Here is a 54,655-nt window from a genome sequence, read left to right as displayed (position 1 = left end):
CTGCTCGCCTACCTCTACGGCCCCGGCCGCCACGACGAGCACACCGACCCGCACATCGTCGCCGGCTTCGCCATGCTCGGCATGCCCGACCCCGGCCGCGACCCCGACGCCACCCTCACCCAACTCGCCCGCCACCTCGACGAGCCCGTCCATCTTCGGAACAACGAGTTCGGCAAGAAGGTCACCGACCACGTCTGGCACTGCCCCGTCCGCACCGCCCCCGAAGACCGGCACCTCTCCGACACCGAGTGGGCCGACATCGCCCAGCGCATCGTCGAAGCCGCCAGCATCGCCCCGCCCGGAGACGACCTGGCCTGCCGGTGGATCGCCGTACGCCACGCAGACGACCACATCCACATCCTCGCCACCACCGTCCGCGAAGACGGCCGCCGCCCAAAGCTCCACGACAGCGGCATCCGCGTCGGCGACGCCTGCCGCCAGATAGAAACCGACTACGGCCTGCGCCAACTGAAGAAGGGCGACCGCACCGCCGCACGCCGGCCCACCCAGGCCGAGATGCACAAAGCACAACGCCTCGGCTGGGAGCAGACCAGCCGCGACTGGCTCCAGGACCGCATCCGCGCCGCCATCCCCCACGCCAGCCACACGGAGGAACTCCTCACCTACCTCGAAGCCATGGACATCGCGGTCAAACCCCGCCGCGGACCGTCCGGAGACCTCCTCGGATACGCCGTCGGCCGCCCCGGCGACCTCAACAAGAACGGCGAACAGATCTTCCACCCCGGCGGAAAGATCGCCCCCGACCTCACCCTCCCCAAACTCAAAGCCCGCCTGGAGACCACCGCGCCGGAGGAACACCCCACCGCCCGCCGCGACCAGCCCACCACCCCCTGGCACCAGGCCACCGACGCCCTCGAAACCCTCCACCAGGGGATGACCGACGACACCCACGCCCAGGCCCACATCACCGCGCTCGGCGACCTCATCGAAGCCACCGCCCAGAAGGCCCCCAACCACCTCCACGCCGAACTACGAGCAGCCTCACGGGCCTTCGCCCGCGCTCAGCGCTCCCAGATCCGCGCTGAGAACCAGGCCGCCCACACCCTGCGCCGAGCGGCCCGGGACCTCGCCCACACCGCCACCGGCCCCGACGGCAGCGCCCTGGCGACCCTCCTGGCCGACCTCGTCTGGGCCACGATCGTCGCCGCCCGCTGGCACGAGGCGAAGAACCACGCCCACCAGACCGAAGCAGCCCGCCAGACCCTCCACCACCTCCAGACCGCCGCCGACCGAGCCCTCACCCCGATCGTCGGCAGCCTCGCCACCCGCCGGCCGAACGATCAGGCCCGCCGGACCCTGGCCCACGACGTCCGGGCTGCCGTCCCCGACCACGCCGACCGCATCCTCACCGACCCCGCCTGGCCGGCCCTTGCCACCGTCCTCGCCGACGCCGAAGCCGGCGGCCACAAACCCCACCAGCTCCTCAAGGAGGCCGCAGCCCAACGCGAACTCACCACCGCCCGCCAACCCGCCCGCGTCCTGATCACCAGCATCCAGCACACCAGCCGCAACCCAGCCCCCAACCCCCGCGCCGAAGCCGCCCGCAGCCGCACCACACGGGCATATGCGAGTGGCCTCGGGGCGTACGCGACACAGCCCGCAGCGATCCCTATAGCCCCGAATCCGATCAACCGTTCTCGGCTGTGAAGGAGCCAACCTCGTCTCTGAGGCAAGTACGCAAACCCACCCGGCGGTCACGTACGGGCTTCTCCCGTCATCTCAGCTCAGAATCCGCAAGATGCTCGACCAAGACCGTTCTTCTCCACGGTCGCGGGGTTCGCCGTTTCTAGGCTTCCCGACATGCACGAAGTCGAATACCGGAGCAGCGGGGTTCCGTTGGAGGAATACGAACTCACCCGCAGGGACCACCGCCGTCAGAAGCAGAGCGAGGAGAGCAGCGAATCGATTCGACGACAGGTCGAAGAGGACAATGCCAAATGCCGAGCAGACCCGGCGAGGGCAGAACGTCGCCGCCAGGCATTCGAGAACGTCGCGAAGCTGATGCAGTCCTTCAAGAAGGCCGACCACGAGATCATGCGGTGGCGGGTTCGGCTGTACTGCGGCCACATCGTCGAGACGGTGGCGCATTACACGTACACCGACCCCATCGATGCTGGAGGGTCCAACAAGCAATGCCCTGAGTGCGGAGACGCCTGGCAAACCATCGTGGCCTTCGAACCCATCGGACTACGCGGCGAGCCACCGGAGCCCACGGTCCCCACGCCTCCGCCGCCCCCGAAGAAGCCGACACGAGCCGACCTTGAGCGACGCGTCAGGACCCTTGAGAAGGAGAACGAACGCTTACGCTCGAAGCTCAGTGGCTGAAGGCAGGTCGGTTCCGCGATGTTGAGGCGCCTAGACGCCGGCGCCGACCAACTACACCACCACTTTTCGCACGGCCTCGGCCAGCGCGGCCGCACGTACATCGTCGGACCCGCTGATGATGTGGTTCATCGCGTAGCCGAAGGCGATGCCGTGCTCGGGGTCGGCGAAGGCGAGTGAGCCGCCACGACCGGTGTGCCCGAACGCGGTCGGGCCGGTCATGGGGTTGTCCTCGGTGGGGAGCATGTAGCCGGTGCTGAAGCGGCTCGGGAACACCAGCACCTGGTCCTTTCCGCTGGCCTGCTCTGCGGTCGCCGACGCCAGGGTCTCCGGGGCGAGCAGGCGCACGCCGTCGACCTCGCCGATCAGCGCGGCGTACATGCGGGCGAGTGCCTGTGCGGTGCCGATGCCGTTGGAGGACGGGAGTTCGGCGGCCTGTACCTCGGGGGAGTCGAAGTCGATCGCGGCCGGATCGGTGACCGCGTAAGCCCGGTTACTGAAGGAGTTCGGGTCGCGCCAGGCGTCGACCTGTTCGCGGAGTTCCTCGGGGATGGACTCGACCGGCACCGCCGTAAGGTCTACGGCCGGTCGCCGGTACGCCATGCGGCTGACCCGCTCGCGTTCGCTGGCCGGCAGGCCGATGAAGAAGTCCAGCCCGAGCGGGCCCGCGATCTCGTCGGCGAAGAAGGTGCCGGGTGAGCGGCCGGAGACGCGGCGGATCACCTCGCCGACCAGCCAACCCCAGGTGCGACCGTGGTACCCGTGTGCAGTGCCCGGAGTCCACACCGGGCGCTGGGCTGCCAGCGCTGCCGCCATGGGATCCCAGGCCAGCGCCTCGGCCAGTGGCAGCGGTTGATCGAGGGCGACCAGGCCGGCCTGGTGGGACAGGAGCCAGCGCACGGGAATGTCCGCCTTGCCGTTCGCCGCGAACTCGGGCCAGTACACCGCCACCGGGGCGTCGAGGTCGAGCATGCCGCGCTCGACCAGCATGTGCGCCGCGGTCGCCGTGGCTCCCTTGGTTGCCGAGTAGACCAGCTGCAAGGTGTCCCGCGTCCACGGCCGACCGGTGTCGACGTCGGCGACGCCGCCCCACAGGTCGACCACCGGCCGGCCGTGCCAGTAGACGCACACGGCCGCGCCGATGTCTCCGTGCTGGGTGAAGTTCGCTGCGAACGCCTCGCGGACCGGTTCGAATCCGGGCGCTACCTCACCGTTGATCGTCGTCATGCCGTTCATCCTGGCAGCCGTGCTGCCCTGGCTGGCAGGGGAACTGGCATTAGTTCAGAGGCATTCGGCGTCGACGCGTACGACGAGTGTGACGCGTTCGCCCCGCGTGATCGGCCGTACGCCGTGGATGTGGTCGCGGGTGGTGGGGAAGGCGACCAGGGTGCCGCAGGGCGGCTTGATCTCCTGGGCGGGGTTCTCGAAGAACAGCTCCCCGCCGCCGTAGGAGTCCGGCGTGTTGAGCCAGACCACGAGGGTGAGGTCGCCGCCGACGACGGGCTGGCCGTTGGTCCGGGCCCGTTCGCGCTCGATGTCGGTGACCTCGTCGTGGTGGGCGACGAAGCCGACGCCGGGGCCGTAGCGGTAGACGACCGCCGGCTGGGTGGGTATGCGCTTCGGGGCGATCTCGAAGTGGCTGCGGACGTGGGCGGCGCAGTGGGCGATGACCGCCTCCTGCAGGTGCGTCGGGATCTCGACGTACTCGCTCTTGCGCAGCGATTCGTCGATGACGCCCTGGTAGGTGCGCGGGTGGGCGGTGTGGTTCTTGACGTGGTCCATCAGCGCTCCGCAGAGGCTGAGGGGGATGGCGCTCTCTACGACGAGCGGTAAGCGACTCTTCCAGGTCATGAGGTGGTCTCCTTCCACCAACGGGTGCCCTCGGGCGAGTCCTCAAGGACGACGCCCTGCTGGGTGAGCTGGTCACGGATCGCGTCGGCCTCGGCGAACTTCTTCGCCGCGCGGAGCCGGTCGCGTTCCTTCACGAGTTCGTCGACGGCGGCGTCGCTCTGGGCGGAGCCGGGGATGTCGAAGGTTCCGAAGAGGTTGTTCACGTCCTCGATCAGCCGCAGGGCGGCCCGGCCGGCCGGCTCCTCCGTGCGGTTCTGCTCGCGGATGTACTGGAACAGGACGGCGAGGGCGCCGGGGCTGTCGAAGTCGTCGTCCAGGCGCTCGCGCATCTCCTTCCAGGCGTCCGCCGCGCGTGCGGCGTTCGCCTGGCTGTCGGTGTGCGCGGTGTCGATGGCCCGGGCGAAGTTCTCGATCCGGCGGCGTGCCCCTCGGGCCTGCTCCAGGGTGGAGTCGTTCAGCTCCATGGAGGAGCGGTAGTGCTGTGAGAGGAAGGCGTGCCGCAGGGTGCGGAAGTCCGTCCGGGCGAGGGCGTCGCGGATGGTGAGGAAGTTGCCGGTGCTCTTCGACATCTTCTCGCCGTCGACCCGCAGCAGACCGGTGTGCATCCAGTAGCGGGCCAGCGGCTCGATACCGGAGGCGGCTTCCATCTGCGCGACCTCGGCCTCGTGGTGCGGGAAGATCAGGTCGACCGCGCCGCCGTGCAGGTCGTAGGAGGGCCCGAAGAAGGTCTCCGTGATCGCGGTGTCCTCGATGTGCCACCCCGGCCGGCCCTGGCCCAGCTCGGTCTCCCAGAACGGCTCCCCGTCCTTGCGCCCCTTCCACAGGGCGAAGTCGCCCGGGTTTCGCTTCTTCGAGCTGTCGTCGATCCGCGACACCGAGTCCTCGGGACGCAGGTCGGTGCGGCCGGAGAGCTTGCCGTACGCGGGGAACGAGGCCAGGTCGAAGTACCAGCCGTCGTCGAGCTGGTAGGCGTGGCCGCGCTCGATCAGCCGCTTGATCTGGTCCACGATCGCGTCGATGTGGTCGTGGGCCCGCGCGTGGACGTCGACACGGGTGTTCCCCAACGCAGCCATGTCCTCCAGGTACTGCTTCTCGAAGAAGGCCGCGATTTCCTCTGGCGGGACGCCCTGCTCCGCCGACCGCCGGATGATCTTGTCGTCGACGTCGGTGATGTTCTGGAGGTACGTGACCTTGTACCCGCTCGCCTCCAGGTACCGGGCGATGAAGTCGAACTGCGTGTACGTCTTCGCGTGCCCGACGTGGCTGGGGCCGTACACGGTGGGTCCGCACACGAACATCCGCACCTCGGCCTCCCGCTCGGGGCGGAACTCCTCGACCTGGCCGGTCAGCGTGTTGTGGACCTTGATCGACATCATGCCTCCTGTGTAAGCGGATCACGCAGCGTACTGACGCCCGGACATAAGCGTCTAACTGGAACCGCCGCGCTCGCCGAAGGGGACGAATCGCGGGGACGGAAGGGTGGCGAAGATCGCCGCCTCCTCCCCGAGAAGGTGGTGGTTGGCCTGCTGGTACGCCTTCCGCACGACCTCGATCGCCCCGGGGCTGAGGTCCATCCCGACCACGCGGCAGAACTCGCTCAGGGCCTCGCACCGCCGTTCCAGGTCGACCATCGACAGCGGGTCGCACTGCTGGGCCTCGATCAGCAGGTTCTCCTGCTCGCTGCTGATCAGGCCGAGTGCGCCGAGGGAGTACAGCTTCCACTTCATGTTCGGCAGGAGCTGGCCCGAACGGGCGTACATCCAGTCCACGACCTCGTCCAGCGCCCCGGAGAGGACGAAGTGGCCCGTGGGCACTCCGACCCGCCGCGCCATGCGCAGCGGGATCTCGCGCACGTCCCAGGTGATCCGGTTGTGCAGCCGGTAGGTCTCGCCCTCCAGGCGCTGGAGCTGCTCGCGCGTCTTGTGGGAGATCAGCGCTCCGAAGGCTTCCTCGCGATCGAACAGCGGCTCGCCCTTGTTGCCGTAGGCGTCGCACTTGTCGCTGTTCCACGCCGTACGCGGGTCGGCCTCGTACTGGAACAGGAGCTGGTGGACGTTGACCTCCATGCGTCCCCAGGGCACCGGCAGGTGGAAGCTGAACTCCGGGATCCAGGCGGGGAGCCGGTCGCGGACCAGGGCGTACGTGTCCGCCGGCCGCGACCTCCACTCGTCCTCCTTGATCGGGACGTCGAGGATGACGGCCAGGTCGAAGTCGGAGTCGGTGCTGAACCGGGTGACGTTGCGGGGCGCGACCGCCGAGGAGGACAGGACGTAGAGCGCCTGGACCTCAGGCATCGTCTTGAGCGTGTCGAGCAGACCTCCGGCCGCAGCGCGGGCCTGCATTCTCAGGTTTTCCACGGGAACTCCTTGGTCAGATGATCGGGCGATCCATCACAGAGCGGAGCGCGGGAACGAGCTCCCGCGCGACGCCGCCGTGGGTGCGCTGGATATGTGCGAGGGAGGGGCTGCTGTTGCCCTCGATGACCACAGGTCCGCCGGGTGTCAGTGCGATGTCCCAGCCGATGAAGGGCACCTGCGGGAACAGGCGCGCACAGCGCTCGGCCAGCTCGCGGACCTCCGTCGTGCGGGAGATCTGGTGGTCGGCGAACGGCACCGAACTGACCCCGTGGCGGGTGTGGGCGTTCAGGTACCGGTCGTACCCGTGACGGTCGAGCCTTCCATCGGGATGAACACGGATCTGCATGCCGCCGGCGGACGAGTTGTCCGTGGTGCTCTCGGCGCCACCAAGCTTCAACATCACGTACAGGACCTTGGCGGCACCATCGCGCAGCAGGGTGATCACGCGAAACGTGTTGAGGGCGTACGGGTTCAGCACGTCCAGGTCGGGATGCTGAGGTACGTGCTGCTCCACCAGCCACGTGCCCCACCGCTGCGCGTAGGCCGGGAGGTCGAAGGCGTCCTCGCCAGGCCGCACGATCACGACGCCGGACCCACCGCTGGAGTAGCGGGAGGGCTTGACCACCACGCGGCCGAGTCCGGAAGCGTGGTCGAAGACCTCCGTCAGCGGCACCACATCACCAGCGGACGTCATACCCGTGCGACGGTCACCGCTTGCGATGAGCGCGGGCTGCGGGATGCCTGCGGACGCGAGGATCCTCTTGCAGGACGACTTGTCGTCCAGGTCGATCGCGTCCCGGTTCACGCGGGGAAGGAGCCGGTGGAACAGAGCGCTCTCCGGCAGGTACGAGCAGGCCCGCTCGGAGGACACCTCGCGCCGGTATCCGCCGTAGCGGAAGTAGTGGAACGGCAGGCAGCGCCACCGCGCGGAGACCTTCACCAGGTCCCCCGCGATACGGGCGATGCTCTTCCGGTCCTCGTCTCGCAACATCGCGGGAAGGTGCTCATTCCGCATCTGTCGCACCTGGTAGGGGAGAAACCGCGCGCTGGACACGCGAGGAAGAACCTGGGTGCGGAACCACTCCTCGGTCACGGCCTGGCGGTGGTTGAAGCCACGGTTCGGGGGACGTCTCAAGGTGCTTCTCCCGTCTCTCAGTGGTCCGGGGTTCCGGCCATGGCCAACGTGACGACGAGCGCACTGACGACGATCACGTAGGCCACGACAGCGAGGCGCTGTCTCATCGGGCGGGCCCGACGTTGTCGGCGGCCGTCGACCAGCCGATGCCGTTCGCGGACTGGATGTGGGCGATACGGATGACCCGGCCGCCGTGCCTCTCGTGGACGACTTCTGTCAGCTCGCCTTCACCCCGGCTCGCAATGTCGCGGACCAGGCGGTGAAGGAGGGGGTGGTCCTCCCGGCCTTCGGCGTCGACCGGATTCACCGCTCGGACTCCTCGCGGTCACTCGCTCCGCGACGGAGGAATCTCTCCCACCCGGACTCGGCGCGGGCGCGGAGGGCCGGACTCGGACCGGCCGGCGGCTCGGGAACCGTGTGCTGTCGTCCGCTGTCACCGGGCGTGCGGACGGGCAGAGGCTGGCTCATCACGACCTCCTCGGGGGTGGTGCAGCCCGTCACCTACGCGAGGGACGCCGATGACGGGCTGCGGTCCTGGGAGCCGTCCGGAGCGGGGCGGGGGAGCCGGTTAACCCGGGTGCTCAGCTCCGAACGGCGTGAGGCCCAGTGAACGGCCGTGGACCACGGCCCCGGAACGTTTCCAGGGGGTTCCTCCAGCGAGAGAAACCCCCGTTTCCCGCACGCACGGGGAGTAGCCTCCTGACTACCAACCTGAGGGGAGGGTGGGATGTCTGACCCGATGGCCCTGCACCCGCTGACCTACGTGCGAGAAGGCAAGGGCTGGGGCAAGGCCGAGTTAGCCCGGCGCATGCGTGAACGCGGGGGCGAGCTGGGCGTACCGCTGGCCACCAACCGGACGACGGTCTGGAAATGGGAGCAGGGGCAGGCGCCTGACGCGGACGCGCAACGGGTGCTCGCCGACCTGCTGGGCGTCCCCGAAGACCACGTACGCTCGGTGCCCTGGCCGCGGTGGCTGCCAGCCTGGGAGTCGACGGCCCTGGCGGCCCCGTGGACTCCGGCCGGCACCGTGAAGGTATTCGCTGACCTGGTCAGGAGCGGTCACATGGATCGTCGGGGCTTCCTGTCCATCACCGGCGTCGCGCTGACGGGGGTTGCCGCCGACTGGGCAGCCGCGCCAGAGGCGTTCGCCTCGGCAATCGACGGCGACCGCGTCACCGACGCGATGGTGACCACCATCGAAGCGCGCGTGGACACCCTCCGCACCCTCGACGACCAGATGGGCGGCGCGCGCCTCCTAGACCAGGCCACCAGCGACCTTGCACTGATCACCAGCCTCCTCGACCACGGGCGCTACTCCGATGCCGTCGAACACCGCCTGTACGCGACAGCCGCCCGTGTCTCCTACCTCGCCGGATGGATGGCCTACGACAAGGGCCTCCGCTCCCTTGGGCAGCGCTACTACGTCGGCGCTCTCCGTAGCGCCCACAGCGCCAAGGACGACGGCTTCGGCGCCTTCATCCTGGCCGAGATGGGCGTCCACATCTCCGACGCCGGCGACACGGCGGCACGCGTGAAGCTGATCGACACCGCCATCGGCAACGCCCCCTCGGCCCTCCCGCCGGCGGCGGCCTCGTACCTCTACCTCCACCAAGCCGAAGCGCTTTCCAGGGATACACAGCACGAGGCAGCCGGGAAATCCCTCAATCGCGCCTACGACCTTTGGGGAACCCACCGCGAAGGCGACCGTCCTGACTGGCTCGGCTGGTACGGCGAGGCCCAGCTCAAGTCGACCGAGGGCAAGATCATGCTCCGCTCCGGCTTCCCCGAGCGAGCGACCAGCGCCCTCGCGGTGGCAGTGGACCAAGCAGTACCGCGAGACCGAGCTGTCCGATCCGGCCGCCTCGCCACGGCACGGCTCGCCGCCCGGGACTTGGACGGCGCCCTGGACGCCGCCAACCTCGGCCTGGAGCTGCTGGAGAACCGCGTCCAGTCCGACCGCGCACACGTCCGGCTGAGGAAGTTCAGCAACTACCTCGAACCCCACTCTGCGGTGCCAGCCGTGGGCGAATTCCGCGACCGCCTCCGGGCTCTGGCCGATGCGGTCTGACAACACCGAAGACTGCATGCTCTCGCCTCAGTCCAGCCGCTGGCTGGACTGAGGCGCCTGGCGAGACGATCACGTTCTCGGCGCTCCACTGCTACTGCCTGCGCCTCCGGGAACCTGCCGGCTTGATGCTGGCAAGCGGGTGGGTCCCCTGCGGGAGAGTGGGAACCACGGGCACAGCAGGTTGGTGGTGAAACATGGCGTCGATCGAGTCGAGATCGGCCTCGGAGAACGTCACCGTGACGCCCTTCCTTGAATGCGGAAGTCGCTTGATGTTCTCCCGAAGCCACCGTTCCTTGACTCGAAGGATCTCCGCCGCCTCGGGGTACGTGTAGCGCCGCCTCGGCCCACTCCCCGATCCGATCACCTCTGGTTCATTTCCCACCTGGCTGATGGTTCTCCGGGCGGCACAGGCGCGCGGGCGAAAGGCAGCCGGGTCACCCGTTAGTGCAAGGAGTTCATCTTTGCTGTCCGCGCCGAATCGCCGGACCTGCCCGGTCCCATCAGCCCGTTCAGACACGACGCCCTCGTGATCCGACTGACACAGATTGTCGGCTGTGTTATCACCTGACTACACCCTATGGATAGAAGTCGGACTTGGGGAGGGCCGGGCGGTACTGTCCTTGCGTGGCAAATCTCGCGCTGTTCAGCACCGACGACCTCTCCCTTCCCGAGTCTCTGCAGGAGGCCGTGGAGCACGGTGAGGTGTTCACGCGCGCCTGGGTGGTCGAGCTCATCCTGGACCTTCTCGGCTATACAGCAGATAGGGACCTCTGCGATTTGAGGCTCGTGGAGCCGGCCTGTGGCGGCGGCGCGTTCTTGACCGTGATCGCGTCTCGAATCAGTGCGTCATGCCATGCGCACCAGCGCCCCATCATCGATGCGATCGACGCCGTTCGCGCCTTCGACCTGCTGGGCCGCAACGTAGAGCAGAGCCGGGCGCTGGTCACGGCAGCGCTGCAAGAAGAGGGCTGGGCGGCGGAGGACGCGAGGAAGGTCGCCACCGCGTGGGTGAAGCAAGGCGACTACCTTCTACAGTCGGACGCCGAGCATCGCGCCGACTACGTCGTGGGTAACCCTCCGTATATCCGGCTCGAAGACGTTCCCGACGACCGGATGGCCGCCTACCGGCGGGCCTGCTCCACGATGGGTGGCCGAGCCGACATCTACATCGGCTTCTACGAGGTGGCCTTGCGCAGCCTCAACCCAGGCGGCCAGCTGGGCTTCATCTGCGCCGACCGTTGGATGCGGAACCAGTACGGTCGACGACTCAGGGAGCTGGTGACCAAGCACTTCAGCATGGACCTCGCTCTCGTGATGCACGATGTCGACGCCTTCGACGAGCAGGTTTCGGCCTATCCCGCGATCACGCTCATCTCGAACAAGCCCCAGGGTGCGGCGGTGGCCGCGGACACGAACCGGTCCTTCGGGGCGGAAGCGGCGCGGATCTTCGCCGACTGGTACCTAAAGGGCGAGCCGTCGACGGTCGGCGCGGCTTCCCACCAAGCTGCTCGCATGCCGCATTGGTTCCCAGAAGAGGATTCGTGGCCGGCCGCTTCGCCGGCCAGGCTCGCCGTCATTGAGGACCTCACCGAGCGGTTCCGGCTCCTTGAGGACACCGAGACGGGAACGAAGGTTGGGATCGGCATCGCGACCGGTGCAGACAAGATCTTTCTCACTAAGGACAAGGACCTGGTCGAAGAGGAACGATTGCTCCCCATGGCCATGGTCCGCGACACCACCAGCGGCACGATCGACTGGGGCGGCATGTACCTGGTCAATCCCTGGACGGCCAGCGGCGACCTGGTCGACCTCGACGCGTATCCGCGCCTCGCCTCCTACTTCGAGAAGCACGGCGAGGCCCTGCGCAAGCGATACGTCGCGGTCAAGCAGCCTCAGCGCTGGTACAAGACTATCGACAAGGTCGACCACCAGCTCACCCGTCGCCAGAAGCTGCTGTTTCCGGACATGAAGCTGCGGATCCACCCTGTCCTTGATCAAGGCGGCCTGTACCCTCACCACAACCTGTACTTCATCGTCTCGGACGTCTGGGACATGCGCGTACTCGGTGGCCTGCTGCTGTCCAAGGTCGCGGAAGCGTTCGTGGAGGCGTACGCGGTCAAGATGCGCGGGGGAACCCTCCGCTTCCAAGCCCAGTACCTCCGAAAGATCCGCGTCCCAGACCCAGCGACGATCAGCGAAGGCGACCAGGCCGCTCTCGCCGAAGCCTTCGACAAGAGGGATGTGGAGGCCGCCACCGAGGCCGCTTTGCGTGTCTACGGGCTCGCCGAGCTGCCTGACTAGGAGGAACGAATCTTGACGGTCACCCGCCAAGACTTCGAAGACGCCATCGCGGCGTACTGGGGTGCCAAGGAACTTCAGAGAGAGCAGTCGGCGATCAAGGCCGCTGTGGGAGCGGGCACGGCAGGTGCTGTACGAGGCGGCAAGCACTTCGACGCCATCGCGGTGCTGCTCTCAAAGTTCTTCCTCGACGCTGGGTACCCGCCAGAGAGTATCCGCGTCACCAAGTCACAGGGTCTTGAACTGCCCGGCTACTACCGGCCGCAGAAGCAGTGGGATCTCGTGGTCGTCCACAAGAACGTCCTCGTGGCGGCGTTCGAGCTGAAGGCACTGGGCGGGCCGTCGTACGGCAACAACTACAACAACAGGGTCGAGGAGGCGCTGGGTAGCGCCGTAGACCTGCGCCGAGCAGCCCTTGCCGAGCTGTACCCGAAGGAGAAGCCCTGGCTGGGCTACTTCTTCATCATGCAGGATGGCGAAGGATCCCGGAGGCCGGTCAAGACGGCCAAGGGCGCCCTTCCTGCGGATGAGATCTGGCACAACACGTCGTATCAGGACCGGTTCGGGATCTTCTGCGAGAGGCTCATGGGCGAACAGCTCTACGATGCCGCGTGCTACGTCACATCCTCGGCTGAGAACCCGAAGCCGATCGAACTGGTCGAGAGCCTCGACTGGCGCCACTTCTCCGCAGCGATAAACGCCCGCCTCACGTACCTGAAGGACCTCGACATCCCCGGGTAAGCGCGGTGCCCGAGGGCGTTGGCGACGCAGTGCGGCCTGGGCATCGCCGGCCTGGCCGCGCTGCGTGCCGAGCACCCTGGGCTGTTCTGGCACACGCTGTGGCAGGCATCTCAGAGGATCGAGAGCGTTCGGGGCTGCCGTCAGCCTGGATGTACCCGCCGGCTACCAGCATCGCTCCGTAACTCCTGACAATTGCCCACGGCTGAGGGGCAAGGTGCGTGCGCGATGCGTGAGCGGACGGGGCAGCACCAGGCGTCACACGCAGGACCAGGCACCGTGCCGCACGGCGCTGATCAGGCGGAACAGCACCGCGCGGCACGGTCTGGAACCGCCCGGCACGGATTCGATCCCACTCCTAAAGCGGGTGTCGCAGGTTCGAATCCTGCCGGGGGCACCGGTTCAGAAGGGGCCCACGTCCGGATCTTCGGAGGTGGGCCCCTTACGGCGTTCACGCCCGACCGCCACGGGATCCCGGTCGGTCATCGACGGAGCACCGCATCGCGTCGCGAGCGTGATCGGTATCGGTACCGCTATCGGTATCGGTATCGGTGAAGGCCCCCGTCCTGCGTGGACGGGGGCCTTCCGTGTTCCTCGGGGCGGGCGACGGGTCTCGGGAGGGCGGCTCAGTACCTCTGGGCCTTGGTGAGCCTCGGCGTCAGGACCGGCTCGGCCGGCTGCCTGCTGATGACCAGGGGCTGGGCCCGCTCGCCCGGCGCCAGGTCCTCGGCGCCGACGAACTGCGTCTCGACCACCTTCCCCGACCGGTCGAGGAAGTCGACCTGGGCCGCGTACGACGCCTCCTCGTCCGTCTTGTTGGTGATGGTGACGACCACGGTGAGCAGGTTGTTCGTGTCCGCCCTCGGCTTGCCCGTCATCGCGACCTCGTCCAGGGCGTTCCCCCGGCCCTGCACGCCCTTCAGCGCGTCCTCGGCCTGCTTGCGGGAGCGTTCCGCCTCCGCCCCGATCGACGCGGCCCGCTCGGACTCCCGCGCGGACGCCGAGGCCGCCGCGGAGGACGCCGACTCGCGCGCGGCCGAGGCCGCCGACTCCGCCGCCGAGGCGAGGCCGGACGGGGCCCCGCCCGAGAACGAGGCCGTGTCGGGGGGCGAGGGGGCGCCGCTGAACGTCGGGGCGCCGCCCTCGTCCCCGCCCGAGTCGCAGGACACGAGACCGGCCGCGCCCAGCGCGGTGACGACGACGGCGACGGCGGCGCCCGCCGCCCGGGAGCGGAGCCGCTTTCCGGCGGCGGTACGGAACGGTGGTGTGGTGTTCATGCGGGTCTCCGGGGGTCAGTAGCGCAGTACGGCGGCGATGCGGGCGACGTCGGCCAGGGAGTCGTCCCGTACGAACCGCACCTCCGCCCCGGTCTCCAGGGCCTGTTCCACGATCTCGTCCACGATGTCGTCGCGGGCGTCGAGGTCGGAGGCCTCCGCCGGTTCCAGGTGGTCGCCGTAGTCCCGTACGACCGTCCGGTAGTGCTCCTCGACGGCGAGCAGGTGGATCCGGCCCTCCCTCGCCGCCCGCCACACCTCGTCCAGGCCGCCGGCGTACTCCCGCCGGCCCCGGGCCGCGTCCAGTTCGGCCAGGACGGTGGTCGTCAGGGCCGCCTCGTGGGCGGCGATCAGCGGCTCCACCGCCTTCCGCACGGCCTCCGCCGGCCCGTGCCCCAGGCCGCCCTGCCGGACCGGGGTCGTCCCCTGCGGCAGGGCCCCCGTGTCCTCCAGGAGGGCGATCGCGGGCGGCTCGCCAATCACGTACAGCGGGCGCGGCTCGGAGGCGAGGACGGTCCGCAGCGCCTGGTGCGCGTCCCGGAAGAAGGCGCGCGTGTCCTCGTCCTGGAAGGTGCTCGGCACGTCCCCGACGCGCTCCTCGCGCTCCACGTCCTGGGGCTCCAGGCTCCGCGCGAACGGGAAGCCGTCCCCCGTGTGCCCGACGGTCCGCTCCGGGCCGCCGCTCCACAGCGAGACCCGGTCCGCGGCCACGGTCAGCGCCCAGTACGGGCGTTCGGCGGCCTGCGCGGCGACCAGGTTGCGGGTGAGGAAGGTGTCCGCGAGGACCACCCGTTCCGGCACCTCCCGGGCCACCGTCCACACCTGGTGCTCGCCGGGCGCCGCGAAGACCACCAGGCCGTCCTCCGCGTGCACGAGGTCGATCTCGGCGGCGGCCCGCTCCAGCTGGTCGAGCACGTCCGCGCACCGGTCCCGCGTCACGCCCGGATCCTCCTCCAGCACCTTCCCGGCCTTCACGAGGAGGTTGCGCAGCCGTACGGGGTCCTGCGAGCTGTCCGGTTCGCGGCGGTGCGTCGGCATCACGAGCGACACGGCGGGGTACGGGCGGGGCTGGCGCAGCTTGGCGAGCGCGTCGGCGCTGAGCGCGGGGTGCATGGAGGGCCTTTCGGGTGGGGGAGGGAGGGGGCGGACCGCGGGGTACGAGACCCCAGGGGTGCGGGCCTCAGGAGTACGGACCGCGGGGGTACGGGCCCCAGCGGTACGGACCTCAGGAGTACGGGCCTCAGGAGTACGGGCCTCAGGGGTGCGGGCCTCAGGGGTACAAATCAGGCCCCGGGCCCTGACCCGCGGAGTCGCAGTGGCGTGGGGCCAGGGCTACGGGGTCGTGGCGGAGACGTGGGCGGGGCCCGGGCCGTCCGGCCGGCCCGTGAGCTGTTCCGACAGTTCCCGTTCGTCCTCGTCGCTGAGCGAGGTCTTCAGGAGCGTGCCGCCGTGCGGCCGCATCGCCGCCGTGAACTTGTCGTCCGTGATCTTCGACGCCATGATCACGACCGCCGCCGAGCCCGGCTTCAGCAGGTCGCCGACCTGCTCGCGGAAGCGGTCGTCGACGCCCGACTTGGCGAGCCTGCCGACCAGGCCGCCCAGGGCCGCGCCCGTCACGAGGCCGACGCCGGGCAGCAGGAACAGGATGCCGAAGATCGCTCCCCACAGGGCGCCCGTGGCGGCGGTGGAGGCGACGACGCGGCCGGAGGTGTCGACGTGGGTGCGCCCGTCGGCGTCGACCGAGACCGTCGCGAGCCCGTTCAGGCGCACGACGTGGTCCCGTTGCAGGTCCTGCACCGTGCCGAGGGCCCGCTCGGCCTCGGCGGGGTCGTCGTAGCCGATGACGATGAGCTCGGACATCCCTGTCCACCTCCAGAAGGCGCCGTGCGGGCAGAAGGCGCCGTGCGGGGCGCCATGGTCCACGCACCGACATCCTTGTCCGGGATGTCCGTTTCCGCGACTCGGGTGGAGGCGCCCGGGGGCGTCCGAGGGGGCCTTACGGAGCAGCCGGCGGAGGGCTCAGCGCAGTTCCTCCGGGCAGGGCGTGCCCCGGGAGAGCTTGTACGGGGAGCCCAGCCGATAGGTGCCCGCCTTCGGCGCGACCAGCTCCGTCCACTCGTCGCCCTGGGCGTCCGCCTCCGTCCGGAACAGACAGCCCTCCTCGTTGGCGAAGACCTTGGGCAGCTCGGTGTCCGACTCCTCGCGGGCCCGCTTCGACTCCTCGGTCTCCTGCGGCGGCGCGATCTTGTCGCCGTTCTCGTCCATGAGGGCGAGCCACGGCGAGTACGGCACGCGGATGAGGACCCGGCCGGGGCTGCCGACCCGGATGACGACCTCGTTCGGCGCCACGCTCTCGACCCGGGCGGGCGGCTCCGCCAGCGGGGTCGGGTCGGCGACCTCGTACAGGCGCCAGTTCTCGTCCGACCAGACCTGCTTCAGGTACGGCAGGCCCTCGGCGACCAGCTCCGCCTCCCGCTCGGCGCCGGAGTCGGGGGCGCCGGTCGGCAGGACCACGAAGTGGACGGCCCAGCGGTCGAGCCAGTCCTGGTAGTTCACGGCGTTCAGGGTGTCGTCGTAGAAGAGCGGGTTGCGCTCCATGTCGGCCTGCCGGTTCCAGCCCCGCGCCAGGTTGATGTACGGGCTGAGCGCGGAGGACTCGCGGTGGCTGGAGGCCGGGACGACCTCGACCCGCGCCTTGCCCGCGCCCCGCACCTGGAGCTGGTTGACCAGCGGCGCCAGCTCGCGCGCCCAGGAGGCGTCCGGGGCGGTGCGGATGACGTCGTCGACGCTCTTGAAGCCGATCCAGAGGTTCAGGCCCGCGAAGGCGAGCAGCAGCGCGTACCAGCGGCGCGAGCGCGGCGCGGTGTACGGCAGGGCGGCGAGCAGCACGACCCCGGCGAAGAGCATCGGGAGCCGCGAGATGTTCGAGCCGATCTGGGAGTCGATCGCCCAGGTCAGGAAGGTTCCCACCGTGTACACGGCGGCGGCGGTGCGGACCGTCCGCCAGTCCTTCGGGACGAGGAGGAGGATCAGGACCCCGAAGACCATCGGCAGCGCGGCCGAGCCGAAGGCCATCGGCTGCGTGCCCGAGAAGGGGAAGAGCCAGGAAGAGAGGGCGACCACGGCCACGGGCGCGAGGCCGAGGGCGTACGCGCCGGGGCGCCGCTTGTTGAGGAAGAGCGCCGCCGCGGCCACTCCGAGGAAGAGCCCGGCGACCGGGCTGCACGCGGTCGCGAGCCCGGCGAGCGGGGCGGCGACCACCGCCTTCGCCCAGCGCTTGCGGCGCCAGCGGTGCGGCCAGCAGAAGACGGCGGCGACCGCGCCGAGCGCGAACATCATGCCGAGGCCGAAGGTCACCCGGCCCGACAGGGCGTTGCAGAGGAAGGCGAAGACGCCCGCGACCGCGCAGGCCATCGGATTGCGGACCGCCCGCACCCGCACCAGGATCAGCGCGGTCAGCGCGGCCGACAGGGTCCCGGCGATCATCATCGTGGTGCGGACGCCGAGCAGCGACATCAGGTACGGCGAGACGACGCTGTACGAGACCGGGTGCATCCCGCCGTACCAGGCGAGGTTGTACGCGGAGTCCGGGTGCCGTCCGACGAACTCGGCCCACGCGTCCTGCGCGGCCAGGTCCCCGCCGCTGTTCGCGAAGAGGAAGAACCAGAGGACATGGGTCAGGGCGGCGAGCCCCGTGGCCACCATGACGGTGTGGCGGCGCTTCCGCCGCCGCGCCGGAGCGGCCGGTTCCGGGGCGGGCCGCTGCGCCGGAAGCGGTATTCGCGAGAGCGAAGGAGCGGTGGGGGCTGCGGCGGGTACGAGGGGGGTGCCGTCGGCCGCCGGACCGGGTTCGGCGCGGCCGCCGGGCCGGGCGGCGCTACCGGGCTCCGTGCCCGCGGGGGACGCGGAGGAGCCGGGGGACGCCTCGGAGGGGGCGGAGGGGGCGGAGGCGGCAGAGGGGGCGGAGAGCGGATCCGGGAGCGGATCGGAGAGCGGATCGGGCGGGAAGGAGTCCGCCCGGTCGGCGCGTGTCGGCTCGGCGGTGGTCACTGCGGCCCTCTCCCGTACGTCCCGTCTCACCCCGCGCGGAGGCCCGCGCGCGCTTCTCGTCCCCCGGAAACGCTAACAGCAGGACGCCCCGGAGAACCGGGGCGTCCAGTCGGGCGGGTGGCTTCTCGGCCACCCGCCCGTTCCGTACGGCCGTTCCGTACGGTCGTTCCCTGTGCCCGTTTCGCCCGGTCAGCCCACGCGGGTCAGCTTCTTGTCGAAGCCCGGCTCCGCCAGGTCGGCCTGGAGGGCGACCGGGGAGCTGACCTTCCCGGCGCCCGTGCCGATCGACACCTGGCCGACGACGTCGCCCGCCCTGCCGCTGTGCGGGACGGCCTTGCCGCCGTCGGTGAGCTCCAGCTCGACCTTCAGGCCCGGCCAGCCGACCGCCTTGAGCTCCTTGGTGGCGACGACCGGGGTCTTCCCGCCGAGGCCGTCGTCCACGTAGCCGAGGACCTGGCCCTTGCGGACCACGGAGGCCGAGGTCACGTCCTTCTGCGCCTGCTTGATCAGCTCGTAGCTGTAGTCGATGGAGAGCTGGAGCTTCTCGCCCAGGTACTTGGCGTTCTTGGCCCCCATCACGATGCCGAGGATCCGGCGGTTCTGGCCGTCGACGACGGTGTTCGCCGACCAGAGCAGGTTGCCGCCGGCCGGGGTGGAGGAACCGGTCTTGATGCCGCCCACGCCCGGCTTGAGCAGGATGTTGTTGTTGTTCTCGATCCGCCCGGGGATGCCGTCGACGGTCACGTTCGGCATGTTCACGATCTCGCGGAACACGTCGTACTGCATGACCGCCTTCGCCAGCTTCAGCTGGTCCCGCGGGGTCGAGACCGTGCTGTCGAGCAGGCCGGACGGGTCCGTGTACGTGGACTGGGTCATGCCCAGGTCCTTGGCGGCGGCGTTCATCTTCTCGACGAACGCGGCCTCGGAACCGGCGTCCCAGCGGGCGAGCAGCCGGGCCACGTTGTTGGCGGAGGGGATCATCAGGAGCTGGAGCAGCTCCTTCTCCGAGTAGGTCTGGCCCTCCTGGACCGCCGCGGTCGACTCGTGCTCCGCCTTGCCCTGGTCGGCGGCCTTCTTGTCGATCTCGATCTCGGGGCCGGTCTGCTTCCCCTTGAGGGGGTGGTCGCGGAGGATCACGTACGCCGTCATCGTCTTGGTGACGGACGCGATCGGGGCCGGCTTCTGGGGCCCGTACGTGCCCATGGAGCCGACGCCCTCGACCTCGACGGCGCCCTGCCCCTCGTTCGGCCACGGCATCTTCGGCTCGCCGCCCTCGAAGGTGAAGGTCGGCGCGACGGAGAGCTTCAGGGCGGGCGCGGGCAGCGGGCGGACCATCTGCGCGATCGCGAAGACGATCAGGAGGAGCAGGACCAGCGGGGTCCAGATCCGGATCCGGCGCAGGGCCGTCCGGAGCGGGGTCGGCGGCGGGGGCGGGGTGTTCGTCAGCTCGGCGAGCAGGTCGAGCGGGGGGAGCGGCGGCAACGGCTGCTGCCGGGTCCGCTCCGGCTCGGCGAGCGCCGGCGGTACGGAGGCGGACGCGGCCGCCGGAGCGGGCGCGACGGCCTCGGCCTCCGGCGCCTTCCGCTCGGCCGGGATGTCGGGCCGCAGGGGCAGGAAGGTGCTGGTGCGCTCGCTGTCGGGATCGGTGCCGACGCCCGTGCCCGTGCCCGCCGGCAGCTTCAGGGCGGTCGTCGGCTGGTCGACCGGCGGCCGGATCATCTTGAACATGGCGGTCGGCTGGTCGACCGGCTTCTCGTCGTCGGCGTCGTCGGCGTCGGGTGCGTCGTCGGCGTCGTCGGCACCGGCGCCGGAGGCACCCTCGGAAGCCTTGGCACCCCCGGAGCCCGCCGAGCCCCCGGAGTCCCCGGAGTCCCCGGAGTCCCCGGCGGGTGCCGGGGCCTTCTCCGGCTCGGTCTTCGCACCGGTGGTCGTCTTCCGGGCGGCGAACCAGGAGTCGGCGGGCGCCTCGCCCTCGTCGGTCTCGTCGGTCTCGTCGGCGGACGCGTCGGCCTTCACCGGCGCGGCGGGCTCCTCGGCCGCCGCGTCCTCGCCGGACTCGCCGTCCTCGTCCGGCTCGGCGTCCGCCTCGGGGCCGTCGGCGGCCTCCGGGGCCTCCTCGGCCCCCTCGGGCTCCCCCACGGCCTTCCCGGGCTCCTCCGCCGCCGTGGCGACCCACGCCGCCACGGCCGCCTTGAGCCGCTTGCTCTCCGGCTCGGTCTCGGGCTCGGAGTCGGACTCCGGCTCGGAGTCGGACTCGGTCTCGGGTTCGGCGTCCCCCTCCGGGGCGTCGTCCTCGGGCGTACGCGGGGTCAGGTTCTTGAACACGGCGGTCGGCTGGTCGACCCGCACCGGCGAGTCCTCACCGTCCGAGTCGTCGGCCCTCTCCGACTCCTTCGAGTCCTCCGACCCCTCCGACTCCTTCGAGCCCTTCGAGTCCTTCGAGTCCTCCGACGGGACCGACGAAGTCGCTGACTCCCGGAGCACGGAAAGCCGCGGATCCCGGCCGCCGCCGCCCGAGGCCGCCGCCGTCTCCGACGACCCCTGCTGCTCCGCCTTGTCGGGGGACTCGCCCGCCACCGTGCCTCCTCCATGCGTCATACGTACGTCCGAACCGTCTACCAGTGTCCTGTGTGAACCCCTTGGCCCCCGTGCTAGACGAGAACGACATACCTACCGGTTCCCGGATGAACCACCCGGGCACTCTCGACAGATGAATGTGAGAGGGGTCACCCTGTCATTCATCCACGCGGGGAGGCATGGATGGGCAGGAGCCGCAGAACTATTCCGGAGGAGCTTCTGCTGCTCGCTCTGGACCCGACCACGGGTACCACAGCGCAGCCGCAGTCGCTCGACCTCGGCCTGGCCGGAGCACAGCTAGTGGAGCTGGCGCTGGCAGGCCGGATAGCCCCTGACGGGGATCGTATCGCCGTGGTGATGCCACGGCCGACCGGAGATCCGACACTGGACTCCGCACTGGAACTGCTGCGCAGGCGCGGCAGCCCGGTCCGGGCCGTCCACTGGATAGGCGGACCCCGACTGGGGCTCCGTCAGACGTATCTCTCGCATCTGGAGCGATGCGGCATGGTGCATGCCGTGGAGGGCCAGATGTGCGGGGTGTTGCCGACGACTCGCTACCAGGCGACGGACACGGCGATCAGCCGGGAGATCCGTGCCCGGCTGGACAGTGCGATCCGCACCGGCGTACCGCCGGACCCGCGGACCGCGGCGCTCGCCGCGCTGGCCCATGCGGTCGGTCTCGGCAAGCACCTCTACCCCGGCAACGAAGGACGGTCGTCGCGGTCCCGGCTGCGCGACCTGATCCGGCACGACCCGATGGGCGGACTCGTGGCGCACGCCGTGATGGACGTCCAGAACGGCGCGGGGGCGCAACCGCGCCGCAGCGCCCAGGGCGTTCCGGCGCAGCCACGCGGCGGCATGGCCCGCGCGGCGGCGCACTGAGCACCACGGCACCACGGCGACAAGGCGCCACACGAACCATCCCGGGAGCCGCACAACAGTGCGGGGCGGTCTGGACGACCGCCCCGCACATGTGCGTTGTCCCCGTTTCCCAGCGCACGCAAGGCCTTTGGTGGCAGTCTGCCAAGCGGTAGGTACGCACAGCTACGCAGCAGACAGCCGGAGGTGCAGTTTCCGTGGCGTCCAACGTCAACCCCACCGTCAGGCGACGCCGATTGGGCCAGGAGCTGCGCAAGCTCCGGGAGGCGAAGAACATGACGGCCGAGCAGGTCGCCGAGCGCCTGCTCGTCTCCCAGTCCAAGATCAGCCGCCTGGAGAACGGCCGCCGTTCCATCAGCCAGCGCGACGTCCGCGACCTGTGCGGCGTGTACGAGGTCGAGGACGAGCGCATGGTCGACTCCCTCATGCAGATGGCCAAGGACTCGCGCCAGCAGGGCTGGTGGCACGCCTTCGGCGACATCCCGTACAGCGTCTACATCGGTCTGGAGACGGACGCGGAGAGCCTGCGGATGTACGAGCCGCAGATCATCCCCGGACTGCTCCAGACCCACGAGTACGCCGAGGCCGTGATCGCCGGCGCGCTGCCGGAGTCGACACCCGCGGACATCGAGAAGCGGGTCCAGGTCCGCACCCGCCGCCAGGAGCGGATCCGGGACGAGGAGCGTCCGCTGCGCCTCTGGGCCGTCATCGACGAGGGCGCGCTGCACCGGATCGTCGGCAGCAGGCGGTTGATGGTGCAGCAGCTGGAGCACCTGCTCGAGCAGTCGCAGCTGCCGCACGTCACCGTGCAGGTGATGCCGTTCGCCATGGGCGCGCACCCGGGGATCAGCGGCCAGTACTCGATCCTGGAGTTCCCCGACGCCTCGGACTCCAGCGTCGTCTACATCGAGGGCGTCACGAGCGACCTGTACCTGGAGAAGACCCAGGACGTCGGCAAGTACAGCGTCATGTACGAGCACCTGCGGGCGCAGGCCCTGAACGTCGACCAGACCAGGGAGTTCATCTCGGAGATGGCCAAGAAGCACGCCCAGGGCTGAGGCCCGGGCCGGGCGGGGCAGGCACGGTACACCTGGTCATCGCTCCCACGGAAGCCCGGTTGGAATATGCCACTCGGACGTGTGAACGCCGGTCCCGTCGCCCGGGACCGGCGAGTAGCGTCGATCACGTCGTGGAGAACGTGGAGAACGTTGGCGCGACACACCCCACTGGCAGAACTGGCAGAACCGGAGCTGAGCAGCATGGCGATTATTCAGGGTGGTACGGACACCTGGACGAAGTCCTCCTACTCGGGTGGGAACGGGGCCTGCGTCGAAGTGAAGTCCCCCGTCGTGGCCGCGATCGCGGTGCGGGACTCGAAGGCCCCCGAGGGCCCGTCCCTCTCGTTCGGACCGGGTTCCTGGAACGCCTTCGTCGGCGAGGTGGGCAACGGGGCCCTCTAGGTCCCGGGTGCGCGCGTCGCCCCCCGCACGTCGAAAGAGCCCTCTCGTCCGGTCCGCCGTCCTGGCCGAGGGGGCTCGGTCCTTTTCCGGACCGGTCCCTCCCGCCTCCCTCAGCCCCTCGGGTAGCGCGCCAGCCACCCCGGCGCGGACTCCGCGGGGGTGTGCAGGGCGGCGCCCTGGGTCATCTCCATCGCGAAGTCGTCCGCCAGCTCCAGGACCGTCCCGCGGCCCTCCAGGTCGGCCAGCCAGGCCGGCGGGAGGGCCGTCTCGCCGTGCAGGGCGCCGAGCAGGGCCCCGGTGAGCGCGCCGGTCACCGACGAGGGCCCGTCGTGGTTCACGGCGAGCCGCAGCCCGTGCCGCACGTCCTCGCCGACCAGGGCGCAGTAGACGGCCGCCGCCAGCTGCCCCTCGGCCCGGTCCTCCGCCGCCCCGAGGGCGGCCACCCGCTCCGCGTCCGGCGCCCCCTCCCGTACCGCTCCGAGGGCGCGGCCGAGCGCTTCGGCGACCGGCTCGTGGCCGGGGTGCGCCGCCAGCCGCTCCAGGGCCCCGGCCACCGCCGCCTCCACGGAGCCGCCGCGGGTCAGGCCGTGGACGGTGACGGCGAGGGCGCCGGCCGCGAGGCGGGCGGCCGGGGCGCCGTGCGTCTGGGCGGCGCACTCCACGGCGAGCCGGTGGACGAGCTCCGGCTCCCAGCCGACGAGCAGGCCGAAGGGGGCCGAGCGGACGAGGGCGCCGGAGTCGCCGGCCTCCGGGTTCTTGGGCTTGTCGGGGGTGCCCGGGTGCTCGTCGCCGAGGCCGGTGAGGCAGGCGCGGGACGGGTTGCGGCGGGCGTAGAGCCACTCCTCGTTGGCGAGCCAGCCATTGTCCTTGCGGCGCTCGTCGGGGCCCCAGTCGCGCTGGGTGGCGGCCCAGCGCAGATGGGCCCGGTGGACGTCGGTGGGCGGGTGCCAGGCGCCGGTGTCGCGGCGGACCTGGGCGCGGATCAGGCCGTCGACGGTGAAGAGGGTCATCTGGGTGGCGGCGGTGACGGCGCCCCGGCGCCCGAACGCGGGGACGGGTCCGGTGAGTCCGTCAGGTCCGTGGGCCTCGCGCAGTTCCGCCAGGGAGGTCCCGCCGGCGCCCGCCCCCAGCGCGTCGCCGAGCGCCCCGCCGAGCAGACAGCCCCGCACCCGGGCCCGGAAGTCCTGCTGCTCGGCACGGCCCCACACGGCTGCGGCTGTCGTGGCCACGACGTGCCCTCCCCCGGTCGGCGGTTCGCTGTCGGTTCCCTCGCCGCACTGTAATGGACCGGATGTGCCCGTTCGGGGGACGGAACGTTATGCGTTCCGACACCCTTCGGTCCGGTTTTGACCACACTCCGCGCCAAGCCCGGTCCCGGGCCCGTCACGGAGGGGGCGGCGTCCTCACTCGGCCGGGAGCACCGGGAGGAGTTCCGGCAGGTGCCCGTCGGAGGCCTCCGCCGCGCGCCGCCGCTCCTCCGGGACCTCCCCGTACAGGGTCGTGCGGGGTTTCGCCGGGCGGCCCGCCGCCTCCGCGATGGCCTCCAGGTCCTTGATCGAGCGGTACGAGCCGTAACTCGACCCGGCCATCCGGGAGATGGTCTCCTCCATCAGGGTGCCGCCCAGGTCGTTGGCGCCCGAGCGGAGCATCTCGGCGGCGCCCTCCGCGCCCAGCTTCACCCAGCTGGTCTGGATGTTCGGGATGTGCGGGTGGAGGAGGAGCCGGGCCATGGCGGTGACCGCGCGGTTGTCGCGGACGGTGGGGCCGGGGCGGGCGATGCCGGCCAGGTAGACGGGCGCGTTGGTGTGGACGAAGGGGAGCGTCACGAACTCGGTGAAGCCGCCGGTCTCCTGCTGGACGCGGGCCAGGGTCCGGAAGTGGCCGAGCCAGTGCCGGGGCTGGTCCACGTGCCCGTACATCATCGTGGAGGAGGAGCGCAGGCCCAGCTCGTGGGCGGTGGTGATCACTTCGATCCAGGTGGCGGTGGGCAGCTTGCCCTTGGTGAGGACCCAGCGGACCTCGTCGTCCAGGATCTCGGCGGCCGTGCCGGGGACCGAGTCGAGCCCGGCCTCCTTCGCGGCCGTCAGCCACTCGCGGATCGACAGACCGGTGCGCGAGGCGCCGTTGACGACCTCCATCGGGGAGAAGGCGTGCACGTGCATGCCGGGGACGCGCTCCTTCACCGCGCGCGCGATGTCGAAGTAGGCGGTGCCGGGCAGGTCGGGGTGGATGCCGCCCTGCATGCAGACCTCCACCGCGCCCACCTCCCAGGCCTGTTCGGCACGGTCGGCGACCTGGTCGAGGGAGAGGGTGTACGCGTCGGCGTCGGTGCGGCGCTGGGCGAAGGCGCAGAAGCGGCAGCCGGTGTAGCAGACGTTGGTGAAGTTGATGTTCCGGGTGACGACGTACGTGACGTCGTCACCGACCACCGACTTCCGGAGGTCGTCGGCGATCCGGGTCAGGGCGTCCAGGGCGGGCCCGTCGGCGTGCAGGAGGGCCAGGGCCTGCGGGTCGGTGAGCCGGGTGGGGTCGTCGGCGGCGACGGCCAGCGCCCCGCGCACGTCGGTGTCGATGCGCTGCGGCACCATCCCGGGGGCGGCGGCCTCGCGCAGCGCCTCCCAGTCCCCGTACACCTCGTCGAAGTCGTCGCGCCGGTCGCCGGTGCGGCCCTCGGTGTCGATGGTGCGGTGCAGGTCGGTGCGGCCGGTGGCGGCGAAGGCCTCGTCGGGCTCCTGCCAGGGCAGGCCGCGCACGGGCGCGTCGGGGTTCGCGAGCCCGGTCCCGGGGTCGGCCAGGGCGCGGACGTGCGGGAGGAGCCGGGGGTCGAGCCAGGGTTCTCCCCGGGTGACGAACTCGGGGTAGACGCAGAGGCGTTCGCGCAGCTCGAAGCCGGCGGCGGCGGACCGCTCGGCCAGCTCCTCGATCCTCGGCCAGGGGCGCTCGGGGTTGACGTGGTCGATGGTGAGCGGCGAGACCCCGCCCCAGTCGTCGATGCCGGCCGCGATCAGGCGCTCGTACTCGGCGTCGACCAGGTTCGGCGGGGCCTGGAGGCAGGCGGAGGGGCCCATGATGAGCCGGGCGACGGCGACGGTGGCGACCAGGTCGTCCAGCTCGGCGTCCGGCATCCCGCGCATCGCCGTGTCCGGCTTGGCGCGGAAGTTCTGGATGATCAGCTCCTGGATCGAGTGGTACGCGCGGGCGACGCGGCGCAGCGCGAACAGCGACTCGGCCCGCTCCTCCAGGGTCTCCCCGATGCCGAGGAGCAGCCCCGAGGTGAAGGGCACGGAGGAACGCCCGGCGTCCTCCAGGACCCTGAGCCGTACCGCCGGTTCCTTGTCGGGGGACCCGTGGTGGGGGCCGCCGGGCTCGGACCACAGCCGGGTGGCGGTCGTCTCCAGCATCATCCCCATGGAGGGGGCGACGGGCTTGAGGCGCTGGAAGTCGGTCCAGGACAGGACGCCGGGGTTGAGGTGCGGGAGCAGCCCGGTCTCCTCCAGGATGCGGATCGCCATGGCCCGCACGTACGCGATCGTGTCGTCGTAGCCGTGCGCGTCCAGCCACTCGCGCGCCTCCGGCCAGCGGTCCTCGGGCTTGTCCCCGAGCGTGATCAGGGCCTCCTTGCAGCCGAGTTCGGCGCCGCGCCGGGCGACGTCCAGGACCTCGTCGGGCGACATGAACATTCCGTGCCCGGCCCGGCGCAGCTTGCCGGGGACGGTGACGAAGGTGCAGTAGTGGCACTTGTCGCGGCACAGCCGGGTGAGCGGAACGAACACGCTCTTGGAGTACGTGATCACCCCCGGCCGCCCGGCCGCCTCCAGACCGGCGTCCCGCACCCGCCCGGCGGACGCCACCAGATCCGTCAGGTCGTCCCCGCGCGCCCGCAGCAGCACGGCGGCCTCGGAGACGTCGAGCGCGACCCCGTCCCTGGCCCGCCTCAGGGCCCGTCGCATGGCGTTCTCGGTGGGACGTGCTGCCTGCTGATCGCTCATGGACCGAGCATACGAGCGGGTGGGGGCAGGCGGCTCCGGGTCCCCGCACCCGCCTCCCCGCACCCCCGCTCCCCGCTCGGGCGCCCGAACACTCGGGCGCTCACAGGTACCGCGCGTACCCGTCGAGCACCCCCAGGACCTCCGCCTCCTCCCCCGGCGGCAGTTGGAGGACGGCCTCCTCGCAGCCGAGGTCCGCGTAGTACGCGAGCTTGTCGGGGTTCGGGAGGACCGCGTACGGGACGACCTGGAGGGCCTCCGGGTCGCGGCCCGCCGCCTCCCACGCCGTCCGCAGGGCCGGGAGGGCGTCCGCGAGGCCCCGGCCGCCGATCGGCAGCCAGCCGTCGGCCTGCGCGGCGATCCGCGCGAAGAGCTTCGGGCCCGCCGCCCCGCCGAGGAGGATCCGGGGCGCGCCGCCGGCCGGCTTGGGCCAGGCCTCGGAGGCCCGTACGGACTCCCCCGACTCCCCGGCGTACGCGGTGGGTTCGGGGGCCCACAGGGCCTTCATCAGGTCGATCCGGTCGCGGCCGAGCCGCCGGCGGGACGCCCAGTCGACGCCGTGGTCGGCGGCCTCCTCCCGGTTCCAGCCGAAGCCGACGCCGAGGGTGAAGCGGCCGCCGGAGAGGTGGTCGAGGGTGGCGACCCGCTTGGCGAGCGCGATCGGGTCGTGCTGGGCGATCAGGGTGACGCCGGTGCCGAGCCCGAGGCGTTCGGTGACGGCGGCGGCCTGCCCGAGGGCGACGAAGGGGTCCAGGGTCCTGCCGTACTCCCGGGGCAGCTCGCCGCCCGCCGGGTAGGGCGTGGTCCGTTCGACGGGGATGTGGGTGTGCTCGGGCAGGTAGAGCCCGGCGAAGCCGCGCTCCTCCAGTTCGCGCGCCAGCCGCACCGGGGTGATGGTCTCGTCGGTCAGGAAGATCGTGGTCGAGATCCGCATACCGGCACGGTAGGGGCCGGGGCGGGGTTTTCCGAGCCCCCGGACGGGCGCGCGCACCGGAGAAACCGGCTGCGCCCCTCCCGTCCCTCCCCTACCGTGGCCCGGTGCTGAAGCGAATCGAGGCGTACTACGACGCCGTCCCCCGGTCCTCCGCCCGCGCCGAGGAGTTCGGTCCGCTGACCCTCTTCGTACGGGAGGGGGAGGGCTGGCCCTTCTACGCGCGGCCCGCGTCCGGGCACGAGGGAGAGATCCCGGTCGCGGCCGTGGAGCGGGTGCGGGCCCGGCAGCGGGAGCTGGGGGTGCCCGAGGCCTTCGAGTGGGTCGCGGAGACGGCGCCGGGGCTGCGGGCGGCCGTGGAGGCGAGCGGGCTGACCGTGCACGAGCACCCGCTGATGGTCCTGGAGGGCGCGCCCCCCGCCGTACCGGAGCCCGAGGGCGTCGCCGTACGGATGGTGGACGCGGACGACCCCGGTCTGGAGAGCGCCGTCGCCGCCCCGTACACCGCCTTCGGCTTCCCGCCCGAGCCCGGCACCGCCGAGCGGACCGCCGCCCGGATCACGGCCGGCCTGACCCGGCTCGCCGCGGCCTTCGAGAGCGGCGCGGAGGGGGGCTCCGCCCTCGCGGCCGGGCAGCACCAGCCCGTGGGGGGCGTCTCCGAGGTCGTCGGCGTCGGCACGGTCCCGGCGGCCCGGCGCCGGGGGCTCGGCCTCGCGGTCACGGCCGCCCTGGTGGCGGACGCCCGCGCCCGGGGCGCGGAGCTGGTGTTCCTGTCCGCCTCGGACGCGGACGTGGCCCGGCTCTACGGCCGGCTCGGCTTCCGCACGGTGGCGACCGCCCTCATCGCGGAGCCGGGGCCGGAGGCGGAGGCGTAGAGGCGCGGGGCACGGGGGCCGTTCCGGGGGGGGCGGGAAAGAATTCCGGGGAAAGTCCTCCGGTCGTGTCACATCCCCGGCCCCCGCTCCGTCGTTGCGGTGAAAGCACATGCCGCACGAGACGCCGAGGAGCGATCACCATGGCGCACACCCCCCAGGCCCGCATGACCAACCCCGCCTACGTCCTGCCCGACGCCGGCCCCGCGATCCAGGGCCTCGTGAAGGCCACCCGCCAGGGCGGGGTCTCCGAGGAGATCCTGGAGCTCGTGCACCTGCGGGCCAGCCAGATCAACGGCTGCGGCTTCTGCGTGGACTACGGCGTGAGGAACGCCCGGAAGGCGGGCGTGAGCGACGACAAGCTGTTCGCGGTCGCCGCGTGGCGCGAGTCCCCGCACTTCTCGGACGAGGAGCGGGCGGCCCTCGCGCTCGCCGAGCACGCGACCCGCATCGCCGACAGCACGGACGCCGTCCCGGACCCGGTGTGGGACGCGGCGGCCGACCACTTCGACGAGAAGCAGCTCGCCTCGATCGTGCTGATGGTCAGCCTGACGAACTTCTTCAACCGGCTGAACGTCACCGTCCGGCAGCCGGCCGGCGTGGCGCTCTGACCGCACGGGGCTCGCGCACCACCAGGACGTCGACCGGGTCCCCGGACCCGGTCGTGAAGCCGTCGCGCAGCCGCTGCCGCACCCGGTCCACCGTCTCCCGCGCGGATTCCGTGCGCGCGTCCCAGGAAGTCGTGCGGGGGCACAGGAGGCGAGGGGGCCGGGAAGCCGCAGGGAGTCCCGGGCGGTGTCGGGAGACCCCGGGCCTCGGCGCCACCGGACGTGCGAAGGCGGCGGGACCCCCCACGGGCCCGCCGCCTTCGCCGTCTCTCGTGGCTCAGGAGCGTCCGCTCAGTCCGCCACCACCAGGGACGGGGTCTCCTTGGTCAGGACCTCGCCGCGGAAGAAGGCGGGGCTGCGGCGCTGCATGACCAGCATGATCACCACGCCGAGGAGCAGCAGGCCGACGCCGATCACGAAGACCGAGCCCATGCCGAGGACGGCGGAGCCGGAGCCGTACGCCGGGTCCCACATGTCGTACAGGGTCTTGCCGAAGACGGCGGTGAGCATGAGGCCGCCGAGCAGCGGCATCAGGCCCTTGAAGGCGAAGTCGCGGAAGGAGCGGAACAGCTCCTTGCGGAAGTAGCGGACGCAGGCGAAGGCCGTGAGCGCGTAGTAGAAGCAGATCATCAGGCCGAGGGCGTAGATGGTGTCGACCAGGACGTGCTCGCTGACCAGGGTCATCACCGTGTAGAACGCGCCGGTGGCGACGCCCGCCACGACCGTGGCCCGGCCGGGGGTCTTGAAGACCGGGTGGACCTCGGTGAAGGACTTCGGCAGCGCCTCGTACGTGGCCATCGCGAGGACCGTGCGGGCGACCGGGATGAAGGTGGTCTGGAGGCTCGCGGCGGCGGAGGCCAGGACCGCGACGAAGAGCAGGACGCCGAGGACGGGGCCCATGACGGGGCCGGCGAGGGCGGCGAAGACGTTGTCGGAGGTCTCCGGGTTGGCGAGGCCGAGGCCCTGCTCGCCGGAGCCGACGGCCATCTGGGCGGCGATGCCGGTGGCCAGGTAGGAGCCGACCAGGACGACCATCGCGATGAGGGCGGCGCGGCCGGGGGTCCTGTCGCTGCCGGTGGTCTCCTCGTTGGTCGCCATGCAGGCGTCCCAGCCCCAGTACATGAAGATCGAGAGCGAGAGTCCGGCCGTGAAGGCGGCGAAGGACTGCACCGCGAAGGGGTTCATCCAGGACCAGGAGAAGTCGACCGAGGTCTCGAAGGAGCCGGCCTTCGTCAGGGCCATGCCGACGAAGACGGCGAGGACGACGAGCTGGAGGCCGACGAGGGTGTACTGGACGCCCTTGGTGGCGGTCATGCCGCGGTAGCTGATCGCGGTGGCGGAGGCGATGAGCGCGAGGCAGGTGACGATGTGGACGGCCTTGTTGCCGTCGAGGGCGGTGACGGACTCGCTGCCGGTGATCTCGCCGGCGAGGAGCCAGAAGTAGGAGGTGGCGACGCCGGCCAGGTTGGAGAGCACGATGATCGTCGCGATCACGAGGCCCCAGCCGCACATCCAGCCGATCTTGGGCCCGAAGGCCTTCACGGTCCAGGTGAAGGAGGTGCCGCAGTCCGGCATGGCCCGGTTGAGCTCCCGGTACGCGAAGGCGACGAGGAGCATCGGGAGGAAGCCCGCGAGGAAGACGGCGGGCATCTGGAGTCCGACCTCGCCGGCGGTGGAGCCGAGCGTGGAGGTCAGACAGTAGACGGGGGCGACGGTGGAGACGCCGATGACGGCGCTGCCGAGGAGGCCGACGGAGTTCCCGCCGAGTCCTTTGGTGCGCACGCCGTGGGCGTCGCCCGGGGCGTCGGCGCCCCTTACCGTGTCTCCGGCCAGCGGCCGCGCTTCCACCTGGGTCATGAACAGGACGTTAAATGCTGCGGTTTCCCTACCTGGAGGATGGAAATCCGCGTGACCGGTCGGTCACGGCCTTGCATTGCCGGGGTCTAATCGGGCGATCGCCAATGATTGAAAGATCGACCAACCTGACCACCCGACCAACCGGTAGGTTCGTCGGCCGGCGTCCGATATGCGGGAACCGCAGCACGGCCCGAAATGTCCGTTTCGAAATTTTCCCGAGGAATTTTTCGGGGAGTCGACCGGGGGCCGGCCGGGGGCCGGCCGGGGCGGGTCCGGGAGTCGCCAGGGGCGGGTCGCGGAGCGGGCGCCGGGACCCGGCGGGCACCGGCCACCCTCCGCTCCGCCTCCCGGCGGGACGCCGGTCGACGCCCCCGTACAACGGTCCGGCAACGGCCCCGCTCCGGCCGACCCGATGCTGACGGACCCCCTCCGGACAAGGCAGACTGTCCTGGGCGAAACCAGCGGTACGGCAGGGGGAGCTATGGACCGTGAGGACGGGCCGCGAGTCCCGGCGCAGCGGGCTGCGGAAACGGGCGGGAACGCCCCGGCGGGCCCGGATGCCCCCGTGACTTCGGCGGGTACGACGACCCCGGTGACTCCGGCGGGTACGGCGCGCACGGGGGCCCCGGAAGCGCCGGTGGTCCCGGCAGGGGCGGTGGTCCCGGCAGGGGCGGGCGAGGGCGCGGCCGGCGGTACGGACGGCAGTGCGGACCGCAGCACGGCCGGCGGTACGGACCGCAGCACGGACGGCGACGCGGAGACCGGTGGCGGGGCGCTGCGCTTCGGGGTGCTCGGGCCCGTACGGGCCTGGCGGGGCGGCGAGGCCGTGCCCACCGGTTCCCCGCAGCAGCGCGCCCTGCTCGCCGCCCTCCTCCTGCGCGGCGGCCGCACCGCCACCGCCGCCGAGCTGATCGACGCGCTCTGGGGCGAGGAACCGCCCTCCCAGGCCCTCGCGGCCGTCCGCACCTACGCCTCCCGGCTCCGCAAGGCCCTCGGCCCCGAGGTCCTGGTCAGCGAGTCCGGCGGCTACGCCCTGCGCGCCTCCGCCGCCGCGCTCGACCTCACCGCCGCCCAGGAGCTGGCCGGCGAGGCCGAGAAGCTGCGGGCGGGCGGGGACCGCGCGGCGGCCCGGGCACGGCTGGCCGAGGCCCTCGACCTGTGGGACGGCGAGGTCCTGGCCTCCGTGCCCGGACCGTACGCCGAGGCCCAGCGCACCCGCCTGGAGGAGTGGCGGCTCACCCTCCTGGAGACCCGGCTCGACATCGACCTGGAGGTCGGCGCGCACGCCGAGGCCGTCTCCGAGCTGACCGCGCTCACCGCCGCGCACCCGCTGCGCGAGCGCCTGCGCGAACTGCTCATGCTGGCGCTCTACCGCGGCGGACGGCAGGCCGAGGCGCTCGCCGTGTACGCGGACACGCGCCGGCTCCTCGCCGACGAGCTGGGCGTCGACCCGAACCCCGAGCTCTCCCGGCTCCAGCAGCGCATCCTCCGGGCCGACGCCGAGCTGGCCCGGCCCGTCGAGGAGCCCGCCCCGGCCGCCGCGCCCGTCGCGCGCCCGGCGCAGCTCCCGGCGACCGTGCCGGACTTCACGGGCCGCGCCTCCTTCGTACGGGAGCTGGGCGCCCGGCTCGCCACCGCCGAGGGGCACGTCATGGCGGTCTCGGCGCTCGCGGGCATCGGCGGCGTCGGCAAGACGACCCTCGCCGTGCACGTGGCCCACGAGGCGCGGCCGCACTTCCCGGACGGGCAGCTGTACGTGGACCTCCAGGGCGCGGGGTCCCGGGCCGCCGCGCCCGAGACCGTCCTGGGCTCCTTCCTGCGCGCGCTCGGCACCCCGGACTCGGCCATCCCCGACTCGCTGGACGACCGGGCCGCGCTCTACCGGTCCACGCTCGACGGGCGCCGGGTCCTGGTCCTCCTGGACAACGCCCGGGACGCGGCCCAGATCCGCCCGCTGCTGCCCGGCACGGCGGGGTGCGCGGCGCTGGTCACCAGCCGGATCCGGATGGTGGACCTGGCGGGGGCGCACCTGGTCGACCTGGACGTGATGTCCCCGGAGGAGGCGCTCCAGCTCTTCCTGAGGATCGTCGGGGAGGAGCGGGTGCGGGCCGAGCGGGAGGCGGCGCTCGACGTGGTCGCGGCCTGCGGCTTCCTGCCCCTGGCCATCCGCATCGCCGCGTCCCGGCTCGCGGCCCGCCGGACGTGGACGGTGTCGGTCCTGGCGGCCAAGCTGGCGGACGAGCGGCGGCGGCTGGACGAACTCCAGGCGGGCGACCTGGCGGTCAAGGCGACGTTCGAGCTGGGCTACGGGCAGCTGGAGCCGGCCCAGGCCCGCGCCTTCCGCCTGCTCGGCCTGGCGGACGGCCCGGACATCTCGCTCGCGGCGGCGGCCGCCGTCCTCGATCTCCCGCTCTGGGACACGGAGGACCTCCTGGAGGCGCTGGTCGACACGTCCCTGCTCGAATCGGCGGCCCCGGGCCGCTACCGGTACCACGACCTGGTCCGGCTCTACGCGCGCGCGTGCGCGGAGAGGGACGAGCAGCCGCCGTCGGAGAAGGAGGCGGCGCTCTCCCGGCTCCTCGACTTCTACCTGTCGACCGCCGCCCGCGTGTACGCCATCGAGCGCCCCGGCGACCGGCTGGTCGACCACCTGGAGCCCACCGAGTACGACGGCCTGTCCTTCACCGACCGCCACGAGGCCCAGGACTGGCTCTACGCCGAGGCGAACTGCCTCCTGGCCACGGTCCGCCAGTCCGCCGCCTCGCCCGCGACGCTGCGGCGGGGGGTGGACCTGCTGTGGGCGTCGCTGGACCTCGGCGAGTCGGGGGCGAACTCCAAGGAGTTCGAGGCCACGGGCGTCGTCGTGCGCGACGCCGCCCGCGCCCGCGCGGACGCCAGGACCGAGGGCCGCGCCCTCATGGTCCTCGCGGGCGTCCACCACACGGCGGGCCGCTTCAAGGAGGCGGACCGCGACGCCGAACTCGCGCTGCCGCACGCGGAACGGGCCGAGGACCCGGTGCCGGCCTGCTGGTCCGCCAACGCGCGCGGGATCATCGCGCTGTACCAGAACCGCTTCGCGGAGGGCGAGCAGCACCTCACCCGGGCGATCGAGCGCTTCCGCGGGATCGGGGACGAGCCGGGGGAGGCGAGCGCCCTCTGCAACCTGTCGCGCATCCACCTGGCCATGGGCCGCACGTCGAGCGCCATAGCCCTCGCCAGGCAGGGCACCCGGATCTACGACGCGATGGGGCACGCCCTCCGGGGCGCCAACGGGCGGTACGCCCTCGGTCTCGCCCTCACCCAGGACAACCAGCTCGCCTCGGCGGCCGAACACCTCCGCGAGGCGCTGGCGGTCTTCGCCGACAGCCGGCAGCGGCTGTGGGAGGGCATGACCCTCTTCCGGCTGTCCGAGGTGGACCTCGCCGCGCGCCGGCACGCCCAGGCGGCGTCGAACGCCGAGATGGCCCTCACCGTGCTGCGGGGCATCGGCGGCGAGTGGCGTCGGGGCAACGTCCTCACCGTCCTGGGCCGGGGCCTCTTCGGCATCGGGCAGAGCGGCCGGGCGGTGGTCTGCTGGCAGGAGGCGCTGGGCATCTTCGAGGGCCTCGGCGCTCCGGAGGCCGACGAGGTCCGCGCGCTCCTCGTCCCCGCGACGGCCGCGTGACCGCGGCTGCCTGGGCGTTCATCGTTCGTTTATCGCCGCACGGCATGCTCTTCCCCATGACGAGCCGTCGCGTCGGGGGGCAGACGGATCGTCGGTGAGGGCCACCACCCCGGAGTACTAGGGTGATCGGCCCCGGAGATTCGCCCGGCTGTCCAACGGGGGAACGGCCGGGCGAATCTCCTCACGACACGGACATCACACGCAGGAGTTGACGAGCATGACCGATTCGATCAAGCAGGACCCGATCACCACCAAGGACATGCACGCCACCTCGGAGCCGGCGGTCGGCGCGATCACCGCGAAGATCACCGGCCCGGCCGACGGCACCGTCACCACCAAGGACATGCACGCCACCTCGGAGCCGGCGATCGACGCCATCACCGAGAAGGTCACGGGCGACGAGGAGCACGTGGCGAGGCCGGCCGACTAGTCCACTCCCGACGGGGAACGGCCGCGGCGGCGACTTCGGGGGAGCCGCCGGGGCCGGACGGGTCCGGTCGACGGGGGAGCACACGGGCTCGGGGGACGTCCGGCGGAACCAGGGGGGATCCGCCGGACAGGGCCCGTGCGTAACGCGGTCGGACCACCGCACAGGAAGGGGTCGGGCAATCGCCCGGCCCCTTCGGCGCGTCCGGCTACGGGCGCGTGTCGAGGCGGTGCCGGAGCGAGCCGTCCGGGCCGAAGACGTCCATCAGATAGCCCCGTTCGAGGGAGACGCGCTCCTCGCGCTCCAGATAGCCGGCGACCGACGCTTTGAGCGCGTCGAACCGACCGGCGTCCCGTTCCTCCCCGCGCGTCCACACGGTCACCAGGGGAACGCCTCCGGGGCCGGCGGCCCGCTGGATCCCGTACACGTCCTCCGCCCCGCCGGACCGGCGGTAGCGCTCGGCCGTCCGGGACGCCTCGTCGGGGGCGGCGGTGGCGGTGACCGTGGGCCCGGGGGTGACGGTCGGGTCCCGGCGGTCCGGGTCCGCGTCCCGGGAGGTCGCCGGGGAGCAGCCGGACGCCAGGAGGACGCTTCCGAGGCAGACCGCCAGGGCCGCCGGACGGGTGAGGGAACGCATCAGGTCATTGTCGTGGGGGTACGCGCCGGCCACCAGGCCCCGCCGCCGGAACGGCTCGATTCCGCCGGACCGCACCGTCCCCGGGCCGCGTGGCGGGCCCCTCCGACCCGGCGTAGCGTCGGGAGCGAGAGCCGGACCACCCTGGAGGCCGCTTCGATGATCCGCAACGTCGCCGGCGCCGTCCTGGCTCTCGCCGGAGCGACGGCCGCCGTTCTGAGCCCCTTCCGTGCCTGGTACGACGGCCGTCACGGACGCGACTACGCCCTGGACGAGCTGTTCACCGGCATCAGCGAGGTAAAGGCCGACCTCTGGTGGTCGCTCCTGCTGCCCTTCGCCCTCGCCGCCCTCCTCACCCTCGTCGGCCTGGTGCTCCGCTCCCGCCTCCTCGTCGCCCTCGCCGGGCTCGTCGTCCTCGGCTTCACCGTCCTCTGGATGGTCCGCGTCGGGCAGTACGAGGGCAGCCTCACCGTCGGCGGCGACGGCGCGGGCCTCGGCGACGGGGTCGCGAACGCCCTCGGCGGCGGCATCCTGCTGCTGCTCGGCGCGCTCGTGATGTCGGGGCGGAGGCGGAAGAGGGAGCGGCGGGAGGACCGGAGGGAGGCGGAGGAGCCGAGGGCGTACGCGCCCCCGGCGGGGCCCGACCCCCGCGCGACGCCCGTGTCCGACCCGTACGGGGCGCCCGCGGGCGATCCCCGGGAGGCCTCCTCCCCCGGCGCCTACGACCCGTACGACCCGTACGGTTCCGAGCCGACCCGGACCTTCGACGTGCCCGGACAGGGCCGGGACCGGGGCGGGGAGTGGGGCCGGGAGCCGGACCAGGGGCCGGACCAGGACGGGACCGGCTCCGGGCCCCGCTGAAGTGCCGGGGGGACCGGCCCCGCCGCCCCGGTCCGTCAGCGGGGCGCCGCCGCCCCCCGGCCCGTCGCCGTGCCCTTCACCGCGTCCAGCGCGTACACGCAGCGGTCCTTGCTGCACGCGTACACGACCCCGCCCTTCGCCACCGGCGAGCCCGTGATCTCGCCGCCGGTCGCGAGCTTCCAGCGCAGCTGCCCGCCGGTCGCGTCCAGGGTGTACAGGACGTGGTCGGCCGAGCCGAAGTGGATCCGGCCGTCCGCGACCACCGGGGAGCCGACCAGTTCGCCGCCCGCCGCGAACCGCCACCGGGGCGTGCCGGTGACCGCGTCGAGCGTGTAGAGCGCGCTGCCGCTGCCCACGTGCACGTTGCCGTCCGCGACGAGCACCGGCTCGGCCGACTGGCGCTGCTCGGTCGCGATCCGCCAGCGGTCCTGCCCGGTGGTGGCGTCGAGCGCGTACACCGTGCCGAGGTGGTCGGCGAGGTACACCCCGCCGCCGGTGACCGCCGGGCCCGGCGCGAAGGCCGGCGGGGAGAGGAAGACGGCCGGCGCCTCGAAGTGCCAGCGGACGTGCCCGGCCGCGATGTCGATCGACAGGACCCGGGTCCCGGCCGACACGTACACGTAGCCGTCCTCGGCCGGGGCCACCCGTACGGGTACTCCCCCGCAGGAGGCGGCGTCCCCGATCGGGTACGACCAGCGCTCCACCCCGGTCCGCGCGTCGAGGGCCCACAGCCGGGCGTCCCGCCACACGTACACCGTGTCGCCGTGCACGACGGGCCCCGCCTCCGGGGTCTCGAAGTCGGTCTGCGCCCCGGTGACCTCCCACAGCTTGGCGCCGTTGGAGGCCTCCCAGCCCTGCACCCCGCCGCCGCGCGTGCCGGTGACGACCGTGCCCCGGTCGACCTTGAGCGAGTACACCCAGGCCTCGGTGCGCAGCCGCCAGCGCTCGCCGCCGTCGCCGGCGTCGAGGGCGTACAGGGTGGGCCCGTCGGAGGCGTGGATGCGGCCCCCGGCGACGGCCATGGACCAGGCCACGTCCCGGGTCTTGAACTGGCGCCGGCCGCTGCCCGTGTCCAGGGCGTGCACCTCGAAGGAGGTGACGTACAGCAGGTCGCCGTCGACGACCGGGGTGCCCCAGACGTCGTTGGACATGCGGAAGCGCCAGGGCCGCCAGTGGCCGGGCTCCGGCGGGGGCGGGGCCGGATCGGCGCCGCCGCCCTGCGCGGGCACGTTCAGCGGGAGGGAGCCGGGCGCCGGGCCGGGCTCGGCGCCGTGCGGGCCGCCGCCGGGCGGCCGGATCCAGCCGGTCGCGGGGCCCGCGTCGGCGCCCCGGCCGACGGCGAGCGCCGCCCGGGTGTCGGCGACCCGGGGGCCGGGCCCGATGGGCACGGTCCCGCCGCCGAGCCGCACGGGACCGCCCGCGCTCTCGGCGGGACCCGCGTGCCGGCCGCCGACGGGGGCGGGCGCGGGCCTGCCGCCGCTCCCGTTCCCGGGCCCGCGCTCCGGCCCGTACGGGTCGGGGAACCGGCCCGGCGGGTCCGACGGCGGCGGGGGCACGGGCGGGACGGGCGGCGCGGCCACCGGCCGGTTGCCGCCGCGCCGCCGCTCGATCATGGCGGTGGCGCTCGGCGGCAGCCAGGCCGAGGCCGTGCCGCTGTCGTCGCTGCCGGGGCCGAAGAGGTGCGGGGCGAGCTGGGCCTGGAGGTCGGCCGGGCTGGGGCGCCGGGAGACGTCCGTCTGCATGCAGGAGTCGATGAGGGGCCGCAGCTCGTCGGGCAGGCCCTCCAGGTCGGGGCCCTCGCGGAGCAGCATGAAGACGGTCTCGACCGGGTTGGCGCCGTGGTAGGGCGCGTGGCCGGTGGCGGCGAAGACCAGCATCGAGCCCAGCGAGAAGATGTCGCTGGCACCGGTGACGCTGCGCGAGTCGCGGGCCTGCTCGGGCGACATGTAGGCGGGGGTGCCGACGGCGACGTTGGTCATGGTCAGGCGCGTGTTGGAGACGCCGGACGCGATGCCGAAGTCGATCACCCGGGGGCCGTCCTCGACGACGAGGACGTTGGAGGGCTTGAGGTCGCGGTGGACCAGGCCCGCCCCGTGGATGGACTGGAGGGCCTCGGCGACGCCGGCCGCGAGCCAGCGCACGGCCTGGGCCGGGAGCGGCCCGCACTCGTTCACTATCTCTTCGAGGGAGGGCGCGGGCACGTAGGCGGTGGCCAGCCAGGGCACGGCGGCGCGCGGGTCGGCGTCGACGACGGCGGCCGTGTAGAAGCCCGAGACGGCCCGTGCGGCCTCCACCTCCCGGGTGAAGCGGACCCGGAACAGCTGGTCCTCCGCGAGCTCCGTGCGCACGGTCTTGATCGCCACGCGCCGGCCCGAGGCCGAGCGCGCGAGATAGACCAGACCCATTCCGCCCGCGCCGAGCCGGCCCAGCACTTCGAAGGGCCCGATGCGTCTCGGGTCGTGCTGCGTCAGCTGCTCCACTTGCCTGCCACCTCCCCGTACGGGCCATGAGGGTACGGCCCCGTGGCCCTGATTCTTCCTGTCCGGCGGCCCGGTGGCGAACCCGGGGGCGGATCGGGGTGTCGCCTGGTAGGGGGAGGGGCGGGGCCGGGGTGGACCGGGCGGGACGGCTGCGGGCCTATCGTCCTGTATCGCCCGATTCGGGGCTGGTGCGGGGCTCGGGGTGCGGTTCCGTACGGGGCCCGGTGCGGGCGGGTGCTCCGGCTCCGGTCTCCGGGTCGGGTCCGGGTCCGTCCTGCGGCTCCGCGAGCACCGCGAAGAGGGCGCCCTGGTTGTCGCGGAGGACGGCGACGCGGCCGTGCGGGGTGTCGCGGGCCGGGGTGACGACCCGGCCGCCGAGCCGGACGGTGGTGTCGCAGGCCCCGTCGCAGTCCTCGACGCAGAAGTAGACGAGGACGTGGCCGGGCATCTCGGCGGGGAAGTCGTCGGTGATCACGGCCCGGCCGCCGAAGGCGCTGTCGTCGCCGGGCCGGGAGCCGGGCGGCGACCAGACGCGGTAGTCGAGGCCGGGGCCCGCGCCCTCCTCCTCGGGGTCGGCCTGGCGGCCGAGGTAGCCGAAGACGGTGGCGTAGAAGGTGTCGACGGCGTCGGGGCGGCGCGTGTACACCTCCATCCAGCAGAAGGCGCCCGGCTCGTTCACCGTCGCGAAGCCGTCGTCGTCGCCCGCCTGGCGGAGGCCGAAGACGGCGCCGCCGGGGTCGGCGGCGAGCGCCAGGACGCCGAAGGGGCCGACGGGGTACGGGTCCATGACCATCCGGCCGCCGGCGGCTCCGATCCGGGCGGCGAGGGTGCCGGCGTTCTCGGTGGCGAGGTAGACGGTCCAGGTGGTGGGCATGCGGCCGTCCCGCTTGGGCACGAGCCCGGCGACCCGGCGCCCGCGCAGCAGGGCCTCGTCGCGGTCGGGGTCGAAGGTCCAGCCGAAGAGCTCGCCGTAGAAGCGCTTGCCCGCCTCCAGGTCGGGGAGCTGCGCGTCCACCCAGCACGGGGTGCCCTCAGTACGTACGGCCATGGCTTCACGCTAGGGCGGCGGCACCGGACGCGCGCGACCCGGCGGACGGGCGGAGGGGCGGTGCGGCGGGGTGGGACCCTTGCGGTGCCTGGGTTGTCCACCGAAGTTGTCCACAGACTGTTCATAACTCTATTCGGGTGCGCGATCCCCCGTTCGGCCCCGCACCCCGACGACCTCGGCCCGCGCCCCGACGACCTCGGCCCCGCACCCGGGCGCTCCCCGGCCCCGCACCCCGGCCCCCGACCCCGGTGGCGACAGCACCACCACCCTCCACTTTGTCTCAATATCGCCCCTCCCCTCCCGCCCTTCCCCCACCCCACACCCGCACCCACCTCGGAGAACACGGACGCACCAGGGGTGCACCCCATTTGCAGTCGGCCGAATCGCGCCCCGAGGCCCCGTCGGTAAGCTGACGGCATGACAGGACAAGTACGCACCGTCGACGGCCGCGTGGCCGGTCGACGCGGTCAGGCGACGCGGCAGAAGCTGCTCGACTGCCTCGGTGAGATGCTCAGCTCCTCGCCCTACCGGGACGTCAAGGTCATCGACGTGGCCCGGAAGGCGGGTACTTCACCCGCGACGTTCTATCAGTACTTCCCGGACGTCGAGGGGGCGGTTCTGGAGATCGCGGAGGAGATGGCGAAGGAGGGGGCGGGCCTCGCCGGCCTGGCCTCCGGCCGCTCCTGGGTCGGCAGGGCCGGCTGGCAGTCCTCCGAGGAACTCGTCGACGGCTTCCTGGACTTCTGGCGGAAGCACGACGCGATCCTCCGCGTCGTGGACCTCGGCGCCGCCGAGGGCGACAAGCGGTTCTACAAGATCCGCATGAAGATCCTGAACTCGGTCACCAACTCCCTGACGGACGCGGTGAAGGAGCTCCAGGCCAAGGGCAAGGTCGACAAGGACGTCAGTCCCGCAGCGATGGCCGGCTCCCTGGTGACGATGCTGGCCGCGGTCGCGGGGCACCAGAAGGGCTTCCAGACCTGGGGCGTGAAGCAGGCCGAACTGAAGCCGAACCTGGCCCTGTTGGTGCACCTGGGCATCACCGGCAAGAAGCCGACCAGATAGCCGCACCCCCTCCTTCACCCGTCCTGTCGCCGACGCCGGCGGCGGTCCGCTCCCACGGACCGCCGCCGGCGTCGCCGTCTCCGGGGCCGTACGGCGGAACGGACGCGAAGAGGACCCGTCCCCGCGACCACCGCGCCCCCGTGACTACCGTGACCCCATGACGACCGACTTCGACCGCGCCCTGCGCTCCCTGCGGGTCTGGGACACCGCGCTGCCCGCCTTCGACCCGGCCGGCGCCCCGCCCGAGCCGCTCGCCCTCTTCCACGACTGGTTCACGGCGGCCGTCGCGGCCGGCCAGTCCGAGCCGCACACCCCCTTCCTGGCCACCGCGGACGAGGACGGCCGTCCGGACGTGCGGGTGGTGATGCTGCACGGCGCCGACGCGCGCGGCTGGCACTTCGCCTCGCACTCCACCAGCGCCAAGGGCCGTCAGCTCGCCGCCCGCCCGGAGGCGGCGCTCGGCTTCTACTGGCCGGTCCAGGGCCGCCAGGTCCGGGTCAGGGGCCGCGTCGCCACCGGCACCCCCGAGGAGGCGTACGAGGACCTCCACGCCCGCACCACCGGCGCCCTCGCGGCGGCCCTGGTGGGCCGGCAGAGCGAGGTCCTGGACTCCCCGGAGACCCTGGCGGAGGCGAGCGCGGCGGCCTGGCGCCGGGCGGAGGCGGAGCCGGACGCCCCGGCCCCCACCTGGACCCCGTACACGATCGAACCGGACGAGGTCGAGTTCTTCCAGGGCGACGAGCGCCGCCGCCACGTCCGCCTCCGCTACCGCCGCGCCCCGTCGTCGCCCGACGGCTGGATCCGCGAACTCCTCTGGCCGTAGCGCCCGTTCACCGCCGGCTACTCGCTCCCCGACGGATACATCTCCTCGACCTCCCGCGCGAAGTCCCGGAGCACCGCGCCCCTTCGGAGCTTCAGGGACGGGGTGAGGTGGCCCGAGGCCTCCGAGAAGTCGGTGGTCAGGACGCGGAAGGCACGGATGGACTCGGCGCGGGAGACGAGCCGGTTGGCGTCGTCCACGCCCCGCTGGAGGGCGGCGAGCAGTTCCCCGTCGCGGGTCAGCTCCCAGAGCGCCAGGTGCTCCTTGCCCCGCATCCGCCGCCAGTGCGACAGGCCCTCGTGGTCCAGGGTGATCAGGGCCGTGACGTACGGGCGGTCGTCGCCGAGCACCATGCACTGGGCGACCAGCGGGTGCGCCCGCAGCCAGTCCTCCAGCGGGGCGGGGGCCACGTTCTTGCCGGCCGAGGTGACGATGAGGTCCTTCTTGCGGCCGGTGATCCGCAGGTAGCCGTCGGCGTCGAGGGAGCCCAGGTCGCCGGTGGGGAACCAGCCCTCGTCGGTGTACGGCACGGCCGCCCCGCGCTGCGCGTCCCAGTACCCGGCGAAGACGTGGCCGCCCCTGAGCCAGACCTCGCCGTCGTCGGCGATCCGGACGGCGGTGCCCGGCAGCGGCCAGCCGACGGTCCCGGTGCGCGGCCGGCGCGGCGGGGTGACCGTGGAGGCGGCCGTGGTCTCCGTCAGGCCGTACCCCTCGAAGACCTCGACGCCCGCGCCCGCGAAGAACTCCGCGAGCCGGGCGCCGAGCGGGGAGCCGCCGCAGATCACGTACTTCACGCGTCCGCCGAGCGCGTTCCGTATCCGCCGGTAGACCAGCGGGTCGTAGAGCGCGCGGGCGGCGCGCAGCGGCAGCGAGGGCGAGCCCTCCCGGCCGTAGCGGCGGGCCACCCGGGCGGCCCGGTCGAAGGCGGCGGCCCTCCCGCCGCGTTCGGCGGTGGCGCGGGCGGTGTTGAAGACCTTCTCCAGGACGTACGGGATGGCCAGGAGGAAGGTCGGCCGGAAGGCGGCCAGGTCGGCGAGGAGTCCGTCGCCCTCGACGGAGGGCGCGTGTCCGACCCGTACCCGGGCGCGCACGCAGCCGACCGAGACCATCCGGCCGAAGACGTGGGAGAGCGGCAGGAAGAGGAGGGTGGCGGGGGGCTCCTTGCTCTCCGGGACGAAGACGGGGTGGAGGAGCCGGACGGCGTTGTCGACCTCGGCGAAGAAGTTGGCGTGGGTGAGGGCGCAGCCCTTGGGGCGGCCGGTGGTGCCGGAGGTGTAGACGAGGGTGGCGAGGGTCTCCGGGGTGAGCAGTCCCCGGCGGGCGGTGACGGTCTCGTCGGAGACCCGCTCCCCCGCCCGCCGGAGCAGTTCGACGGCGCCGGTGTCGATCGCCCAGAGGTGGGCCAGGCCGGGGAGCCGGCGCCGTTCGGCGGCGACGAGCCGGGCCTGCTCGGGGTCCTCGACGACGCAGGCGGCGGCGCCGGAGTCCTGGAGGATCCAGCGGGTCTGGAAGGCGGAGGAGGTGGGGTGGACCGGGACGGTGACGAGTCCGGCGGCCCAGGCCGCGAAGTCGAGCAGGGTCCACTCGTAGGTGGTGCGGGCCATGAGGGCGAGCCGGTCGCCGGGCCGGAGGCCGTGGGCGACGAGGCCCTTGGCGACGGCGTGCACCTCGGCGGCGAAGACGCCGGCCGGGACGTCGTACCACGCGCCGTCCGGTCCCTTGCGGGAGAAGAGGGGGACGTCGGGGTCCTGGCGGGCGTTGTCGTACGGCAGGTCGGCGAGGGAGCCGCGGGCGATCCGGGGGGCGAGGGCGGGGACGGAGACCTCCCGCACCCGCCCGTCGACCAGGAGCTTGTGCGGTTCGACCGGCTCGGTCCCGGCTGCGGCGGTGGCGACGGACACGTGCGGCTCCTCGGTCTTCGCGACGAACTGAGACGTGCGGGGCATACGAGGTCTGCGGGGTGTACGAGGGCGTGCGGGGTGCACGAGGACAGCGGGGCGTGCAGGGCGTGCAGGGCGTGCGGGGCGTGCAGGGCGTGCAGGGCGTGCAGGGCGTGCAGGGCGTGCGGGGCGTGCGGGGCGTGCGGGGTCGAACTCGACTGCCGTACGGGCGCGTTGTGGCCCGCGACGATTTAACCAGTCAGTAACCTTACTGCGCGGTAAGGCTCAGCGGGGAGACCAGCGCTCGCTTTTCATGAGGTTCCCGAGGCCCGCCCAGGCGAAGTTCATCAGCGTCGCGGCCGCCTCCTTCGCCGTCACCCCCGGCGCCTCGTTCGCCCAGGTCGCCAGGGACTCCGCCGAGCCGACCAGGGCCTGCGCGAGCGCGGTCACGTCCCGCTCCGTGATCGTCGCGGCCCCGTGCGCCCCGCGCGCCGCCTCGCCGATGAGCCCCGCCACGTAGACCGCGATCTCCTCCCGCATGCGGGACGCCTCGGTCGCGAACGGCTCCCCCTGCGTCCGGGCCTGCCGACTCAGCACCACCCAGGAGTCGGGGTGCTCGGCGGCGTACGTGAAGAAGGCGAGCAGTCCCGCCCACAGCCGCTCGTCGGGCGGCAGCTCCCCGCCCTCGACCCCGGCGGCCACGGCGGCGAGCAGCGCCTCGGCCTCCCGCCGGATGCAGGCGGTGAACAGCTCCTCCTTGGAGTTCAGGTAGAGGTACACCAGCGGCTTGGAGACCCCCGCGAGCTCGGCGATCTCGTCCATGGAGGCCGTCTGGTAGCCGCGCCGCGCGAAGCTCCGGACGGCCGCGTCCAGCATCTGCCGCTCCCGCACGGCACGCGGCAGCCGCCGCGCCTTCGCACCGTCGGCCATGGCGCCCACTCCCTGCTTCCCGCTGCTTTCAAGATCCACCGCGTGCCCCGGAGCAGCCTAGTGCCCCCGCCCGGCAGGGGACGGGGGCACCGGAACGGCGGGAGCGCGTCGGTCAGGCCGCGACCAGGACCTTCTCGTCCTCCGTGCGCGCCTCGGTCGGGTCGTCGATCGGGGACGACGAGGCGTTCTCGTACGCGGTGTGGTCGAGGATCTTCTCGCGGGCGGCGACGATCACCGGGACCAGCGCCTGGCCCGCGACGTTCGTGGCGGTGCGCATCATGTCGATGATCGGGTCGATCGCCATGAGCAGGCCGACGCCCGCGAGCGGCAGGTCCAGGGTGGAGAGCGTCAGGGTCAGCATCACGGTCGCGCCGGTCAGGCCGGCCGTGGCCGCCGAGCCGACCACCGAGACGAAGGCGATCAGGAGGTAGTCCTGGATGCCGAGCTGCACGTCGAAGATCTGCGCGATGAAGATCGCGGCGAGCGCCGGGTAGATCGCGGCGCAGCCGTCCATCTTGGTGGTGGCGCCGAACGGGACGGCGAAGGAGGCGTACTCCTTCGGGACGCCGAGGCGCTCGGTGACCTTCTGGGTGAGCGGCATGGTGCCGACCGAGGAGCGGGAGACGAAGGCCAGCTGGATGGCCGGCCAGGCGCCCTTGAAGAACTGGAGCGGGCTGACCTTGGCCACCGTGGCGAGCAGCAGCGGGTAGACGCCGAAGAGGACGATCGCGCAGCCGACGTACACGTCGGCGGTGAAGGTGGCGTACTTGCCGATCAGGTCCCAGCCGTAGTCCGCGATGGCGAAGCCGATGAGGCCGACGGTGCCGATCGGGGCGAGGCGGATGACCCACCACAGGGCCTTCTGGAGCAGTTCGAGGACCGACTCGGAGAGGGCGAGGATCGGCTTGGCGCGGTCGCCGAGCTTCAGGGCGGCGATGCCGGCGACGGCGGCCATGAAGACGATCTGGAGGACGTTCAGCTCGGTGAACGGCGTGATGACGTCCGTCGGGACGATGCCGGTGAGGAAGTCGATCCAGGAGCCCTCGCGCTTCGGCAGCTTGCCGTCCTGCGGGGTGAGGCCGGTGCCGGAGCCCGGGTTGGTGATCAGGCCGATCGCGAGGCCGATGCCGACCGCGATCAGGGAGGTGATCATGAACCAGAGCAGGGTGCGGGAGGCGAGCCGGGCGGCGTTGTTCACCTTCCGCAGGTTGGTGATCGACACCAGGATCGCGAAGAAGACGAGCGGGGCGACGGCCAGCTTGAGCAGCTGGACGAAGATGTCGCCGACCTGGCCGAGGGTCTCCTTCAGCCAGGAGACGTCCTGGCTGCGGGCGATCCAGCCGAGCAGGGCGCCGAGGACCAGACCGACGATGATCTGGGCCCAGAAGGGGACCTTGGGTATCCGGGACGAGGGCTTGGACCCGGGGGCCTCGGAGGCTCCGGAGGCCTCGGAAACGGACGTGGACACAGACACACTCCACAGGGCGTATCGGGGGAATACGAGGACGGGGGTGCGGCCACGGAAACGCGCTCGGGCGCGGGCCGCCGCATGAATGCCGGGAAGGTCAGAGCTCGCGGCGGCAACACGCCGCGGACATGCTGGGGGTCCCCCCTGCACGAGCGCAGCGAAGCGCTTGGGGGAGGCACAGGTCGACGTGCAGGCGCGCCACGAGCGGAGGGCCCATGGCGTCGGAGGTGCGCGCTGCGGTCTTCATGTCGAACACGTTAACACTTGAACTTTGAGAACCTCAAAGCTCTTCTTTGGGGTACGGAGACGCCCCTCCGCCTCCGAAACGCAGAAACCCCCAGGCCGGAGCCTTGGAAGCTCCTACCCGGGGGTAGATGTGTGATGAAACTTACGGAATCCTTACGCGGTCTCCACGGCCGGAGGGCGAGGCCCTACGACGCGTCCTCGCGGGACCGGTTCTCCGCGAGGCGCCCCTTCGCGCGGTCGACCTTCTCCGCGATCTCGGCGCTCATCTCGTCGCGCTGCCCGCGCAGGAGGACGAAGCTGAGCGGGGCGGAGACGACGACGGAGAGGACGAGGACCCAGAGCAGGTTGGAGTCGCCGAGGCCGCGCGGCAGCGCGCCGACGTAGACGAGGCCCCACAGGGCGAGGAAGCACCCGGCGAAGATCCCGAGCCGCAGCACCGTGTAGCGGAGCATGTCAGTCACTCTTCCTGTTCCGAAAAGATCCCCTACGGGACGAGCGTCCTCCCCAGTGAAGCACGGGGCCGCGCGGCCCCCGGTACCGGCCCTCTTGAGCACCCGTCGCGTAATAGATAATCTCAATGCATGACCCTTACGTTCGAGATGGATCCGGCGGTCGGTCCCGCCCTGCGGGACGGCGTCCTCGCCCTCTGGGCCGACGTCTCCGCCGCGGGCGGCGCCGTCGGCTTCGTCCCGCCCGTGACCCCCGACGAGATCCGCCCCGCCCTGCTCAGGCACCTCGTCGACATGGCCCGCGGCGACACCCGTCTGCTCGTCGGCCGCGACGAGGACGGCGAGGTCGCCGCCACCGCCTTCTTCACCTTCAACACCCACCCCCTGATGACGCACTGGGTGTGGCTCTACACCGTGATGGTCCACCCCCGGCACCAGGGCGGGGGGCACGGCCGCGACCTCATGGCGGCGGTCGAGCACACCGCCCGTACCGCCGAGGGCTTCGAGGCCGTCGAGGCGATCCGGCTGACCTGCCGGGGCGGCACCGGCGTCGACGGCTTCTACGCCAAGTGCGGCTACAAGGAGGTCGGCCGCGTCCCCGGCGCGATCCGGGTCGCCCCCGGGGACGACCGCGACGACATCATCATGCTGCTGCCCCTCGCCTGACCCGCCCGGCCCGAACCACCCGACCGGACCGGGCACAGGATGTCGGGTCCGGCCCCCCGGCCCCTTCCTACGGTGGGGACACGGAAAAGGAAGGACGGGCGACCACATGCTGGAGCGGCTGAACCAGGCCCTCGACCACATCGAGGAGCACCTGCGCGGTGACCTCGACCCGGCCGGGCTCGCCCGGATCGCGACGACCTCGGAGTACCACTTCCGGCGCCTGTTCTCGGCGCTCGCGGGGATGCCGCTGTCGGAGTACGTGCGGCGCAGACGGCTCACCGTCGCGGGCGCCGAGGTGCTCGCCGGCGAGCGGACGCTCCTGGAGGTCGCGGTGCGGTACGGCTACGGCTCCGGGGAGGCGTTCGCCCGCGCGTTCCGCGCGGTGCACGGCGTCGGCCCCGGCGAGGCCCGCCGCACCGGGGCCGCCCTGCGCTCCCAGCCGCGCGTGTCCTTCCGCCTCGTCGTCGAAGGGAACAGCAGCATGCGGTACAGGATCGTGGCGAAGGACGCCTTCCGGATCATCGGGCGCGGGGCCCGGGTCCCCCTGGTCCACGAGGGCGAGAACCCGGCGATCGCCGCCCACATCCGGTCCATCGGCCAGGAGGGCCTGGCCCGACTCGCCCGCCTCTCGGACGGGGAGCCCGCGGGCGTCCTGTCGACGGTCACCCACCTCTCGGACGGCCGCGAGGAGGGCGCCGAGCTGGACTACTGGCACGGGGCGGTGAGCGGCGCCGACGTGCCGGAGGAGTTCGACGCGCTCGACGTGGCCGCCGGGACCTGGGCCGTCTTCGAGAACGAGGGCCCCTACCCGAAGGCCCTCCAGTACCTCTGGCGGGACGTCTTCACCCAGTGGTTCCCGTCCAACCCGTACGCGAGCAGGCCGGGCCCCGAACTGCTCTCCGTACAGCCGTCGGAGGACTGGACGACGGCGCGGGCGGAGCTGTGGATCCCGGTGGAGCGCACGGAGACGTGACGAAGGGCCGGCGGGGAACCCCTCGCCGGCCCTTTCGCCCCGGGAATCAGACCCGCATCGGCTGCGGCGACTCGCGCCGCTCCGCGTCCGGGCCCGGGTACTCGCGGATGATCTCGTACCGCGTGTTCCGCTCGACCGGCCGGAAGCCGGCGTCCCGGATCAGTTCGAGCAGGTCCTCGCGGCCCAGCTTGTTCGGCGTGCCGTAGTTGTCGGCGTCGTGCGTGATCTTGTACTCGACGACCGAGCCGTCCATGTCGTCGGCGCCGTGCTGGAGCGCGAGCTGCGCGGTCTGCACGCCGTGCATGACCCAGAAGACCTTGACGTGCGGCACGTTGTCGAAGAGCAGCCGGGAGACCGCGAAGGTCTTCAGGGCCTCGGCCCCGGTCGCCATGGTGGTGCGCGCCTGGAGCCTGTTGCGGACCTTGCCGTCCTTCATGTCCACGAAGTCGTGCTGGTAGCGCAGCGGGATGAAGACCTGGAAGCCGTTCGTCTCGTCCTGGAGCTCGCGCAGCCGCAGCACGTGGTCCACGCGGTGGCGCGGCTCCTCGATGTGGCCGTAGAGCATGGTCGAGGGGGTCTTGAGCCCCTTCTCGTGGGCGAGCCGGTGGATCCGGGACCAGTCCTCCCAGTGGGTGCGGTGGTCCACGATGTGCTGCCGGACCTCCCAGTCGAAGATCTCGGCGCCGCCGCCGGTCAGCGACTCCAGACCGGCCTCGATCAGCTCGTCGAGGATGTCGGAGGCGGAGAGCCCGGAGATCGTCTCGAAGTGGTGGATCTCGGTGGCCGTGAACGCCTTGAGGGAGACGTTCGGGAGGGCCTTCTTCAGCTCGGAGAGGGAGCGCGGGTAGTACCGCCAGGGCAGGTTGGGGTGCAGCCCGTTGACGATGTGGAGCTCGGTGAGGTTCTCGTTCTCCATCGCCTTCGCGAGGCGCACGGCCTCCTCGATGCGCATGGTGTACGCGTCCTTCTCCCCCGGCTTGCGCTGGAAGGAGCAGTAGGCGCAGGAGGCGGTGCAGACGTTGGTCATGTTCAGGTGCCGGTTGACGTTGAAGTGGACCACGTCGCCGTTCTTGCGGGTCCGGACCTCGTGGGCCAGACCGCCGAGCCAGGCGAGGTCGTCGGACTCGTACAGGGCGATGCCGTCCTCACGGCTCAGCCGCTCACCGTCCCGGACCTTCTGCTCCAGCTCACGCTTGAGCCCCGCGTCCATGCGGCCGCCTCCCTTTTCTCCGAAATCAGACTTCGCCGTTCACCGTACTCTCAGCCCCGCCGTCAGCTCCCCTCCGCCCTCCTCGATCCTCCTCAGTCCTCCTCGGGCAGTTCCCCGACGCGGTTCTCCCACTTGGTGGAGAGGACGATCGTCGTACGGGTGCGGGAGACGCCCTTGGTGCCGCTGAGGCGGCGGATCGTCTTCTCCAGGCCGTCGACGTCGTTCGCGCGCACCTTGAGCATGAAGGAGTCGTCGCCGGCGATGAACCAGCAGTCCTCGATCTCGGCGAGGTCCTTGAGCCGGCGGGCCACGTCCTCGTGGTCGGCGGCGTCGGAGAGCGAGATGCCGATGAGGGCGGTGACGCCGAGGCCGAGCGAGGCGGCGTCGACGGTGGCGCGGTAGCCGGTGATGACCCCGGCCGCCTCCAGGCGGTTGATGCGGTCGGTGACGGAGGGGCCGGAGAGCCCGACGAGCCGGCCGAGTTCGGCGTACGAGGCGCGTCCGTTCTCGCGCAGGGCCTGGATGAGCTGCCTGTCCACGGCGTCCATAGGTATGAAGCCTTCCATTGTCCAGCGATACCGCGAGTTTAGGTATAGAATCTAAGGTACACAGGGGTCGACACCCTGTGATTCTTTCAGCAGATCAGAGTCGGCAGATCAAAGTCAGCAGATCAGAGCCGATCCCTCAGGATTTCAGGAGTGGTGTTCACCGTGTACACGATCGAGATGGCCCGTGCCCGCATGCGCGAGCTGCAGGACCTGGCCGACCGCTCGCGTGCCCACCAGCCCGTCCCCGCCCCGGAGCGCGCTCCCCGGAAGCGCGCGAAGAAGCGCTAACCGGACCGGAGGGCCGCACCCAGCTCTCCCTCCCAGCGGCGGTACAACCGGTGCGGCACCTTCGCCGCGTCCAGTACCCGCCCGGCGACGAAGTCCACCAGGTCCTGGATGTGCGTCGCCCCCGCGTAGAACGCCGGAGAGGCGGGCAGCACCACGGCGCCCGCCTCGTCCAGCGCCACCATGTGCTTGAGCGTCTGCCCGTTGAGCGGGGTCTCCCGCACGGCGACCACCAGCGGCCGCCGCTCCTTCAGCGTCACGCTCGCGACCCGTTGCAGCAGGTCCTTCGAGAGCCCCAGGGCCACTCCCGCCACCGCGGCGGTCGAGGCGGGCACCACCAGCATCCCCTTCGCCGGGTACGACCCCGAGGACGGTCCCGCGCCCAGGTCGCCGGCCGGCCAGTACCGCACGTCCGCCAGGTCCACGTCGAACGTGTCCGGCTTCCCGTCGGCGCCGCGCGCCAGCCAGGCCGCCAGGTCCTCGCGCCAGTGCGCGTCCCGGAACGAGATCCCGGTCTCGTCGAGCAGGGTGAGCCGCGAGGCCCGGGACACGACCAGGTCGACGCTCTCCCCGGCGGCGAGCAGCCCCCTCAGGACGGCGGCGGCGTACGGCGTGCCCGACGCCCCGGAAACCCCCACGATCCAGGGGGTGCGCTTGCCGTCGTTCATGCCGTCGAGCCTATCCGTGAGGGGTCCGGGGCTACGGGGCGAGCCCGCGGACCAGCAGGTCGAGGAGCGCGCAGACGAACAACGAGATCCCGATGAAGCCGTTCGTCGTGAAGAACGCGCGGTTCAGCCGGGACAGGTCGTGCGGCTTCACGATGGTGTGCTCGTAGCAGAACGCCGCCACGACGACCGCCAGGCCGATCCAGAAGAAGGCCCCGGCGCCGGTGGCGAGCGCGTACCAGACGAGCAGTCCGGTGGTCACGACCGCCGAGCCCCGCGCGCCCCACAGGGCGGCCGGGACGCCGAAGCGGGCCGGGACCGACATGACGCCGTGCGCCCGGTCCGCCTGCACGTCCTGGCAGGCGAAGATCAGGTCGAAGCCGCCGATCCACACGCCCACCGCGAGCCCCAGGATCACCGCGTCCCAGGACCACTCCCCGGTCACCGCGAGCCAGGCCCCGACGGGCCCCATGGCCTGGGCCAGGCCCAGGATCGCGTGCGGGAAGTTCGTGAACCTCTTCCCGTACGGGTAGACCACCATCGGTACGACGGCGAGCGGCGCGAGCGCCAGGCAGAGCGGGTTGAGCAGGGCGGCGGCCCCCAGGAACACCACGAGGGCGATCCCGGCCCCGGTCCACGCGGACCGCACGGACACGGCGCCGGTGACCAGCTCCCGGTTGGCGGTGCGCGGATTGCGGGCGTCGATCTCGCGGTCGATGATCCGGTTGCAGGCCATGGCGAAGGTCCGCAGCCCCACCATGCAGACGGTGACGAGCAGCAGCGTCCACCAGTGGACTCGCCGGTCCGTCTGGAACATCGCGGTGAGCGAGGCGATGTAGGCGAAGGGCAGCGCGAAGACCGAGTGCTCGATCATGACGAGCCTGAGGAAAGCCTTCGTACGCCCCGGCTGCGCGCCGGGCACGGCGGCGGTGGTCACAGCCCGTACTCCTTCCACCGCCGGTCGACCAAGGCGGCCGTCGCCGGGTCCGACTCGACCATGTCCGGCCAGCCGCCGTCCCGGGTGTAGCCCTCCTCGGGGAGCTTCCTGGTGGCGTCGATGCCCGCCTTGCCGCCCCAGAACTGCTGGTAGGAGGCGTGGTCGAGGTGGTCGACCGGGCCCTCCACCACGGTGAGGTCCCGGGCGTAGTCGGTGTTCCCGAGGGCCCGCCAGGCGACCTCGTGCAGGTCGTGCACGTCGCAGTCCTTGTCGACCACGACGATCAGCTTGGTCAGCGACATCATGTGCGCGCCCCAGATGGCGTGCATGACCTTCTGCGCGTGCTTCGGGTACCTCTTGTCGATCGAGACGATCGCGCAGTTGTGGAAGCCGCCGGACTCCGGCAGGTGGTAGTCCACGATGTCCGGCACGATGATCTTGAGCAGGGGCAGGAAGAAGCGTTCCGTCGCCCGCCCGAGCGGCCCGTCCTCGGTCGGCGGCCGGCCGACCACGATCGACTGGAGCAGCGGACGCTTCCGCATCGTGACGCAGTCGATCCTCAGGGCGGGGAAGGGCTCCTGCGGGGTGTAGAAGCCGGTGTGGTCGCCGAAGGGGCCCTCGGGCAGCATCTCGCCCGGCTCCAGCCACCCCTCGATGACGACCTCGGCCTGCGCCGGGACCTGGAGCGGGACGGTCTTGCAGTCGACCATCTCGATCCGCTTGCCCTGCACGAAGCCGGCGAACAGGTACTCGTCGATGTCGCCCGGCAGCGGGGCCGTCGAGGCGTACGTCACGGCCGGCGGGCAGCCGAAGGCGATCGCGACCGGCAGCCGCTCGCCCCGCTCGGCCGCCACCGCGTAGTGGTTCCGGCTGTCCTTGTGGATCTGCCAGTGCATGCCGATGGTGCGCTTGTCGTGCCGCTGGAGCCGGTAGAGGCCGAGGTTCCGGACGCCGGTCTCGGGGTGCTTGGTGTGGGTGAGCCCCAGGTTGAAGAAGGAGCCGCCGTCCTTCGGCCAGGTGAAGAGCGCGGGCAGCTTCTCCAGGTCGACGTCGTCGCCGGTGAGGACGACCTCCTGCACGGGCGCGTCGCCGGACTTCACCTTCTTCGGCGGCACGTGGACCATCGAGCCGAGCTTGCCGAAGGCCTCGCGGACCCCGACGAAGCCCTGCGGCAGCTCCGGCTTGAGGAGCCCGCCGATCTTCTCGCTGATCTCGCCGTACGACTTCAGGCCGAGCGCCTTGAGCAGCCGGCGGTCCGTCCCGAAGACGTTCATCGCCAGCGGCATCGAGGAGCCCTTGACGTTCTCGAAGAGGAGCGCCGGGCCTCCCGCCTTGTTCACGCGGTCGACGATCTCCCCGACCTCCAGGTACGGGTCGACTTCGGCCTTGATGCGCTTGAGGTCGCCTTCGCGGTCGAGGGCCCTGAGCAGCGAGCGGAGATCGTCGTAAGCCATAGGGGCAAGTATCGGTCACCGGCTACCCTGGACCTGTCACCGGGGCCGCCCGAGCGCGCCCCCGCCACCGCTTCCAGGGGGCTTTCCCACATGCTCAGGGCGCTGCTGTTCATCCTGCCGCTGGCGCTGATGATCTATGCCTTCATCGACTGCCTGAACACCCCGGAGGAAGAGGTCAAGCACCTTCCGAAGCCGGTGTGGGCGATCGTGATCCTGCTGTTCTCGATCGTCGGCGCGATCGGCTGGATCGTCGCGGGCAAGGAGCGCGGGCCGCGGGGCCGGGCCGGCGGCGGCCGGGGCGCGGGCGGCTGGGTGGCCCCCGACGACAACCCGGAGTTCCTGAAGTCCCTCAAGGACGACGGCCCCGCCGCGAAGGCCGAGGACGACGACGCCCTCCTCAAGGACTGGGAGGCGGACCTGCGGCGCCGCGAGGAGGAGCTGAAGCGGCGCGAGCGGGGCGAGGAGAACGAGGCCTGACGGACCCGGGGGCCTCTGGACGAGGCCCCCCGCCCCGGTCTCAGTTGTCGGAGCCGACGGTGTTCTCGTGACCGGCGTTGAAGACGTCGCCGCCCGCGAACTGGAGCCAGTCGCCGAAGACGAGCATGTACGAGGGCTCCGGCTCGTAGGCGACGTGCACGTCGGCGCTGGCGGCACCGGCGCC

General features: G+C 72.0%; 47 protein-coding genes (1 of these 47 running past the window's edge). 19 read left to right on the top strand and 28 right to left on the bottom strand.

Annotated features, from left to right (window positions below; translation table 11 throughout):
* On the top strand, window positions 1–1,668 hold a 1,668-nt coding region (locus OO47_RS18415), incomplete at its 5' end, for a relaxase/mobilization nuclease domain-containing protein (RefSeq protein WP_033209520.1).
* A gap of 153 nt (window positions 1,669–1,821) precedes the next feature.
* The gene (locus tag OO47_RS36900; RefSeq protein WP_030219035.1) at window positions 1,822–2,346 is read left to right on the top strand and encodes a hypothetical protein; all 525 of its coding nucleotides are present in this window, start codon (window positions 1,822–1,824) and stop codon (window positions 2,344–2,346) included.
* 51 nt (window positions 2,347–2,397) lie between these two features.
* On the opposite strand, the gene OO47_RS18405 is transcribed toward OO47_RS36900, so the two are convergent.
* The 6 genes from OO47_RS18405 to OO47_RS18380 form a co-directional block, all read right to left on the bottom strand.
* Window positions 2,398–3,570, bottom strand: a complete 1,173-nt coding sequence (locus OO47_RS18405) for a serine hydrolase domain-containing protein (protein WP_030219040.1) — start codon at window positions 3,568–3,570, stop codon at window positions 2,398–2,400.
* Between the two features lie 54 nt (window positions 3,571–3,624).
* Window positions 3,625–4,194 (bottom strand): 2OG-Fe(II) oxygenase, encoded by a 570-nt coding sequence (locus OO47_RS34035; RefSeq protein ID WP_078489728.1) that lies wholly within the window; start codon window positions 4,192–4,194, stop codon window positions 3,625–3,627.
* Entirely contained in the window at window positions 4,191–5,570 is a 1,380-nt protein-coding gene (gene cysS / locus OO47_RS18395) for a cysteine--tRNA ligase (RefSeq protein WP_051736396.1), read from the bottom strand. Before cysS ends, OO47_RS34035 begins: the two co-directional genes overlap by 4 nt.
* Before the next feature lie 51 nt (window positions 5,571–5,621).
* Window positions 5,622–6,551 carry a hypothetical protein gene (locus tag OO47_RS18390; RefSeq protein ID WP_158708674.1) on the bottom strand — a complete coding sequence of 310 codons (930 nt, stop codon included), beginning with the start codon at window positions 6,549–6,551 and terminating at the stop codon, window positions 5,622–5,624.
* A gap of 13 nt (window positions 6,552–6,564) precedes the next feature.
* The gene (locus OO47_RS18385; protein ID WP_033209515.1) at window positions 6,565–7,644 is read right to left on the bottom strand and encodes a sugar-transfer associated ATP-grasp domain-containing protein; all 1,080 of its coding nucleotides are present in this window, start codon (window positions 7,642–7,644) and stop codon (window positions 6,565–6,567) included.
* A gap of 145 nt (window positions 7,645–7,789) precedes the next feature.
* The gene (locus OO47_RS18380) at window positions 7,790–7,993 is read right to left on the bottom strand and encodes a hypothetical protein (protein WP_030219053.1); all 204 of its coding nucleotides are present in this window, start codon (window positions 7,991–7,993) and stop codon (window positions 7,790–7,792) included.
* 420 nt (window positions 7,994–8,413) lie between these two features.
* Here OO47_RS18380 and OO47_RS18375 point away from each other — a divergent pair, with 420 nt between their 5' ends.
* The 3 genes from OO47_RS18375 (at window position 8,414) to OO47_RS18360 (ending at window position 12,793) form a co-directional block, all read left to right on the top strand.
* On the top strand, window positions 8,414–9,754 hold the full coding sequence (locus OO47_RS18375; RefSeq protein WP_030219056.1) for a helix-turn-helix domain-containing protein: 1,341 nt from the start codon (window positions 8,414–8,416) through the stop codon (window positions 9,752–9,754).
* Window positions 9,755–10,378: 624 nt separating this feature from the next.
* Window positions 10,379–12,055, top strand: a complete 1,677-nt coding sequence (locus tag OO47_RS18365) for an Eco57I restriction-modification methylase domain-containing protein (RefSeq protein ID WP_030219060.1) — start codon at window positions 10,379–10,381, stop codon at window positions 12,053–12,055.
* A gap of 12 nt (window positions 12,056–12,067) precedes the next feature.
* Window positions 12,068–12,793: a PaeR7I family type II restriction endonuclease gene (locus tag OO47_RS18360; RefSeq protein ID WP_030219063.1), complete on the top strand. Its 726-nt coding sequence runs from the start codon at window positions 12,068–12,070 to the stop codon at window positions 12,791–12,793.
* A gap of 623 nt (window positions 12,794–13,416) precedes the next feature.
* Here OO47_RS18360 and OO47_RS18355 read toward each other — a convergent pair.
* From OO47_RS18355 to OO47_RS18335, 5 genes are all read right to left on the bottom strand, one after another.
* The gene (locus tag OO47_RS18355; RefSeq protein WP_030219067.1) at window positions 13,417–14,067 is read right to left on the bottom strand and encodes an FxLYD domain-containing protein; all 651 of its coding nucleotides are present in this window, start codon (window positions 14,065–14,067) and stop codon (window positions 13,417–13,419) included.
* Window positions 14,068–14,082: 15 nt separating this feature from the next.
* Window positions 14,083–15,177 (bottom strand): baeRF3 domain-containing protein, encoded by a 1,095-nt coding sequence (locus OO47_RS18350; RefSeq protein ID WP_030219068.1) that lies wholly within the window; start codon window positions 15,175–15,177, stop codon window positions 14,083–14,085.
* 219 nt (window positions 15,178–15,396) lie between these two features.
* The gene (locus OO47_RS18345; protein WP_030219069.1) at window positions 15,397–15,924 is read right to left on the bottom strand and encodes a DUF1269 domain-containing protein; all 528 of its coding nucleotides are present in this window, start codon (window positions 15,922–15,924) and stop codon (window positions 15,397–15,399) included.
* Window positions 15,925–16,083: 159 nt separating this feature from the next.
* Window positions 16,084–18,114 (bottom strand): DUF2339 domain-containing protein, encoded by a 2,031-nt coding sequence (locus OO47_RS18340; protein ID WP_407696319.1) that lies wholly within the window; start codon window positions 18,112–18,114, stop codon window positions 16,084–16,086.
* A gap of 189 nt (window positions 18,115–18,303) precedes the next feature.
* Complete coding sequence (locus tag OO47_RS18335) at window positions 18,304–20,691, bottom strand: serine hydrolase (protein ID WP_030219073.1); 2,388 nt, start codon at window positions 20,689–20,691, stop codon at window positions 18,304–18,306.
* Between the two features lie 183 nt (window positions 20,692–20,874).
* Between OO47_RS18335 and OO47_RS18330 the strand changes: the two genes are divergently transcribed.
* From OO47_RS18330 to OO47_RS18320, 3 genes are all read left to right on the top strand, one after another.
* Window positions 20,875–21,573, top strand: coding sequence for a GOLPH3/VPS74 family protein (locus OO47_RS18330; protein ID WP_030219076.1), 699 nt, complete (start codon window positions 20,875–20,877; stop codon window positions 21,571–21,573).
* Between the two features lie 194 nt (window positions 21,574–21,767).
* Window positions 21,768–22,628, top strand: a complete 861-nt coding sequence (locus OO47_RS18325; RefSeq protein ID WP_030219077.1) for a helix-turn-helix domain-containing protein — start codon at window positions 21,768–21,770, stop codon at window positions 22,626–22,628.
* A 201-nt stretch (window positions 22,629–22,829) separates the two neighbouring features.
* Window positions 22,830–23,030 (top strand): DUF397 domain-containing protein, encoded by a 201-nt coding sequence (locus OO47_RS18320; RefSeq protein ID WP_030219078.1) that lies wholly within the window; start codon window positions 22,830–22,832, stop codon window positions 23,028–23,030.
* A gap of 110 nt (window positions 23,031–23,140) precedes the next feature.
* Here the strand turns inward: OO47_RS18320 and OO47_RS18315 are convergent, their stop codons facing one another.
* From OO47_RS18315 to OO47_RS18305, 3 genes are all read right to left on the bottom strand, one after another.
* Complete coding sequence (locus tag OO47_RS18315) at window positions 23,141–24,259, bottom strand: ADP-ribosylglycohydrolase family protein (RefSeq protein WP_030219079.1); 1,119 nt, start codon at window positions 24,257–24,259, stop codon at window positions 23,141–23,143.
* A gap of 174 nt (window positions 24,260–24,433) precedes the next feature.
* Window positions 24,434–27,019 (bottom strand): bifunctional FO biosynthesis protein CofGH, encoded by a 2,586-nt coding sequence (locus tag OO47_RS18310; protein WP_030219080.1) that lies wholly within the window; start codon window positions 27,017–27,019, stop codon window positions 24,434–24,436.
* A gap of 100 nt (window positions 27,020–27,119) precedes the next feature.
* Window positions 27,120–27,950 (bottom strand): LLM class F420-dependent oxidoreductase, encoded by an 831-nt coding sequence (locus OO47_RS18305; protein WP_030219083.1) that lies wholly within the window; start codon window positions 27,948–27,950, stop codon window positions 27,120–27,122.
* Between the two features lie 104 nt (window positions 27,951–28,054).
* Between OO47_RS18305 and OO47_RS18300 the strand changes: the two genes are divergently transcribed.
* Together OO47_RS18300 and OO47_RS18295 are read left to right on the top strand one after the other, a co-directional pair.
* Entirely contained in the window at window positions 28,055–28,822 is a 768-nt protein-coding gene (locus OO47_RS18300; RefSeq protein ID WP_033209512.1) for a GNAT family N-acetyltransferase, read from the top strand.
* Between the two features lie 140 nt (window positions 28,823–28,962).
* Window positions 28,963–29,430: a carboxymuconolactone decarboxylase family protein gene (locus tag OO47_RS18295; protein WP_033209510.1), complete on the top strand. Its 468-nt coding sequence runs from the start codon at window positions 28,963–28,965 to the stop codon at window positions 29,428–29,430.
* A gap of 288 nt (window positions 29,431–29,718) precedes the next feature.
* Here the strand turns inward: OO47_RS18295 and OO47_RS18290 are convergent, their stop codons facing one another.
* Window positions 29,719–31,284, bottom strand: a complete 1,566-nt coding sequence (locus OO47_RS18290; RefSeq protein WP_030219086.1) for an APC family permease — start codon at window positions 31,282–31,284, stop codon at window positions 29,719–29,721.
* Between the two features lie 481 nt (window positions 31,285–31,765).
* Between OO47_RS18290 and OO47_RS18285 the strand changes: the two genes are divergently transcribed.
* Entirely contained in the window at window positions 31,766–34,948 is a 3,183-nt protein-coding gene (locus OO47_RS18285; RefSeq protein WP_030219087.1) for an AfsR/SARP family transcriptional regulator, read from the top strand.
* Window positions 34,949–35,165: 217 nt separating this feature from the next.
* On the top strand, window positions 35,166–35,378 hold the full coding sequence (locus OO47_RS18280; RefSeq protein ID WP_030219089.1) for a hypothetical protein: 213 nt from the start codon (window positions 35,166–35,168) through the stop codon (window positions 35,376–35,378).
* Between the two features lie 205 nt (window positions 35,379–35,583).
* Here OO47_RS18280 and OO47_RS18275 read toward each other — a convergent pair whose 3' ends face one another.
* Complete coding sequence (locus tag OO47_RS18275; RefSeq protein ID WP_030219091.1) at window positions 35,584–36,012, bottom strand: hypothetical protein; 429 nt, start codon at window positions 36,010–36,012, stop codon at window positions 35,584–35,586.
* Between the two features lie 156 nt (window positions 36,013–36,168).
* Here OO47_RS18275 and OO47_RS37860 point away from each other — a divergent pair, with 156 nt between their 5' ends.
* Entirely contained in the window at window positions 36,169–36,870 is a 702-nt protein-coding gene (locus OO47_RS37860) for a hypothetical protein (RefSeq protein ID WP_234323223.1), read from the top strand.
* 35 nt (window positions 36,871–36,905) lie between these two features.
* On the opposite strand, the gene OO47_RS18265 is transcribed toward OO47_RS37860, so the two are convergent.
* Both OO47_RS18265 and OO47_RS18260 read right to left on the bottom strand, forming a co-directional pair.
* A complete protein-coding gene (locus tag OO47_RS18265) occupies window positions 36,906–39,350 on the bottom strand; it encodes an outer membrane protein assembly factor BamB family protein (RefSeq protein WP_030219097.1) in 2,445 nt (814 codons plus the stop codon).
* Window positions 39,351–39,507: 157 nt separating this feature from the next.
* Complete coding sequence (locus OO47_RS18260) at window positions 39,508–40,398, bottom strand: VOC family protein (protein ID WP_078489726.1); 891 nt, start codon at window positions 40,396–40,398, stop codon at window positions 39,508–39,510.
* A 417-nt stretch (window positions 40,399–40,815) separates the two neighbouring features.
* Between OO47_RS18260 and OO47_RS18255 the strand changes: the two genes are divergently transcribed.
* Together OO47_RS18255 and OO47_RS18250 are read left to right on the top strand one after the other, a co-directional pair.
* Window positions 40,816–41,463 carry a TetR family transcriptional regulator gene (locus OO47_RS18255; protein WP_030219103.1) on the top strand — a complete coding sequence of 216 codons (648 nt, stop codon included), beginning with the start codon at window positions 40,816–40,818 and terminating at the stop codon, window positions 41,461–41,463.
* A gap of 157 nt (window positions 41,464–41,620) precedes the next feature.
* Entirely contained in the window at window positions 41,621–42,286 is a 666-nt protein-coding gene (locus OO47_RS18250; RefSeq protein WP_030219107.1) for a pyridoxine/pyridoxamine 5'-phosphate oxidase, read from the top strand.
* 17 nt (window positions 42,287–42,303) lie between these two features.
* On the opposite strand, the gene OO47_RS18245 is transcribed toward OO47_RS18250, so the two are convergent.
* The 4 genes from OO47_RS18245 to OO47_RS18230 form a co-directional block, all read right to left on the bottom strand.
* Complete coding sequence (locus tag OO47_RS18245; protein WP_078489725.1) at window positions 42,304–44,229, bottom strand: AMP-dependent synthetase/ligase; 1,926 nt, start codon at window positions 44,227–44,229, stop codon at window positions 42,304–42,306.
* A 219-nt stretch (window positions 44,230–44,448) separates the two neighbouring features.
* The gene (locus tag OO47_RS18240; RefSeq protein ID WP_199812311.1) at window positions 44,449–45,093 is read right to left on the bottom strand and encodes a TetR/AcrR family transcriptional regulator; all 645 of its coding nucleotides are present in this window, start codon (window positions 45,091–45,093) and stop codon (window positions 44,449–44,451) included.
* Window positions 45,094–45,205: 112 nt separating this feature from the next.
* Window positions 45,206–46,561 (bottom strand): dicarboxylate/amino acid:cation symporter, encoded by a 1,356-nt coding sequence (locus tag OO47_RS18235; protein WP_033209506.1) that lies wholly within the window; start codon window positions 46,559–46,561, stop codon window positions 45,206–45,208.
* 431 nt (window positions 46,562–46,992) lie between these two features.
* Window positions 46,993–47,259, bottom strand: a complete 267-nt coding sequence (locus OO47_RS18230) for a DUF4229 domain-containing protein (RefSeq protein ID WP_030219120.1) — start codon at window positions 47,257–47,259, stop codon at window positions 46,993–46,995.
* 129 nt (window positions 47,260–47,388) lie between these two features.
* Between OO47_RS18230 and OO47_RS18225 the strand changes: the two genes are divergently transcribed.
* Both OO47_RS18225 and OO47_RS18220 read left to right on the top strand, forming a co-directional pair.
* A complete protein-coding gene (locus OO47_RS18225; RefSeq protein WP_030219123.1) occupies window positions 47,389–47,922 on the top strand; it encodes a GNAT family N-acetyltransferase in 534 nt (177 codons plus the stop codon).
* A 106-nt stretch (window positions 47,923–48,028) separates the two neighbouring features.
* Window positions 48,029–48,895 carry an AraC family transcriptional regulator gene (locus tag OO47_RS18220; RefSeq protein ID WP_030219127.1) on the top strand — a complete coding sequence of 289 codons (867 nt, stop codon included), beginning with the start codon at window positions 48,029–48,031 and terminating at the stop codon, window positions 48,893–48,895.
* A 46-nt stretch (window positions 48,896–48,941) separates the two neighbouring features.
* Here OO47_RS18220 and mqnE read toward each other — a convergent pair whose 3' ends face one another.
* Both mqnE and OO47_RS18210 read right to left on the bottom strand, forming a co-directional pair.
* Window positions 48,942–50,105: an aminofutalosine synthase MqnE gene (gene mqnE / locus OO47_RS18215; RefSeq protein ID WP_030219131.1), complete on the bottom strand. Its 1,164-nt coding sequence runs from the start codon at window positions 50,103–50,105 to the stop codon at window positions 48,942–48,944.
* Between the two features lie 92 nt (window positions 50,106–50,197).
* Window positions 50,198–50,653, bottom strand: a complete 456-nt coding sequence (locus OO47_RS18210) for an Lrp/AsnC family transcriptional regulator (protein ID WP_030219133.1) — start codon at window positions 50,651–50,653, stop codon at window positions 50,198–50,200.
* A gap of 150 nt (window positions 50,654–50,803) precedes the next feature.
* Between OO47_RS18210 and OO47_RS37300 the strand changes: the two genes are divergently transcribed.
* Window positions 50,804–50,941, top strand: a complete 138-nt coding sequence (locus OO47_RS37300) for a hypothetical protein (RefSeq protein ID WP_167345352.1) — start codon at window positions 50,804–50,806, stop codon at window positions 50,939–50,941.
* On the opposite strand, the gene OO47_RS18205 is transcribed toward OO47_RS37300, so the two are convergent.
* From OO47_RS18205 to OO47_RS18195, 3 genes are read right to left on the bottom strand one after another with little or no spacing between them, the layout of a single operon-like run.
* Window positions 50,938–51,606: a UbiX family flavin prenyltransferase gene (locus OO47_RS18205; protein ID WP_030219136.1), complete on the bottom strand. Its 669-nt coding sequence runs from the start codon at window positions 51,604–51,606 to the stop codon at window positions 50,938–50,940. The two genes, OO47_RS37300 and OO47_RS18205, sit on opposite strands and share 4 nt — an antisense overlap.
* A 31-nt stretch (window positions 51,607–51,637) precedes the next feature.
* Entirely contained in the window at window positions 51,638–52,540 is a 903-nt protein-coding gene (mqnP, locus tag OO47_RS18200; RefSeq protein ID WP_030219139.1) for a menaquinone biosynthesis prenyltransferase MqnP, read from the bottom strand.
* Window positions 52,537–53,994, bottom strand: coding sequence for a menaquinone biosynthesis decarboxylase (locus OO47_RS18195; RefSeq protein WP_030219141.1), 1,458 nt, complete (start codon window positions 53,992–53,994; stop codon window positions 52,537–52,539). Before OO47_RS18195 ends, mqnP begins: the two co-directional genes overlap by 4 nt.
* 90 nt (window positions 53,995–54,084) lie before the next feature.
* Here OO47_RS18195 and OO47_RS18190 point away from each other — a divergent pair, with 90 nt between their 5' ends.
* Window positions 54,085–54,471, top strand: a complete 387-nt coding sequence (locus tag OO47_RS18190) for a PLD nuclease N-terminal domain-containing protein (protein ID WP_030219144.1) — start codon at window positions 54,085–54,087, stop codon at window positions 54,469–54,471.
* Window positions 54,472–54,511: 40 nt separating this feature from the next.
* Here the strand turns inward: OO47_RS18190 and OO47_RS18185 are convergent, their stop codons facing one another.
* On the bottom strand, window positions 54,512–54,655 hold the 3' portion of the coding sequence (locus OO47_RS18185; protein WP_030219147.1) for a hypothetical protein. 48 nt of this gene lie beyond the right edge of the window; only the last 144 of its 192 coding nucleotides appear in the window; its start codon lies off the right edge, out of view; its stop codon occupies window positions 54,512–54,514.

Origin of the sequence: Streptomyces bikiniensis (assembly GCF_000716625.1) — a bacterium.
Classification (GTDB): domain Bacteria; phylum Actinomycetota; class Actinomycetes; order Streptomycetales; family Streptomycetaceae; genus Streptomyces; species Streptomyces bikiniensis.
This window is presented reverse-complemented; position numbering and strand designations above follow the sequence as displayed.

What these genes read in the sequence shown, in the direction of transcription:
- mqnE (WP_030219131.1), bottom strand. Translation starts at nt 50,105, where the DNA reads ATGGACGCGGGGCTCAAGCGTGAGCTGGAGCAGAAGGTCCGGGACGGT.
- OO47_RS18290 (WP_030219086.1), bottom strand. Translation starts at nt 31,284, where the DNA reads ATGACCCAGGTGGAAGCGCGGCCGCTGGCCGGAGACACGGTAAGGGGC.
- OO47_RS18350 (WP_030219068.1), bottom strand. Translation starts at nt 15,177, where the DNA reads ATGCACCCCGCGCTCAGCGCCGACGCGCTCGCCAAGCTGCGCCAGCCC.
- OO47_RS18250 (WP_030219107.1), top strand. Translation starts at nt 41,621, where the DNA reads ATGACGACCGACTTCGACCGCGCCCTGCGCTCCCTGCGGGTCTGGGAC.
- OO47_RS18285 (WP_030219087.1), top strand. Translation starts at nt 31,766, where the DNA reads ATGGACCGTGAGGACGGGCCGCGAGTCCCGGCGCAGCGGGCTGCGGAA.
- OO47_RS34035 (WP_078489728.1), bottom strand. Translation starts at nt 4,194, where the DNA reads ATGACCTGGAAGAGTCGCTTACCGCTCGTCGTAGAGAGCGCCATCCCC.
- OO47_RS18330 (WP_030219076.1), top strand. Translation starts at nt 20,875, where the DNA reads ATGGGCAGGAGCCGCAGAACTATTCCGGAGGAGCTTCTGCTGCTCGCT.
- OO47_RS18280 (WP_030219089.1), top strand. Translation starts at nt 35,166, where the DNA reads ATGACCGATTCGATCAAGCAGGACCCGATCACCACCAAGGACATGCAC.
- OO47_RS18245 (WP_078489725.1), bottom strand. Translation starts at nt 44,229, where the DNA reads ATGCCCCGCACGTCTCAGTTCGTCGCGAAGACCGAGGAGCCGCACGTG.
- OO47_RS18210 (WP_030219133.1), bottom strand. Translation starts at nt 50,653, where the DNA reads ATGGACGCCGTGGACAGGCAGCTCATCCAGGCCCTGCGCGAGAACGGA.
- OO47_RS18205 (WP_030219136.1), bottom strand. Translation starts at nt 51,606, where the DNA reads ATGAACGACGGCAAGCGCACCCCCTGGATCGTGGGGGTTTCCGGGGCG.
- OO47_RS37860 (WP_234323223.1), top strand. Translation starts at nt 36,169, where the DNA reads ATGATCCGCAACGTCGCCGGCGCCGTCCTGGCTCTCGCCGGAGCGACG.
- OO47_RS18190 (WP_030219144.1), top strand. Translation starts at nt 54,085, where the DNA reads ATGCTCAGGGCGCTGCTGTTCATCCTGCCGCTGGCGCTGATGATCTAT.
- OO47_RS18230 (WP_030219120.1), bottom strand. Translation starts at nt 47,259, where the DNA reads ATGCTCCGCTACACGGTGCTGCGGCTCGGGATCTTCGCCGGGTGCTTC.
- OO47_RS18345 (WP_030219069.1), bottom strand. Translation starts at nt 15,924, where the DNA reads ATGTCCGAGCTCATCGTCATCGGCTACGACGACCCCGCCGAGGCCGAG.
- OO47_RS18310 (WP_030219080.1), bottom strand. Translation starts at nt 27,019, where the DNA reads ATGAGCGATCAGCAGGCAGCACGTCCCACCGAGAACGCCATGCGACGG.
- OO47_RS18260 (WP_078489726.1), bottom strand. Translation starts at nt 40,398, where the DNA reads ATGGCCGTACGTACTGAGGGCACCCCGTGCTGGGTGGACGCGCAGCTC.
- OO47_RS18220 (WP_030219127.1), top strand. Translation starts at nt 48,029, where the DNA reads ATGCTGGAGCGGCTGAACCAGGCCCTCGACCACATCGAGGAGCACCTG.
- OO47_RS18195 (WP_030219141.1), bottom strand. Translation starts at nt 53,994, where the DNA reads ATGGCTTACGACGATCTCCGCTCGCTGCTCAGGGCCCTCGACCGCGAA.
- OO47_RS18255 (WP_030219103.1), top strand. Translation starts at nt 40,816, where the DNA reads ATGACAGGACAAGTACGCACCGTCGACGGCCGCGTGGCCGGTCGACGC.
- cysS (WP_051736396.1), bottom strand. Translation starts at nt 5,570, where the DNA reads ATGATGTCGATCAAGGTCCACAACACGCTGACCGGCCAGGTCGAGGAG.
- OO47_RS18375 (WP_030219056.1), top strand. Translation starts at nt 8,414, where the DNA reads ATGTCTGACCCGATGGCCCTGCACCCGCTGACCTACGTGCGAGAAGGC.
- OO47_RS18405 (WP_030219040.1), bottom strand. Translation starts at nt 3,570, where the DNA reads ATGACGACGATCAACGGTGAGGTAGCGCCCGGATTCGAACCGGTCCGC.
- OO47_RS18225 (WP_030219123.1), top strand. Translation starts at nt 47,389, where the DNA reads ATGACCCTTACGTTCGAGATGGATCCGGCGGTCGGTCCCGCCCTGCGG.
- OO47_RS18305 (WP_030219083.1), bottom strand. Translation starts at nt 27,950, where the DNA reads ATGCGGATCTCGACCACGATCTTCCTGACCGACGAGACCATCACCCCG.
- OO47_RS36900 (WP_030219035.1), top strand. Translation starts at nt 1,822, where the DNA reads ATGCACGAAGTCGAATACCGGAGCAGCGGGGTTCCGTTGGAGGAATAC.
- OO47_RS18240 (WP_199812311.1), bottom strand. Translation starts at nt 45,093, where the DNA reads ATGGCCGACGGTGCGAAGGCGCGGCGGCTGCCGCGTGCCGTGCGGGAG.
- OO47_RS18295 (WP_033209510.1), top strand. Translation starts at nt 28,963, where the DNA reads ATGGCGCACACCCCCCAGGCCCGCATGACCAACCCCGCCTACGTCCTG.
- OO47_RS18320 (WP_030219078.1), top strand. Translation starts at nt 22,830, where the DNA reads ATGGCGATTATTCAGGGTGGTACGGACACCTGGACGAAGTCCTCCTAC.
- OO47_RS18275 (WP_030219091.1), bottom strand. Translation starts at nt 36,012, where the DNA reads ATGCGTTCCCTCACCCGTCCGGCGGCCCTGGCGGTCTGCCTCGGAAGC.
- OO47_RS18355 (WP_030219067.1), bottom strand. Translation starts at nt 14,067, where the DNA reads ATGAACACCACACCACCGTTCCGTACCGCCGCCGGAAAGCGGCTCCGC.